The organism is Halalkalibacter suaedae (assembly GCF_017939705.1).
GTDB classification, from domain to species: Bacteria; Bacillota; Bacilli; order Bacillales; family Bacillaceae_D; genus Halalkalibacter; species Halalkalibacter suaedae.
This window is the reverse complement of the sequence record NZ_JAGKSQ010000008.1, coordinates 115,343-170,902: the sequence shown is the minus strand read 5'-3', so window position 1 is coordinate 170,902 and position 55,560 is coordinate 115,343. Positions and strand designations below refer to the sequence as shown.

Here is a 55,560-nt window from a genome sequence, read left to right as displayed (position 1 = left end):
TTTCGATTATTCTTCATGTGGGATCCTCCTTTATGTGTGTTTGTTTTGACGACATCCGCATCATATCGGAGGATCCTTTTCTTTTCAAGAGGGGCAAAACTAATACGACAGGAATGCTCCTGCGGGACCTAAAAGCCAAAGGTGAGACCCCGCAGTGCGAAGCACGAGGAGGCTCACCGGCTTCCCGCGGAAAGCGAAGTATATTTCAGGAGCGGTTTACGTCCGCCAACCACCATTGTTCGGATTTTTCATTAGTTAAATCACTTTTGTCCCAGCCTCTTTGTTATACCGAGTAATTAAATTGCCGGCGGGCCAAACTTACCATCTTGATAATCCTTAAACGCTTCCTTGATTTCCTCCATAGTATTCATAACAAAAGGACCATAAGGAACAATTTGTTCTTTTATTGGAGTACCAGAATAGACAAGTACTTTTGAGCGTCTACTATTAGACTTGATTAGGAATTCACTGCTGTTATTTGACTTGCCATCTTCATTGAATGTGAGCGTAGCGACACCATGTTTCTTTAAATTAATATTTTCTTTACCTAAATCTAAATCGCCTGACAACACGTATAAGAAAGCGTTTTGGTTTTCAGGTAAACAATGCGTGTAGGTTGCTCCATTTTCAAGTGATATTTCTGATAACGTAATGGGAACGACTGAGTTGAGCGGACCCTTTACTCCTCCGAAATCACCGGAAAACACCTTTACTGAACCGCCTTCAAATTCTACAACTGGGGCGTCCTCTGAATAAACATTTTGATATGAGGTTTCGGTTTTCTTTAATTCCTTTGGTAAATTAAGCCATAATTGAAGAGTGTGTGCAATATCATCATCTACCCCCTCTTCACCATGTCTGGCAGCCCAGCCAGCATTCATGTATTGGACATCACCAGGTTCTAGGATGTCTCGTCCACCACCATTATCAATATGCTCAAGTCTACCATCAACAACATATGTGATTGTTTGAAATCCACGATGTGGGTGATCAGCAAATGCACCTTTCTTAAACCAATCTTCTGCCATCAAAATAAAGGGATCAAAATCAACCCAACGATCAACAGGTAAAATCCATCCTTTTTGGATAAAAGGAAACGCCGCTTGTTCATACTTCACGTACCACTGATCTTTTACACTTCTTTGAAATATACCTTTTGGATCGTTTTTCATTCTTATCATTTCCTTTCCAATCTCTGTTTTTATACTAAATGATATAAAAAGTATTTAAGTGAATTAGATCATATTAAAATTTTTATTGCAATTATTTAAACTCATTTGATATGTTGCTCTAAGTTTGCCCAAAATTAAAATTTAACCTTCTAACTAATATTTAGTTGTTATAGCAACTAATATACCCTTGCTTTTTGTAAATATATATTTATAATACAACAAATCCTTTTCTAAGAGCAAATTCTCTGCTTAATCAATACGATGAAATAACAAGCTTATTTACTTGGCTTTTACTTTTTTATACTTATTAGTATAATGTGAGGAACAACCATAAATGAATGGAGTTTAAAGGACAGCAACAATTCGTGAAATTGTTAAAATAAATTGAGGTGTTTTTATGGAATCTACAAAGAGAAGTACGAAAGATAAAATTCTTCATCTGCTTAAAAAAGAGGTATCATTAACTGTAAGTGACCTAACTTCTCTTCTAGCTATTACTCATATGGCTATCCGAAAACATCTTACTGTTTTAGAGAAGGACGGATTAATCATATCCAAAGAAGTCAAACAGCCGATGGGAAGACCTCTTCAAAGCTATTCATTATCACCAAAAGGAGAATTGTTCTTCCCAAAGAACTATGAAGGAATCAGTGTGGAATTCTTAAGAGATATTAAAGACTTACATGGGGATAGTGCCATACAAGTTTTATTTGAAAAGAGGGAAAATAGATTAACTCATGAATACAAAAGTAGAATAAATCAGCGTTCTCCGTTCGAAAAGGTTCAAGAGATTGCTACGATTCAGAATGAAAAGGGCTATATGGCAGAAGTTAATCAAATAGATAACAGCACGTTCGAGCTTGTAGAATACAATTGTCCGATCTTCGCCATTGCTAGAGATTTCAAAACCGCTTGTCACTGCGAAACCAAATTGTTCAAAAATGTTTCAGACACGAAGGATGTTAATAGAATCTCTTGCAAAACCGAAGGCGATAACCATTGCAAATTTTTATTTAAGTATTAGATAAGAATGACTTACAGGTAATTAGTCAGTATTTTTTATATTTAAGAATTTCATTATTAATTTACTTCATTATAAATCCCCATATGTCATAAACATATGGGGATTACTGACTAATTAAGCACCGAACCCAGTTTGACCCATCGGATAGTTGTTACCAACGATGATCAACAAGATGAATAGAACCACTAGTAGGACGAAACCATTACTGCCTCCGAATCCTCCTGCATAACTCATGAACCTTCACCTCCTTGTGACTGTTCTTCGTTATCCTGTGAACGGATCTTATATTCGCTATAGCATTCGTCTACTAATCTTCCAAAACTCACTATAGACCAAAGAGGAGAAACCAATAACTCTTCAAGGGCATAAAAAAGAGCCTCTACTTTAGAGACTCTTTTGTCCGTTAAGGAGATGCAAAATGATCCTTTTATGCTACAGGATATGATGCTGGATAAGTTGGCGGCTTACTTATACCATATGTTACTTCTACTATTTTGAGAGGGCTTTTAAACAAAAAATAGTAAAATAGTTATCCGTCTTCTAATTCTATAAACGAAAACCCTTCATTTATTTTAAATTACTAATTACAAATAAAACCGAACAAACCATTGCAGTAGTTTGTTCGGTGTAGGAGTTACCCCATGCATATCAACCTATTATTGTGTTAGTTATCCATTTCTACTAATTAACTACCAAATTAAAATTGTCCCATTGGATAATTACTACCAACAATAATTAATAAAATGAACAGAACGACTAGTAGAACGAACCCGTTGCTACCACCGAATCCTCCTGCATAACTCATGAACTTTCACCTCCTGTGATTGTTCTAAGTTATCCTATGATTCATCTCTTATAATGGAAGGGCTTAAAACTAGTTATAGAAAACTTGTGTCTTTTCCCTATCTATCACTTAACCATTTCAAAATGAAAAAAGCCTCTCACCAGTTCAGTAAACCGATGCGAGACTTTTATAGATATTTTAAAAATAGGTTTTTAAAATGGAATTAAATTAACTTCAGAATCAGCCTAAAACCCAATTGTACTGATCATTGACCACATACTCGGTTCAATTCCCTCAATGGCCTCTTCTACCGGTAAAAACAATGTAAATTCAATCAGCGTATCATTATACTTCTTTGCAACATAGTAAATGGCTGTTTTCCCATCTTCACTTTCTACTTCCTCAAATAAGGAGAATTCGACGTCCTCTAACGGGACTTCGACTTCTTGAATCTCAGCTGTCTTATTGCTAATATGATTCTCTTTTAATTGAAGAGGATCAGCTCCTTCCCCGTGTACGATAACACGAGTAAAGAAGGATTGATCATAATTTGCCAGGATAACATCTCGATTCGGTTCTTCACTTGCTAATGTATAATCATCAAGAACATAGATTGAATAGCCAAGTCCGCTCCGATGAAACTGAGCTGGCCTCATCTCGACTTCGCCTTCAACCTTAACAGGAATATCTTTTTTCTTAGACGGCTGACTATCTTTCTCACCTGAGGTTTCCGAACCAGCTTTTTCTTTTTCGGTCTCATTATCAACTAAATCTTCACTGACATCTTGATCAGTAGTTTTGTCATTCTGCTTATCACCATCAGTCTCTTCTTCTTCCGAATGATCAATGATCTCCTCTTCAGGAGAATCTGAAGTCGTCGATGCTCCACAAGCTGTAATAAATAGCATTGCTGTAAGACTGCTTATACTTATCATGAATAAACGATTCATCTACATTCCCTCCAATATGTCTTATTACTGGACATATATGGAACGAAAAAAGAGTTAAAATGGTTTCAATTTAATTTCTTGAATTTCCCGATAACAAATAACTAAGGGTTCCGGTTAAGACTCCTAGTAAGGCACCGCCAACAACTTCTTCAGGCATATGGCCAAGACGTTCTCTTAATCGAATTTGTTTCTCTTGATGATTCACTCCCGCATGCATTCCAGATAACCGCTCAAGTTCTTCATCCATTTCATTAACCTTGATTGTCAACTCACCGGTCTGTCTTCGGATCCCTTGTGCATCATACATAACAATTAAACCAAATACCGTTGACAAGGCAAAATCAACAGATGGTACTCCTTTTTTCAAAGCTACATATGTAGCAAGCGATGTAACACCTGCTGAATGTGAACTTGGCATTCCTCCTGTTTCAAAGAACATCCCGAGATCCCACTCACCTGTTTCTGCTTTTTTTATTGGGATTTTTAGTGATTGTGCTATTCCGATTGTTGCTAATGCAGTGATCATTGGACGATTCATTCGCTTCACCTCAAGCTTAGCGTGCGACTGAATTTGTGGATCTATTCATTCTTTTTTTCATGGAAATCAAATTCAATTGTTTTATTTACTGGCACCTCATAAAGTAGGTTTCAATGGTTACTTCGACCTCTTCTTCTTCAATGGAACCGACATTCATGAAGAAAGTCATAGTATGATTGTCTCCGCTAATCTCATTGAAATCGAGTTCTAGTTGTTCTCCTTCTAAGTTAAAAAAGCTCATTAGATTTGGTTGTCTCAGCTCAGCTTCAAAATAGGTGCTAGCTATATGAAACGGGATTGCCTTTAAGTTCTTTCCTGTTGGCTGACCATTTGTGTTCTCAAATTGAATTCCCCATTTAAGAACATTTCCACCAGGAGGTAAAATACTAACGTTAGCTTCGATCTGATCTTCAATATAAATCGGCTCTAACAGAAGACTTTGATTGCTTTCTTCCATTGATTTAATAGGTAAGTTAAACTCAATCTGCTTGTTACTCATTACAGCCATACTAAGAATATTCATTTTCAAATCCTGTGGTTGTTCATCAAAAGGATCGAATGAGACTCGAGCATTATTATTATAATAGTTAAAATGTGTACCACTTGAAAAATCGCTACTTTCAAGTTCAAATTCGACACTTTCAATTGCTGTAGATGTATTACTCAGTGTTATGTACGAATAAGCAGGTCCTATATGTAATGTATTTTTATACCAATACTAAAAAAATGTTTACCGTATCATGAGTGTGCCAAATTTCAAATTTCTTCGATTTTCAAGGTTTGATCTGTTCCATTGATCATCCATTTTTCATCAACTGTCTCGGTTAATTTAAGTTCACGTGCCCATTTTAATTCTGGCATCATTGCCTCTGTATGTAGAGTCCATTGTTCCTTTGTTATTTCGGGGACTAGAATGGCATCCTCAGTAGGATCCTGCCATTGTTCACCAATTTTTTCTTGATTCAGTTCTTCAACAATTGTATCTTCTGTATTTATACCCTTATAAATAGAAAAAAGACTAAGTCCAATCATGACAAAACAAATTAACAGTAATTTGTTCTTTGTCAATTGCAGTCACGCCCTTTGCAAAAACTATACCATATAAGCAAAACTAATCACTCTAATCTATCTTTCAACTATTTTTGCGGAGTGTCACTAAGAATTTAACGAATGAATCAGAGAAAAGGTCACAAAATAAGGTATCAGCAATTAAATAAGGAGGGTGATTAAGTGGAAACAATGCGGATTTTACAATACATTTGTTCTATTCTAGGTACAAGCTGTTTAATCTTCACCTATATTCAAATGGCAAAAACAAGTAAAAAAAAGAAGTCAACTCAGAACTAAACTGGGTTGACTTCTTTTTTGGTTATTTCTTATAATGCTGCTTCAATTGCTTTTCTAGTAATCGACCAGTGCGAGGCTGACCAGCTAACCCGTTGATTGTTTATGTAGAAGCACTGAGGAGATTCATGCTTTATTTGGACATCTTCAGCAATCTGATTTGAAACAGGGCGTTCTTCGATTACTTTGACGATACCAAACGTTAAATTGTCCCCCTCATAGCTTTCACGGAATGCTTCAAATTGCTTATGAGCTTCTGCACTAATTGGGCATGTTGTACTATGCTTTAATAACAGCACTGCTTGTCCACTTTGATAAAGATCGTTCCACTGATCAACTGATGTTAGTTCTACTAATTGATTCATTGTCATCACACCTTTACTTGTTTTTTGTGAAGTACATGAGTGCAAGAGCCCCTGGACCTGTATGTGTACTAATAATTGGCGAGGTTTCACTTATTGTAACAGGAATATTTTTAATTTGTTGAATCGCATCCTTTACTCTATTAGCGAGACTTTCTGCATCAACCTGGGCGATCCCAATCGCTTGTACCTCTTTCCCTTCTGTTTCTTCAATAAATTGCTTTTTAAGATAGTCAATTAATTGTACATAGGTTCTCACCTTTGTGACAGGTGTATAAACACCATCTGCAAGTGAAGCAACTGGCTTAATTTTTAGTAGGGAACCGAGAAACGCCTTACCACGTCCAATTCGCCCTCCCTTTACTAGGTACTCTAATGTATCGACCATAATGTAGAGTGATGTGTTCTCACGTACATTATCTAGATGCTTGATAATTTCAGGAATGTCTTTCCCTTCTTGAGCCATCTTTGCAGCCTCAATTACCTGAAAGGCCAACGCATGCGAGATGTATTTCGAATTTATAACGGTTACTTTGTCACCAACAATATCAGCGGCAGCTTGTGCAGAATTAACCGTTCCACTCATCCCTTCAGTCAAATGAATTGAAATGACATGGCTTGTCCCAGGCTCGGCTAATAAGCGTTCGTATGTTTCTACAAATGAACCAGATGACGGTTGTGAGCTTTTTGGTAATTCATCTGAAGTCGTTAGTAATTCTAGAAATTGCTTCTTCGTAATATCAATTCCGTCAAGATACGTTTCATTGTTAATTGCAATAGATAATGGAACTACTTCAATATCATATTTTTCAATCAAGTCTTTTGATAGATCAGATGTTGAATCAGTAACGATTTTTATTGTCATTGTTGCTCTCCCTTTTGTTTCATTCTTCTTTAAGAATAACTATAACATAGACATCTTAAACTGAAAAACAATAGTCTATATACCTAACGTAAATCGAATATCTTGATAAGAGATATGTTCAGGTAAAGCATCTTTGATAGGACGCAGACGCTCGGTCCCAACTTCTTCAGCGACACGCTGAATTAACACGATGTTTTCTTCGTCAACATAATTCGCCAAGTTCAATTCTATACCTTCTTGATGTGCCCTAATAAGATGGTTAATAACCGTTCTTTCAGTTAAATTTAGCTGACTGGCTAAGTCGGAAATACTTTCAACGTTTTTAAGGTGGTGAGCTGTTTCTAAATACTTTCCTTTTGTTGCTTTGGGCTTGTCAACTGGAGTGATACTTGCGCTAACACCATCCGGTTTTTTATCGGCGTAGGTTTGAAGGACACTTAAGAATTCCTGACTATATTTGTCAGACTTCTGCTGACCGACCCCAGAGATTTGCAAGAATTCCTCTTCTGTTTGAGGAACAAACTGACTCATTTCTCTCAAGGTCCGGTCTGAGAACACCATATATGGTGGAACACTTTGGCTTGTAGCGAGCCTAGTACGTAATTCCCGCAATGCTTCGAACACATCGTCCTGTTGTTCTGGTGTCTTCTCAACTATTGTTTCCAACACCTCAACAATTGTTTCACCTTTAAGTACAAAAAGAGCTTTCTCAGTTAAGGATAAGGTTGGATAGGAATTCCCTGTTGGTGAAATATATTCTTCTGCTGTTAAAAGGTCAATAAATGAGGCAATTTGCTTCTGTGTCCAATCCTTTAACAATCCATATGTCGGAAGCTTATTAAGCTCAAACTGAGTGATCTTTTGGCTGGAAGATCCTACAAGAATTTGGGCAATGATCGTTTTACCAAAGCGTTCTCTGACTCTTTTTATACAAGAAAATACCATCTGTGCTTCTTTCGTCCGATCGACTTTGTTACCTGTTTGCACACAGTTAGAACAACGACCACATTTTTCTATAGTCTTATCACCAAAATAATGCAATAAATATTGTTGCAAGCATCTCTCTGTATGGCAAAAGGCAGTCATTTGTTGAAGCTTTTGAAACTCCATTTCTTGACGCTCAGTATCGCGGTCTGATTGCTCGATTAAAAACGATTGTGTCCGAATATCTTGAGGCGAAAAAAGCAACACACATTCACTGTCTTCTCCGTCCCTCCCCGCTCTACCGGCCTCTTGATAATAGGCTTCAATGGTTCTAGGCATGCTATAGTGAACAATATACCTAACATTCGACTTATCTATTCCCATCCCAAAGGCATTTGTTGCGACAATTACTTTCGAGCGATCATAGATAAATGCCTCCTGAGCCTCAGATCGAACCTTCTCAGACATCCCACCATGATAGCTTGTAACACTGATTCCTTTTTTTAATAGTAACTCCTCAACTAATTCGACTTCTTTTCTAGTTGATGCGTAAATGATACCAGACTCTTGTTTTTTACTAGAAATATACGACAGAAGAAATTGTTTTTTATCAATTCCTTTCTTAACTTGAAATTGTAAATTTTCTCTAGCGAAGCCAGTTACGACAATGTTCTGATCATCAATATGTAAATAGTCTTGCAGATCCTGCTGAACCTGAGTTGTTGCTGTTGCCGTTAGCGCCAGGACAGTTGGCTTATCATGTAGACGTTGGATCCATTTTGGTAGAAGCAAATAGCTTGGTCTAAAATCATGGCCCCATTGAGACATACAATGTGCCTCATCAATTGCTATAAGTGACAATTGAATCGATGCAAGAAGTTGTTGAAACGACGGCTGCTCAAAGCGCTCTGGTGCAATATAGACAAGCTTGTAGCTGCCATTAATAATGTCAGCCTGCCGCTCTCTTTCCTCGACTGCCGTTAAAGTACTATTTAAATACGTTGCTGGAATCTCTAATTCAGTCAATGCATCGACTTGATCCTTCATTAATGAAATTAAAGGAGAAACAACGATGGTAACGCCAGGTAGAATAAGGGCAGGAATTTGGTAGCAGATTGATTTCCCCCCACCTGTTGGCATAATTCCGAGAGCATCCTCGCCAGCTAATACCTTCTTAATAATTTCTTCCTGACCTGTACGAAATGTTTCATAGCCAAATAATTGCTTTAATTGTTCCTTAGCCCTTGAAAACAGTTCTGTCAAAACGTTCTCCCCTTTCTAATGAATGCTCCTGTTACAGTTTGGATATCTTAACAATAAGATTACAATTGAGGTGAAAAGATTTGAATATGTCAATGAAACAAAAAAATACGGTATGTGTAATTATCTTGTCATTATTAACAATATCTCCTGTGTTAATTTGGCTCTTTACAGAAGTAGGCTTCCTAGAAGCTACACGTATATTTACCTTAGATTATTCGATCTATTTTTCCATCCTTTTAGGTGCCGTCATCGTAAATTATACAATGAAATCAACGAAGCTTCTAACAGTCGTAATGCTTGCTGCCGTCGCTGGACTTGGTGTTTATTTTTTCCTTTAGAATTGATCGTACCACGATTGTCGGATATGGTCGAGTAGATAAAAAAGTTGTCATATTATCAAAAAAACTACTAGAACACTATACCTTTGTCCATAATGAATGGTATAATTCATTCGATTATGGACATTGGAGGCTCACTTATAAATGATTACAGTTACAAATGTAGGACTACAATATGGAGACCGCAAATTATTTGACGAAGTAAATATTAAATTTACTCCAGGTAATTGCTATGGTCTGATCGGTGCAAATGGTGCAGGTAAGTCAACTTTCTTAAAGATCCTCTCAGGTGAAATTGAGCCACAACAAGGTGATGTTCACATGAAACCAGGTCAGCGCCTTGCTGTCTTGAAGCAAAACCATTTTGAGTATGAAGAGATGGAAGTAATGGCAACGGTCATTATGGGGCATCCACGCCTGTATCAGGTCATGCAGGAAAAAGATGCGATTTACATGAAAGAAGAGTTTTCTGATGAAGACGGAATGAAGGCAGCAGAGCTCGAAGGTGAATTTGCCGAGTTAAATGGTTGGGAAGCAGAATCTGAAGCAGCAGTTCTTTTAAAGGGTCTTGGTATTTCTGAAGAGCTACATACGAAGAAATTAGCTGAATTAACAGGTGGAGACAAAGTAAAGGTTCTTCTTGCTCAAGCATTATTTGGTGAGCCTGACGTTCTATTGCTTGATGAGCCGACAAACCACTTGGACATTAAGGCAATTGATTGGCTTGAAGAATTTCTTATTAATTTTGAGAATACAGTTATTGTCGTTTCCCATGACCGTTACTTCTTAAATAAAGTTTGTACTCATATTGCTGATTTAGACTTTAGCAAGATTCAGATCTATGTTGGAAATTATGATTTTTGGTACGAATCGAGTCAATTGGCACAAAGAATGGCTCAAGATCAAAACAAGAAAAAAGAAGAAAAAATTAAAGAACTACAAGGATTTATCGCGAGATTTAGTGCAAATGCTTCTAAATCCAAGCAAGCGACATCTCGTAAGAAGCTTCTTGATAAGATCGAACTTGATGATATCCGCCCTTCTTCACGAAAATATCCTTACGTTCATTTCTCACCAGAACGGGAGATTGGGAATGATGTTTTGACGGTTGAAGGAATCACCAAAACAATTGATGGTGTTAAAGTGTTAAATAACGTTAGCTTTACAATGGACAAAGAAGACAAAATTTCCCTAGCTGGTTCAGACGAAATTGCAAAAACAACTTTGTTTAAAATTCTTACAGGTGAGATGGAACCAGATAGCGGTAGTTATAAGTGGGGAATCACAACGTCACAAGCTTATTTTCCTAAGGATAACTCAGAGTATTTTGAAGGAAGTGATCTCAATCTAGTTGATTGGCTTCGTCAATACTCTCCAGAAGATGATAGTGATACATTTCTACGTGGGTTCTTAGGAAGAATGCTTTTCTCAGGAGATGAAGTGAAAAAGAAGGCAAATGTTCTTTCTGGTGGCGAGAAAGTACGTTGTATGCTTTCGAAAATGATGTTAAGCGGAGCGAATGTTCTTTTACTTGATGAACCAACAAACCATCTTGATTTAGAGTCAATCACTGCGGTTAACAACGGTCTGATTAATTATAAGGGTGCAATGATCTTCAGTTCACACGATCACCAATTCAATGAGTCAATTGCTAATCGTGTGATTGAATTAACTGCTGATGGTTTAATTGATAAGCAAATGACTTACAATGAGTATTTAGAATCAATCCGTTAATTATATTTGATCTAAGCCGGTTATTCATTTGACCGGCTTTTTTTTATTAATTGTTTCTGTTTCCATACTTGAACAATAATAAAAGAAATCAATATAACAGCAAGTATTGAAATAATACTGTAAACAAAGGTCGTCCAATCAGTGATCGATCGTCCAAAGAAAAATCCAATCGAGAAATAAAGACCAAGCCAAATCGTGGCCGACGAAAATGCGACCAAAGCAAACAAACGGTAAGAGATGTCAGACATTCCAATACTAAAGGGAACAGCATGACGAATGAATGGGAAGAAATAGCTAAATCCAGCTGCTTTTATACCATATTTGTCAAGAAGCTGCTTTCCTTTTAATGCACGCCTATGCCATACAGAATGAGGCTTCTTCGTTGTCTTTTTGTGTCCTATAGCTGAACCAATCATATATAGAATCGTTCCGTGCGTGAAGATACTAGCTAAAATAACGATAAAGGTCGGAAGAGGTTCAAGTAGCCTAGTTGTTGACAGCAATCCGCCACTCATTAACAACACTTCATTTGGAACAGGAAAAATAAACAAACCGACGACAAAAATTAAGAAAAGGGCAAGATAGCCGTATTGTTTGATGACATCGAACCAGACGTTCAATTCACCTTCCATTTCACTCCCCCTCTCTGGGTTAAAAAATAAGAAAAGGTTCCCCTTTTCTTATCCCTTGAAATATTCCTTATAGTAGCCACCAATTTTACCCGTGTTATCAATAACAAAATAAAATTCTTCTGTTTCATTTTTAAGGTCATATTTTTTTCCAGCTGTTAGAGCACGGTCTACCATGTATTTTTTCGCATTCGTATGTACACATTCTAATGTACGAATCGTTTCTTTGTTTACCCAGCTTTGATGAATCATCTCATTCACTCCTTCTTCATATTGCCTACATTATAGCATTTATTACAAAAAAAAGGCTACCGAAGTTGGTAGCCTTTTTGGTAGATATTAACCTTCAAGTAATAATGTTTCCGGATCTTCAAGAAGTTCTTTAACCTTTACAAGGAAACTTACCGCTTCTTTTCCGTCAACAATACGATGATCGTACGATAATGCAATGTACATCATTGGACGATTCTCAAATCGTTCTTGATCAATCGCCACAGGACGCCATTGAATTTTGTGCATTCCTAGAATACCTACTTGTGGTGAATTTAAAATTGGTGTTGACCAAAGTGATCCAAACACTCCACCATTAGTGATGGTAAAAGTTCCACCTTGTAAATCTGAAATAGCTAATTTATTATCACGTGCCTTTTTGCCTAAATCACCAATTGCCTTTTCAATTCCAGCAAATCCTAGCTTATCTGCATCACGAACAACTGGAACGACTAAACCTTCGTCTGTAGAAACGGCCATTCCGATATCATAGAACTTTTTAAGTAGGATTTCATCACCCTGAATTTCCGCATTCAACAATGGGAATTCTTTTAGTGCACCAATAACTGCTTTTGTAAAGAATGACATAAACCCAAGCTTTACTCCGTTTTTCTCTAGGAAGGCATCCTTCCGACGTTTACGAACATCCATAACCGCAGTCATATCAACCTCATTAAACGTTGTCAGCATTGCTGCTGTTTGTTGTGATTCAACTAACCGCTTTGCAATTGTTTGACGACGTCTAGACATTTTAATACGTTCCACAGGCTTACCAGCTTGTTCTGTACTAGAAGGAGCTTGTTTCGTTTCAGCTGCTTGCTTGGCTGGTTTTGATTGGTGTGATTCTACATCATGCTTGCGAACACGACCAAGTGGATCAGAAGGGTTAACTGCTTGTAAGTCAATTCCCTTTTCACGAGCGAGCTTGCGAGCTGAAGGTGAAGCCAGCAATCGGTCTTTTGATGAAGAGCTTGCAGCCGCTTCTTTTGGAGCACTCTGTTGCTCTGCTTGTTTGACAGGTTCTTTTGCTTCTTCCTTAGGAGCTACTTCTTCATTAGAGGCTCCTTCAGTGCCATTCTCATCAATGACAGCAATAACCTCGCCTACTTCTACTGTATCACCCGGCTCTTTTGTAAATTGCTTAATGACACCTGAGTGTTCAGCTATAATTTCAACATTCACCTTATCTGTTTCAAGCTCAGCAATAAATTCCCCTTGTTTGACGAATTCCCCGACTTCTTTTAACCACTGAGCAATTGTGCCTTCTGTAATCGATTCTGCTAGTTCTGGTACTTTAATCTCTATCACCGAAATGGCCTCCTCTTATTGTTTACGTGTTAGTGATTCCGTTACAATACGTTCTTGTTCTTTTTTATGAGCAACTGGATCCCCTTCAGCAGGACTCGAACGATGCGTTCGACCAATATAGCTTACCGTTGTACCTTTAGGGGCAATATCGATAATCCTAGATTCCATAAATGGCCAAGCACCCATATTTTTAGGCTCTTCTTGTACCCAAACAATTTCCTTGAGGTTAGAGAAACGTGCGAACATTTCTCGAATTGGTTTTTTCGGGAATGGATATAATTCCTCGACTCTAGCAATATGAACCCAATCACTATTGTCTTCCATTTTTGATACACGATCAGCTAAATCGATGGCTACTTTACCGCTACATAGAATGAGTCGTTCAACTTTATCTACTTGTTGCCCAAGCCCTTCTTGTTCAAAAACAGGTAGAAATTCTCCCTCAGTAAATTCATTATGAGTAGATGCAACAACCTGGTTACGTAACAAGCTCTTCGGCGTCATAATAATAAGTGGACGGACAGCTTCTTTCTCAAGAATTTTTGCCTGTCTTCTTAAGATATGGAAATACTGAGATGCTGAAGTACAATTGGCTATCGTCCAGTTGTTTTCAGCTGCAAGGACTAGAAAACGTTCTACACGTCCACTTGAATGTTCAGGTCCTTGACCTTCATAGCCATGTGGAAGTAAGACAACTAATCCTGATTTCTGTCCCCATTTTGCTCGACCTGCCGAAACCCATTGGTCAAAGATAACTTGTGCTCCATTTGCAAAGTCGCCAAACTGAGCTTCCCAAAGAACTAATGTTTCTGGTGACTGAACATTATAACCATATTCAAAGCCTACGACAGCCTGCTCCGATAATGGACTATTGTATACAGCAAAGGAAGCATTAGCTTTGCCAAAGTTCTGTAATGGTGTAAAGACTTCATTATTCTTACTGTCATGAAGCACTAAATGCCTATGAGCAAACGTACCACGTTCAGAATCTTGACCAGTTAATCGAATTGGGGTTCCATCATGCAAAATCGTCGCAAATGCTAACGTTTCGGCTAATGCCCAATCAATTTTCCCATCCTCTTCAAATGAATCCAAACGACGCTTAAGGATTTTTTCTAGCTTTGGATTTGCTGAAAAATCGTCTGGCCAAGAAAGTAACTCCTCATTAATATCCTTTAATGTATTAAATGGCACATTTGTTTTCACTTTAGGTAAGCCATTGACAATAAAATCAGGTGGAGACATTTCAAACGCATGATCCGTTTTCTTAGCAAGCACATGATCGTAATCTGCTTGAAGACTTTCTTGGATTTCTTGGTCAAGCTGATCTCCATAAGTTGTATCGATAATCTTTTGGTTTGTTAAATACTGTGCATAAAGATTTCTAACTGTTAAGTGCTTACGGATCTTGTCGTACAATCCAGGCTGAGTAACAGCAGGCTCATCCATCTCATTGTGACCAAATCGACGGTACCCAATTAAATCAATTAAGAAATCTTTCTTAAACTTCCGTCTATACTGAAGCGCTAAATTAATAGCGGCTATACAGGCCTCTGGATCATCTGCATTCACATGAACAATCGGGATTTCAAATCCCTTAGCAGGATCACTCGCATATGTAGTCGAACGAGAGTCGTATGTTTCAGTTGTAAATCCAATATTATTATTAGCAATAATATGAAGTGAGCCACCAACTTGATACCCATTAAGTCTGGATAGATTCAATGTTTCTGTAACAATCCCTTGCCCAGGAAAAGCAGCATCACCGTGAATTAAGATCGAATACGCCTTTGATGTATCTTGCTTAGGAAAGCCTTTTTCTGATCTTACTTCCTGTGCAGCACGTGCATATCCTTCGACAATTGGACTAACAAATTCCAAGTGACTTGGATTATTTGCAAGAGAGACAATGGCTTCAGCCGTATTCTCATCCCGAATTTGACGATCAGCACCTAAATGGTATTTCACATCTCCAGTCCAACCATTTCCTGCAGACCCTTCTGAAGGAATTAAGTCTTTTGGTGCATGTAAAAATTCAGAAAAGATCATTCTATATGGTTTACTTAATGTGTGGGCAAGGACATTCAGACGTCCACGATGGGCCATCCCAATTAACACATGCTTTGTTCCATTATGTACCACTTTTCGAACAGCCTCATCTAGCATCGGTACTAGCATATCAAGACCTTCAATAGAAAAACGCTTTTGTCCAACAAATGTACGATGAACAAATTTCTCAAATCCTTCTACCTGTGTCAAACGCTTCAAAAGATTCAATTGCTCTTGCTTAGGAAATGACGGCAGGTACGAACCAGATTCAACTTGTTCAATCAACCACTGTCTTTCTTCATGATCATGGACATGATTGAATTCAAAGGCAATTTTCTGCATGTAGACTTCTTTTAAATAATTTATCGCATCCATACCATTTTTTACGTAAGATGGCGCATTTGGACAAATAAAATCAACAGGGACTTGCTTTAGAAATTCCTCTGTTAGACCATACTGTTCCAGTTCAAATAGTTCAATATCCTTTTTCACTGAATTAATAGGATTAGTATCAGAAACTTGGTGACCCTTCCTTCTAATCATGTCTGCTAATTTCACCGCATTAACATAATTTCTCATCATGTCAGGTGATGTACTAGACACATGAGTAGAGGTATTACGTTCTCTGATCGGTTCATTTTCAGCTGGAGGCGGTCCCCACTCTTCAAATAAAGCACGCATATCTTCTTCAACAGATTCTGGATCCTTTAAATACTCTTCATAAAGCTCAATTGCAACGCCAAGATTCGGACCATGAAAACCACTCCATGGCTCTTCCGGATTGTTCTCCTTGCTTGACATGTGGTAATAACCTCCTATTTACTTCTAAAGTCTCATCTATGATTGGAAACAATGTTTAACGCTTTCAAAAATATTTTAACACAATGGACACATATGTTAAAGTTTATCTCGCTATATTCATAGATTTATTTAGTCAAATTTTCTGACGTCTCAAAAAAACGAGAAAACGCAGTATAACTTGCATAAAATAAGTCATATTTGTAATGTTTTCTGTCACAATTATTTTAAATTTATAAACTAATATGCTACGTTTAAAGTAAGGAGTGAAATTATGATTACCTTAGATCAAAAAAACAACCAGATTCTTTCTTCCCTTTGTCGAAATTGTAAAGATCCATACTTCCAACCGCCTACTCATTTGAAGAAGGTTGGTTGCTGCTCATATAGTCCAACTTTCCAACTACTTGAGCTTTCAAAAATGTGTACGCTCGATCAAGCTCAATTCAATTTAATCTACAATCATCCTGATGCAATCATTCATCCTTATTCAATAACAGTGAAAGCGGCTATCGATCCAAGCCATGACGAGGTTAAACACAGTTCTTCCCTAACCCAATTAGAACGAGACGACCTTGAACTTTCTTATTCAGTATGTCAATTTTTTGAAGATAGAAAAGGCTGCTCACTTCAACCCTCCTTCAAAAACGCCGTCTGTCGATCGTTCATTTGCTCAACAATTGAGGACTCTTTGCCTAACCGAGATAAGGCGTCTGTTCAATCGTGGACGAAGAATATCCATACACAAAGTAAAGAGTTCCAACATACACATGAGCAAGCATTGCTTCATTTAGGCATTGACTTAATCTCTTCCCCTAAAAAAGTGATTCACTATTTTCAGGCTCTTGCAAAAGAATGAAAATAGTGATTGTACAGACTCCTATCATTGTGTAGCACTCACTCTGCTATTAGCCTTTTCGCAGGTTTCTTCAGTGTAGGTAGAAATAACGATTTTTAAGAACGAAAAAAGAATACCTTCCATCATGGATAGATATTCCCAATCTTACTATCGTTAAAACCAATTAATCAAACAACACTTTATTAACCACATTCATCTCCCCTAAAAAGGGGTAAAGAAAAGAGACCATGACATAACTGAAATAACGAACAAAGCAGTCACATAGCGGATGAAATATACGTAGACTCCTGCGGGATGCAAAAGAGGCCACTGAAAAAGTCCCTTTGAGCAGATTCGAGGCAGCAGCAATGGCTCCACTCGTTGCACGCCTTCTATGAGAAAAACCCACTCATAGCAAGGCTTAAGAGAATGCAACGGTTTCGCTCATTGCTTAAAGGCCACTAAAAAAGGTGAAAATCACACCTTTTTCAGTGGCCTCATGCAAAAGCCAAGGGTGAGACCCCGCAGAGTGGTAGCTCGAGGAGGCTCACCGGCTTCCCGCGGAAAGCGTAGTATATTTCAGGAGCGGTTTATGTCCGCCAACTATCATTGTTCGGATTTTCTATTAATCATTTTTGTCTCAGCACCCTTTTATAATAACTAGTATTAAAATGAGTTGTAAATTGTCACTTCATTTACAGGCTTGCGCTCGGAGCCATGTGCTTCTTTTGCAGCAGTACCTAGAGTCATTAACATGATTGGAACATATCGGTCAGGAATATTACACGCGTCAATTAATTCATCACGCTTAAACCCACCAATTGGGCATGTGTCATAGCCTTTGGTCTTAGCTGCTAGCATAAACTGCATTGCAGCTAAAGATGCATTTAAATGTGCGGCATCACGTGCAAAGGACGTTTCCTTCCCCCGTTCATACGCACGTTCAATTTGCCCAACCAATGTATCTTTAATTTCTTCTGTCATGTATCCTTTTTCAACTAAAGGTTGATAGACCGAGCTAGCTTCTCTACCAGCCTCTATATCCCCTAGTAGAACAACAACCGCTGAGCTATCGACGATCTGGTCTTGATTATAAGCAATCGGAAGCAATTCTTGTTTTTTCTCCTGATCATCAATAATTAGAAAACGCCAATGCTGCAAATTCCAAGCTGAAGGTGCAGTTGAGGCAATTTCTACTAATTCCTCTAGTTCCTCTTTTGGAATCGTAAGACCTGGCTTATATTTACGTACGGAATGACGATTATTCATCGCCTGGAATACCTCGTACTTCTCTAGCTGTGAGCTTTTCATTCCTAAAACTCTCCTTTTTCGTTTCATTTCTAGTCTATCCTATATAACATTCCTTTTGTTGTAAAATAATTTGCTTAATTCAAGCGTTTCTTTAATAACTCAACAACTTGACTGAGCTCTTCCATCGTCGTTGATCTCCCTAAGCTAAAACGAATTGTGCCTTTCCCAGCTTCTGGAGTCACGCCCATCGCCTTCAATACTGGTGATAACGTTACTTCACCTGCGTGACAAGCAGAGCCTGTTGATGCCGCAACCTCAGGAATTGCTGCTAAAATATCTTGACCAAGCCTTCCTTGAAAACTAAGATTTAGTGTATTTGGCAAGCAGTACTCAGGATGACCATTTATGATTAACTGATTAGGAAATGCATTTTCTAGCATCTCTCTAAATTGGTCACGCTTGTTCTCGACGCTTTTCATTTCAGCTAGTCCTGCTTTAGCTAGCTCACATGCCTTGCCAAGCCCAACAATAAACAAAACATTTTCTGTTCCTGCCCTAAGTCCGCTCTCGTGACCTGCTCCATGAATAAAAGGACCGATCTCTAAACTTTTTCGAATATAGATTGCTCCAATTCCTTTAGGTGCATACAACTTATGACCCGCGACTGAAAGGAAATCAACCTGTAGATCATTAACATCTATCTCAACCTTACCAATCGATTGAGCGGCATCTGTATGAAACAGTATGTCATTTTCTCTCGCTAGTTCTCCTATTTCCTTAATTGGTTGCAATGTACCTACTTCATTATTAGCATGCATCACTGTTATTAAAATTGTATCTGGTCTGATGGCTTTTCTAATGTCTTCTACAGAAACACGTCCATACTGATCAACGGGTACGTAGCTAACTTCAGCACCAAAGGCCGTAAGATAGCGCAGTGGTTCAAGAACAGCAGGATGTTCAATCGTTGTAGTAATGATATGGCGGCCTTTATCTTGAAAACGTTCATAAACATTTTTAATGATATGGTTATTCGCTTCACTACCACCACTTGTGAAAATCATTTCGTCGGCTTGAGCCCCTATTAAAGAAGCTAGCTGGTTTCTCGCATGAACGATCGCCTTCTTTGCTTCCACCGCTGCAAAATGTGAGGTTGATGGATTTCCATAATGCTCTGACAGAAATGGAGTCATTGCATCAACGACTTCCTTTGCAATTGGTGTACTTGCGTTGTAATCCAAATAAATCTCCATACATCCTTCTCCCCTTTTTCTTTTTTATGTAGTGTATCATGTTTTTCTGCTTTTCGATGGAGAAAATGCGACTAATCTAGACAAGCACTGCATATGATGAACAAATGATTTGAACAGGGGTGACATATGATCGCTTTTTTCTCAACGATAATCCTTGCACTTCTCGTTTGTGTTGACGGTTATGCGATTGGCTTCATATTCGGTTTAAAACGGATAAACATCCCATTCTCGGTTGTTTTAATGCTGTCTGCATTCTCAATGTCGGTTCTCTTTTTCTCAATGGGGATAGGTCGGTTAATTGGTGAGATCATTCCCTCTCCAATCATCCAGACGACTTCAGGAATCTTTCTTATTGGTATAGGGATCTACCAGTTATTTCACGATCTTCCCCTTTACAGACGTTCCTACTTTCTAGTCGTTGCCCTGTTTATGAATATTGATAGTGTAAGCTATGGGATTCAAGCTGGGCTTGCAGAACGCACATTCTGGTTTGCACCGCTGGCTGGTTTCTTTATCCTAATCACATTCATTCTTGGTGTTATTCATGGACATCAAACCAAGAATCGTTTTATCGTCCGTTATTTGTCGTTACTGCCTAGCTTCATTTTCATCTTACTTGGTCTTAGTAAACTCTTTTTCTAGAACCCACCTTTTCAATTTTTTGTTAGACAATTTATGACAACGCCATTACAATAAATATAATTAATAGTTAAGAGAGGTTCATATATGAAAGCTAAAAGACCTTCGCTCGAAAACGAATTTGCCTTCACATCGAATATTAATTTATCCTCCGGAGCACATATCCTATATGTGTATAGTGATCAGCAATCTTATTTGAATAATGCGATAAGTTTTATTACTGAAGGTTTAGACAAAAATCAACATATACATTTTGTAGATACGTCCGAAAATAATAATATACTTAAAACGATGCTACGCAAGCAAAACTACTCAGAAAGTAAAATTAAAACCATACAATTTTCAGAGGCTCGTTCCTTCTATGAACCACTCCTGGCATCTGAAGGAATAGAACTACCTAATTATAAGAGGGTTTTTGAAACTGAAGGTAATCAAAGCATTCGAACTTGGGGAAAACTCGATTTCCCAACCAAAGATTTACTAAATCAAAGGTTAATACCATATGAACACGAAATTGATATGGTTATTAAGGAACATCAATCGATATCCGTTTGTGCCTATAACGGAGAAGAGCTATCCGCGACAATGATGGGAAAACTAATGCATGTTCACGAATATTTAATGACAGATTCAACGATCGTGCCATCGCAGTTATATAGCGGTAGTTCAGAGAATCGTTCATTTCCAACGATGTCTGATCAAGTAAAGAGAGAAAAAGAAACAGAAAACCTTCTTATCAGGTCTGAGAAGCTCTCAATGGCAGGACAGCTTGCTGCTGGTATTGCTCACGAAATACGAAATCCTCTTACTTCGATAAAGGGCTTTTTTCAATTAATTAAAAAAAATGAGCATTCCGATCTCTTCTATAAAATTATTGAAGAAGAACTAAGTAAAATTGAACAAATTTCAAGTGAATTGCTTATTTTAGCAAAGCCTCACTCCGAAGTGAGACAATCGCACTCAATCTACCAATTAATTGAAGATGTCACTTTTTTGTTAGAGTCCCAAGCCATTATAAAAAATATTATCATTAAGACAAATTACGAGAATACAAACATGAAGATTCAGTGTGAGGATACGAAAATCAAACAAGTTCTAATTAACCTTATTAAAAATGCGATTGAAGTAATGGACTCAGGTACGATCAATATTAATGTCAAAGAAAAAAATCACTGTGCTCTAATCTCAATCACTGATGAAGGTAATGGAATGTCAGAATCTTCGTTAAAAAAGTTAGGTGAACCCTTTTATACAACGAAGCCAAAAGGAACGGGTTTAGGTCTTTTAGTTTGTTATAAGATTATCGAAAACCATGGAGGTACAATCTGTGTTGATAGTACGCTTGGGCAAGGAACGACATTCACGGTAAAATTACCACTAAATTAGACAATATTTCCGAAAAATCTGTCAATTATTAGCGGTTTATGCGCTTGCCTAGGAAATAAATGAAATGAAAAAAGGGATCAACTCAAAAAATGAGCTGATCCCTTTTTAATTAGCGAACGATCCCTCTACTATGATGTTTAGCTACGGAAATTTCAAAGTAATTATCATCATCCTCATAGATTCTGTCGATAATAATTAACACATCCTCAAAGGCAACAGAATGGTTATTTGTTTGATTTTCCTCCATAAACTCAATCATATTCGAGATTTCATTGTTTATTTTGTTATTTAAGTCCCCTTCACTCGTTTTCTTGTTTCGTAAGCTATCATTAAAATCTTCTGGGTACTTCGGTATGTACATTGATGCTCCCCTACTTTCATTCCATTTACACTTATAATAATCGTTAAGAAATATGTAAGCAAGGAGGGAAATGCGATTATTGCCAATATAAACATAACTACCATCGCATTTCAACATTTGACTTCGCGTATATATTTTCCAAAACGTTAGATAATAACGGCAAAAGAATGTTGGAGGCTTGATGATGGAGTTTAAAATTATGGACAAGGACGGGGCGTACCCTTGTGTTGTGACTGTTGACCCTGAAAATGGTCGTTATATGATAAGGAATGCTGATACAAGTGGGGAATCATTTTCAGATGGAGCCAGCTTACTTGCTTGGGTGAAAGAAAACTGGCAGTCTTCACAATTTGAATTCTCAGATGACTATACAAAACTCTTACAAAACATAGAAGCTGAAATAAATTGACAATGTAATGAAAAAAAATCATTAGTTTGTCCACTCCCTCCTCTCTAAAATCTGCTACAATAGGATCATTGTCTAGTTAGGAGGGAATTTATATGTACAGGGGTAAGGCATATTGTGAGGCTGTTGTATATCTATTTCCAAAGCCGAACGAATCGTCAGACGACACAGATTCTAAAATCGAAAAACTATTAAACTATAAAAGTAAGACTGTAAAAATAACTCAAGTGATCAACCAATATACTTCTGTAAATGATCGGAACGAAACTTATACAAAGCTCAATGTTCTAGCTGAGGTACTTGTCCAAAATGATCCTTATATTACCCATCTTAATGATTACAGAGTTAAGGCCTGCACTGAATTGAGACAGCATCTGCCAAGTGCTGGTGCGATCATGGCACATTCTCTCGATACGTTTCAGCCACTTCGGACTAAGGGATTTAACTAAAAATATATTTATATTCTGTTTTAGGTTTATTGTATGAAGGTAGGTGCCTATCCTCCTATGTAATGAAATACCACTAAAGGAAAAAGCATCGTAAAAACGCCTTTGAGAATTTATTTTCCCAAAGGCGTTGATCTTTTAGTCTGTTATTACTTCGTGTGTAAGATACGTTTTCACTTGCTATTTTTTGTAGATAATTACAGCAAGAAACTTCTCTTCTTGTCCTGAACTTGCTCCGCTTACTTTAATGTCGATAAACTCACCATCTAAATTTTCTAATGTTTCGTTTACTCGGTCTTGAAGTGTTTTCGATGAAGTACCTTTAATGATTTTTACCTGATGCATGCTTATCACCTCCTGCCATCTCTCTATATAACTATTCGTGATTTAATTTGGATTTCCTTTTTTGAAAACCAAATTATTAAAGCGCTTTCTTTTCAGTATTGTTAGCTACTGGTGGGCAATCATACGTGGACGCGATTGCTTGTACCATTGTAAGCAAATAATGAATATGATTGCAATATCAATTAGATCCCCACCGTAATACATTAATTTCGCTCCTTCTTCAGCCATTGCTATTGCTACCCCACTCGGTGGATTAGCAAACAAATATTTTGCCAGAACACCATGCCCAGCAATTGCCAAGACGAGGACGATCGAGCGATATAAGAAATTGGCCCGATGTGGGTTTGGATCAATATGAATCATTGAATATGTAAAGAAATACCCAGCAAGGAACATATGAACGTGAATCGCGATAAATACACCACTATTCTCATGCATCGCCCCAAATAGGTCTGTCATATATAATATCCATAACCCACCGATATTCATAATTGAGGTGAAAAGCGGATCACACAAAAATCGAATGATCTCTTTTTTTAGAAGTGCTGTTATTTTTCTAGCTGTTTTTACACTTACTGTACGAAGAAGTAGTGTCATAGGGGCCGATAAGACAATAAATAATGGTGCTGCCATCCCTAGTAAAAGATGTGCAAACATATGTACGGAAAAGTCAGTATGAGCACGATCAGCCAATGGGCCAATAACAGCTAAACTAGCACAAATCATTCCAACTAATAAACAGATTGTACGCATTAGCGGCCAACGTCTATAGGTACGATTTGAGTAGATAACAGCTACGATATAAACAAAAGTCATTAGAACAAAAGGAAGAAACAGAGTCATTTGAATACCAATCCCGATACTATGCTCTACTAGATGCTGAACATGTTCATCGTTATTCATATGCAATCACCTTCTTCTCGTCCCGCTGCCTTGTTTTCAAAATCAATATAACCCCAATTAAAATAATCAATACAGCCGAGACATTCCAGATAACATCATAAATGAATACATTTTCAACATAACGAATTTGGTGAATTCGCATCACCTTATGCTGAATTAAGCCATCATATAATTGAAAGACTCCTGCACCAAGTAAGACTCCACCAAACCATCTCTTCATCCATACTGCCTGCCTTCTTTTTAAATCAGCAAACATGAACAAGCCACCAATTGTTGCAAACCAACTAAAGGCGTGAAATAAGCCATCAGAGAAAAGCCCAATTTGAGTTGTAGAACGATCATAGAAATGATGCCAAGCTAGTAATTGATGAAATACCACCTCATCAAAGAAAGCAATCAACCCAAGCCCAAACAAAATTCCTGACCAAAGATTCCGATTGGCATATGTATAACGATTCTCGTCTAAAGATTGTTGACTATCCATTTACGCCTCCACAGTATATTTTCTTCTCCAGTTTTACCAATAGTTGACTAATATAATCAAACCCACAGCGCTACTCGGATTCGTCAAATCAAAATCTATAGAACAAACTACACTTTACGAACATTCAATCTCCTGCATTATCAAATTAAAAAAGCCACTCATAAGAGTGACTTTTTTGATAAGAGATTAAATTCTTATTCATCCATGCTAATACCGATGCTGACAATGTCTTCTTTTCTTACTTGGTATTTTACGGATTCAGCAGTGAATGAATACCAGCTGTAATTCGCCTCGATTATAATTTCGCTAATTATTTGCTTATCACTTTCTGCTTCAGTTAAAAATGTAAACTTTTCACCATTCTTTAATCCTAAGTATACTTTAAATTCTTGCATCTAATAACTACGCCCCTCTATCTATCAATATATAAGTAAGATACCCGAATTAATAGATGCCTAAACTTAGAGACTAGGACAAAAGTGATTTAACTGATAGAAAATCTGAACAATATAGTTGGCAGACGTCAACCGCTCCTGAAATATACTTCGCTTTCCGCGGGAAGCCGGTGAGCCTCCTCGGCTACGCCTGTGGGGTCTCACCCTTGGCTTTAGATCCCGCAGGAGTCTACGTATATTTCATACGCTACATGATTACTTTGTTCGTTATTCCAGTTAGACACTTTAGTTATGTGCCAGTCTCTTATCTCTTTGTGAGTTTATTACAAATCACTATTTAGTTGAAAGGTCACTTAAAACCAATTTAATGACTCAACTTTTCCCTACCGATTATCAATCGTCTCAGGATACATATCATGATTCATCATACGGTGCTCGGCCATTTTCTCATACTTTGTTCCTGGCTTACCGTGATTTGTGTACGGGTCGATTGAGATGCCGCCGCGTGGGGTGAATTTACCCCATACTTCAATATAACGTGGGTCCATCAATTCAATCAGATCGTTCATGATGATGTTCATGCAATCCTCATGAAAGTCACCGTGGTTTCTAAAACTAAACAAATATAATTTTAGTGATTTACTTTCTACCATTTTCACATCAGGAATATAGCTGATGTAGATTGTAGCGAAATCAGGTTGATTGGTTTTCGGACAAAGTGATGTAAATTCAGGACAATTGAATTTGACGAAATAATCTCTATTTTGGTGCTTATTTTCAAAGCTTTCTAGAACGGAAGGATTATATGAGAAATCATATGCTGTCCCCTGATTTCCTAGTAGGCTTACACCCTCTAATTCCTTATCTGATCTTCCACTCATTTTAAGTCCTCCTCTATACTCCACGCTTGTTACCCCAAATCAAGGTATGCAACTGTGGTAATACTTTCACATTATTCATTTTTGCTGAGCTAATCGTTTGGTCAATTAACCATTCATACTGCTTTAATAAGCTAGCTACTAGATTCGCATCATCTGTCGTCGCTACATCTTCGTTCCCAACTTGTAAAAACATTGGCACGTTCGGATAACGCTCATGAATCATCTCAGCATAGTGGAAATCTTCTTCATTGAAGATCACTACTTTCAAACTACTGTTTGACTGTGCTAATGATTGAATCATGAAATCTAGTTTTTCAAAATCAGTTTTCATTTTTGAGCTAGGCGGCTTTGGAGATATCGTTATATCATCGACATCCTTCAACCAATCCTGCCAAATTGAACCTTGAGTTTCAATAGCGACTTCCCATCCTTGCTGATGACATTTGTCGATAAGCTCACCGACCCCTTTATGAAGAGCAGGGTTTCCACCAGAAATCGTTACATGTGAAAAACGATTCCCTCCAAGCTCTTTCAGCTTTTCAATAATCTCCTCAGCATGCAGTGCTTCACTATGTCCTGTACCATCCCATGTGAAGCTGGAGTCACACCATGAGCATTTATAATCACAGCCAGCTGTACGAACAAACATCGTTTTCTGACCGACAACCATTCCCTCTCCTTGAATGGTCGGCCCGAACACCTCCATTACTGGGATCTTCATACTAGCTCCTCGGGTTTAGGACGATAGATAACATAGCTCGTTGGTGTTTCACGCACGACAACTTGTAAACAATTCGGTTTGTTCGCCTGCTTTTGTAATTCTGTTTGAACGGCAGTCCAAATTTGCTCTGCCACTCTCTCCGTTGTAGGATGGACGTCTTTATATTCTGGGTGATCATTTAGAAGAGTGTGATCATAACGCTTATGAACGACATCCTTAATGCGTTTGAAATCAATTAAGAATCCAAGTTCATCTAGTTTATCTCCTGCAATTGTTATATTTATAAAATACGTATGTCCATGCATTTGCTGACAAGCCCCAGCCTGTTCATGTGGAATAAAGTGTGCAGCTGATAAATGCATATCTTTATTTAATTCATATCGATAAGAATGAGGGACTTGAGGGTAGAATTGCTGCATCATCGTGCCTCCCTCCCCTCTTTTTCCGTTAGGTATGATTGTAAGCCTTGCTTTCGTAAAACGCAGGCTGGACATTCTCCACAGCCATCACCGCGAATACCGTTATAGCATGTTAGCGTTTTTTCACGAACAAAGGCTAAGCCATCTAAATCATCAGCTAGCTTCCATGTTTGTGCTTTGTCGAGCCACATAAGCGGAGTATGAATCACAAATTGCTGATCCATAGCTAGGTTCAATGTCACATTTAATGATTTCACAAAACTATCACGACAGTCTGGGTAACCACTAAAGTCCGTTTCACAGACACCAGTAATAATATGCTTTGCACCGATACTGTGAGCATAAACCGCCGCGAAAGAAAGGAATAAGTGATTGCGCCCTGGTACAAATGTCGAAGGAAGCTCTCCTTCTTCTCCTGCCGTCACCTCAATGTCATGATGGGTAAGGGCATTTGGTGACAATTGATTGATAAGCGTCATATCAAGAACATGAAAGGATACTCCAAGCTCATCTGCAATTTCTCTGGCACAGTCAATTTCGAGACGATGTCTTTGTCCGTAATCAAATGTGACCGTCGCTACTTCTTTAAATTCTTTTAATGCCCATAGTAGGCATGTTGTACTGTCCTGTCCTCCGCTGAAGACAACGACTGCCTTATCATTTCTCATGTCTCATTTCTCCTTTATCGTAGTCCATTATCGTGGACTATTCTTGAAGAACGAGCATTCGATAAACTCCGATTCATCCATTGGTCAAACAGTTTATTAAATAAACTGAAAATTGTCGCTAAACGACAAGAAAACTGTACCTTTTGTACAGTTGCCACCTTAGTTTTTTATAGAGGGAGTTTGCGAACCTCTTTCTTTTTTCACGTTTAATATCATAGCATAAATAACGTTATATTCGCTAACCTTTTCACATTAACAATTTATTGATATAGTTAAATTGATTCAATACATATATAGAAAGAAGGAATGGTCCATGTCAACTTTTCAAGAAAAGCTCGAAAAATACGCTGAACTCGCAGTCAAAGTCGGCGTTAACATTCAAAAGGGTCAAACCCTTGTCGTACGTACACCGATCACCGCTATTGAGCTAGTGCGTCTCGTAGCAAAAAAGGCATATGAAGCAGGGGCAAAGCATGTTCACGTTGAGTGGAGTGATGAAGTCCTAACAAAAACAAAATTTGAACTCGCTCCAGATGAAGCGTTTCATGAATACCCTGAATGGGTCGCTAGAGGATTTGAAGAAATGGCTGAAGGTGGAGCTGCTTTCTTAAGCATTACTGGTTCTGATCCTGATTTATTAAAGGATGCTGATCCAGAACGTGTTTCTAACCTAAATAAAGCAAGTGGAAAGGCAATGGAAGGCTTCCGTTCTTACGTGATGTCTGACAAAATTAGTTGGTCAATTGTCGCTGTTCCATCAGAAGGCTGGGCGAAAAAGGTATTCCCTGATGTTTCTGCTGAGGAAGCAGTTGAACAATTATGGGAAGCCATCTTTGCTGCAACACGCATTAATGTTGAAGCACCAGTTCCCGCTTGGAATGAGCATTTAGCCACTCTTGATGAGAAAATGAACTCATTGAATGAAAAGCATTACCATGCACTGCATTATCAAGCTGAAGGAACGGATCTCGTCATTGAATTACCTGAAACTCATTTATGGGTAAGTGGCGGTAGTACAAATAAGGATGGCGTTCAATTTGTTGCCAATATGCCTACAGAAGAAGTCTTTACATCCGCTAAGAAAACTGGAGTAAACGGAACTGTTTCAAGCACAAAGCCTCTAAATTATGGTGGGACATTGATTAACAATTTCTCCCTTACATTTAAAGATGGAAAAGTGATTGACTTTAAGGCAGAAGAAGGTTACGAAACATTAAAGCGTCTTCTAGCCACAGATGAAGGAGCAAGCTATATTGGAGAAGTTGCACTTGTACCACATAAATCTCCTATCTCAGATACAAATATTCTCTTTTACAACACGTTATTTGATGAAAACGCATCAAATCACCTCGCTCTAGGCTCTGCCTACGCATTTTGTATTGAAGGCGGAAAAGAGATGAATAAAGAAGAGCTTGAGAAGAACGGCTTAAACACAAGTCTTACTCATGTTGACTTCATGATGGGCTCTGCTGACATGAACATTGACGGAGTTTACGCGGACGGAAAGCGTGAGCCGATCTTCCGTGATGGGAACTGGGCGTTTTAAGGTATGTATTAATATAACAACAAAAAAACTATGTTAAGCACTTATGCTTAACGTAGTTTTTAATCTTTTAACCATTTGCTTCCACCTTGCTCTTCTTTCTCCCCTTCCTTTTTTTCCAAATAACGAACAACATAATTAAAACAATCATTCCTTCTAGAATCAAACCTAAAGTAGCCCAAGTATGTACCTTAAAATTATATAGAGCTGATTTATTCTCAAACATAGTAATTGATAGAATTCCCATTAGGATCGCTAATGGCATAAGAACTATTTTCCCTTGGGTATTCGTTAGAAGATTCACTGAGCGATTTAACCCATAAAGCAAGAGGGCGAATTTCGCAAAAACAGTTGGGAAATATAGTCCAATTAAAATAAAATCAAGCCTATCTAAAAACTCTGTCAAACGAATTTGTTGTACTAAGACATAGGTAGGATAAGTTGAGTAACGGACAATCTCAGAACCTAGGACAGCAATCTCCATAAAGATTAAAATAAAAAGAGTAAAAAGGCCGATTCCAACACCGAAAATAGACGATCTCCTTGCCTCTTTCACTGTTTTAACTGAACCAAATAGTAAGAGAATTACCACCATTTCACCAATCCAAGCTAGGGTAATATAGCTTGATTGCAACAGTGAAGGGATTGTTTTAAGGCCTAATACAGGTTCGAAATTCTCGAGTTTGATATCCCCTATCAAAGACAAAGGAATAAATAAAATAACACCGATGAAAATGACAAAAACCATTTCATTAAACCTAGCAATGACTTCAATCCCTGCCCAGGCCAGGTATAAGCTAGTGCCAATCAACATAACGATTATAATAAAAGTTGGGGTTGTTGGTAAAAGGGTTGTCTCAATGAATCCACTCATTACTCTTACATCACGAGTAATAATATGAGTAATTAATATGATCATGATTACAGCAAGGACTTTCGTCTTAAATGAATTTGGATCTAACGCCAGTTGATTAAGCTTTTTAATTCCAATAAATGCAAAATGGATGATAATACTGGCTATAATAAAGATCAGTATGGGGACAATCCAAGCATTTTCCATTGCTAAATCAATCATTGATTGTGGTAGGACCATTAAGCTTGTAGATATCGTTAAATTCGCGATCACGAAACTGAATTGTCGTTGTGAAATTTTAACGTTCATCTCCCAATCACCACCATCGTTAGTTCACTAAAAACATTAGATAGAAAACGGGTATAGCCACTTAGAACTCCATCGAATTTAAGAGCAATAGCAAATATTGCTACTACTGAAGAAAAACCAATATATAGTTGGTTAATCCTTTTATCTTCAGTTATAGCTTTTCTACGAAGTATATACGTACCGATTAGTAAGCTCCATACAAAAACGATCTGTAACATTTACTATTCACTCTCCTATGCCAATCCCTTCAGTCACTAACCCTGTAAATTCAATTGAACTATTGACCTTTACCTCATAAGTAAGCGTTGGCAATAGCGTTCTCCATGAATCCTTCCACTCATTTGCCCATTTTTCACGGTCACGGCGATGTAATAACCATCCAAATCCAAATGTGTCAATTCCCTTAGAAAGAGTTTCATCAAGAAGATTGTTCATTTCAGTCTCTACCTGCTTATTGATTTGTTTATTAAGCTGTTCCATTGCTTCTCTTTCTTCAAAATTCAACCCTTTTTGATCCTCAAGAACATTTCCTTTTAAGTTAACTGTTATTTGAAAGACAGGCATATTATCTTTGATTGTATAGCTCATCTTCTTACTTTGCTGCTTAATTAATAGGTCTGTAACAACACCAGACTCCCATTCTACAGAATATGTCTTACCTTTCATTTTTTCTATTAGGAAGGTTGCGGCAACAGTTTGCTTTTCGTCAGTCATAAAGGCTATCTTATCTTCTTTGAACACCGCGAATTGACTAATTTCTATCTGATCTTCTTGTAACTCTGGATTCGGAGCCTTGTTTTTAACTGTTTGTAATACAGGTAGTAAGGGATCATCTCCAGTCCTTTGATAATCCGTTAAAAAATCCTCTAAAGTAAGATAGTATGTGTTCACTCCTTGTTCCCGAATCGCTTCAGATGACAGGTTCTCTAGCTGAGGTAAGGCTGCTAGTACTTCATTCGCCTTCCCTTTCGCGATGAAAAGCTGTGTGTTGAGACGGGCCTCTCTCGTTCTAGTCAGAACATCCAACGTTTCTCTAAGTCCAACCTTTGCCAAGTCTTCTCCAAATACAACGACACGGCGGTGACCAAACATTAAACGCCGTGCCATGCGTTTTTGAAGATCTTGGTTAGCCTGCCTAACACTTTTTCCGATTCCAGCATCTAAGTAAAACATTGCACCACCTGATGTTCCTCCTCCACCACCACCTGTGCCACCCATCGCTCCAGGAATTGGGGCTTGTGCAGTTATTAAATACTCATCTTCTCCTTGTATATCAAAGCCACTGGCAGTTACAATTGCAAGATCATTGATTTCTCTTCGATCCCAACAACCTACCAATTGCAAGATTAATGAAAGCAGTAGTAATTGACTCAATAATCGTTTCATCGGTCCCTCCACGTATTATCCTTCATTTTTATTTGGGGATGGCTTCAGATCGTTAGCTTGTCTCTTCTTGTTTTCTTTGACAAAGTCATCAGGCCTTGAATTCTGCATCCATATTGGGGTTCGAATGAAGACATCTTTTAATTCTGAGAATCTTAAAGGAGCAACTGGTTCAAAATACGGAACACCAAATGAACGTAATTTACATAAATGAATGAGTAGGATAACCATTCCAACAACAATTCCAAACAAACCAAAAATTGACGCTAAAATCATTAAAGGAAAACGTAGTAGTCTTATTGCAATCGCCAAACTAAATTTAGGTATCGTAAAGGAAGCGATTCCCGTCAATGACACGATAATAACCATAGGTGCTGATACAATCCCGGCTTCAACTGCTGCCGTTCCAATGACAAGGGCTCCTAAAATACTAACAGCTTGTCCGATTGTTTTAGGTAATCTGACGCCCGCCTCCCGTAATGCCTCAAATGAAAGCTCCATAATAAATGCTTCAACGATTGCTGGAAACGGGATCGATTCTCTAGCAGCAGCAACACTTAACAGTAGGTTTGTCGGGATCATTTCCTGGTGATACGTCGTTACTGCAACATAGAAAGCAGGTAGCATCAACGCAACCGCAACAAACATTAGTCGTAAGACACGAAGAAATATCGCAATATATACTCTGTCATAATAATCTTCACTTGCTTGAAATTGTTGCCAAAAAGTAGAAGGAAGTATCATGACAAACGGGGTACCGTCAACAAAGATAGCCACCCTGCCCTCTAAAAGATTAGCTGCAGCTGTGTCAGGACGTTCCGTTATTTGAATTTGAGGAAATATGCTCCACGAATTGTCCTCGATCAATTCCTCAATATATCCAGTTTCAAGTATTCCATCAATGTCAATCCGGTCTAATCGATGTTTCAGCTCTTTTAGTACATTTTTGTCAACGATCCCATCAATATAAGCAATTCCTATGTTCGTTTGTGTTTGGACACCAATCTTCATTGACTCAATCTTTAAATTCGTTGTTTTTATTTTTCTCCTTACTAGCGAGGTATTCACACGTAGACTCTCGATAAACCCTTCTCGCGGCCCGCGAATAGCGGCTTCAGAGTCAGGTTCCGATACTCCCCTTGTTTTATATCCTGGTATCGAAAACACAATTCCTTTGTTATGTCCGTCAATAGTGAGTACAGCATTTCCTTCAAGAATATCATTGGCTGCATCTTCCAAATAGGACTGATCCTTAACAGCAGAAACAGTAACAATCTCCTCTTCTACCTTTTCGACTGATAACTGGCCTACTTGTTTACGGGCTAGGACCTCATCAATCACATGATTCTGCAGATCTTCCGTTTTTATAAGCCCATCTAAATATATGACATATGCTTGTCTACCCTCGATCTCTATTTTTCGATAAACAAGATCAGAACAATGACTAAATATCTCCTTAAAAACAGCAATATTTTCACTGATTTCGTTAGTAAATTCCTTTTTTGCTTTTTTTTCTGGCTGATTTTCGCCAGATTGTTTTGGTCGTCTAGTTAATAATCTTTTTTTTATTTTCAAGAGATGATACTCCCCGTCTTCAGATTGTCATTAGCATTAAATTAACCGAACAGAGTGAAAATATGTAAGTTAAGGAAAGAGATTATTTATTAACTCAAAGAGAGGCTGTCTCAAGAGATCGAATCAATCTTTCAAGACACCCTCTTTTACTACAAACGAATATTCATTCCACTCCAAAATCAGTAGGTCTTTCACAACTGCCTATCCTCTTACATAGGCTATCCTAGCTAGATCTAAAGGTTTGGAGGGGGTTTTAAAATGGACTTAACTTTAGCGCATTGGCTTTATTTACTCGGTACCTGCTTGATTATTATTACAATGCTATTTAGACAAAATGTTGTTGTTCCGGCACTTGTTATGACTTTCCTTGTCGGATGGGTATACAGTAACTCGTTTCTGCAAGGGGTTCATGCTATTTTCAATGCCAGTTTAACGGCAGCTGGAGAGCTTTTTAACATCTTTCTCATCATTGCTGTCATGACAGCATTGCTACAGTCTTTAAAATCAATTGGATCTGACCAGCAGATGATTATTCCATTTCAAAAGGTGATGAAAAATGGTCATCTTTCCTTTTGGATCTTAGTGCTGATCACTTATGTCATTTCCTTGTTTTTCTGGCCAGCACCAGCTGTTCCGCTATTAGGTGCCTTATTAATTCCAGTAGCGATTCGATCAGGCCTGCCACCGATGGGAGCAGCCATCGCGATTTCACTCGCTGGTCACGGAATGGCACTATCGTCTGATTTCGTCCTTCAAGTCGCACCTGGGTTAGCTGCTTCAACTTCTTCTGTCATTTCAGCTAGTGATGTTGCGAACAATTCACTCATTCTATCACTCGTTACTGGAGTCATTGCATTATCAATTGCTTATTTGATGATCAAAAAGTCAATTGTCCCAGCCACTAAGCAAAATTTAATTGATTGGGAAAATAGCGGGGATGAGGGCGTGAAGCTAGATAATGACGATATGGTCATTAAAAAAGGCATTCATAGCAAGTGGTTTGCTATTCTAGTCCCAACTACTTTCCTGGCAATCATCGTCTATGTCATACTGGCAACATTTTCAGATTTCGTACCGAAGATTGCAGACGGATCAGGTGCCTCACTTATTGGGGGAACGGCGATTATTCTATTACTGCTCATCTCAATAGCACGAAGCTATCGAGACGTGCTTAAGGATGTGAGTGACCATCTAATCAATGGCTTTGTCTATGCTTTTAAAGTCATGGGTCTCGTTATACCTGTTGCTGGTTTTTTCTTTATCGGGAATGCGACCTTTGCAGCTCAAATATTAAAAATAGAAAACCCAGAGCAGGCACCTGCCTTTCTATTTGACCTTGTTCAAGCAGGGCAAACAGCCATTCCTGAAAATGCATTTATCACAGGATTTGGCATCCTGATACTTGGCATGGTATCTGGATTAGATGGATCAGGCTTCTCTGGTCTTCCACTAATTGGTTCACTATCAGAAGCCTTTGGTCAAACTTCTGGAGTTGACCCAGCCACTCTCGCAGCTATCGGTCAAATGGGAGCCATTTGGGTTGGTGGCGGAACACTTGTTGCTTGGTCGCCGATCATTGCGATTGCCGGTTTTGCCAAAATCTCAGTTATTGATCTCGTCCGGAAAAGCTTCATCCCAGTTGTAATTGCATTAGTCATTTCAACCATTTTCGGATTACTCTTTCTCTAAATAAAAAAGGGTGTCTTATGTGCATGTCTCTAAGACACCTTATTTATATCTAGTTTCTCTTACTCAATAATAATTAATAACAATTTTTAATCTGGGCATTTTATTTAATAGCAATACGAAGGAGGAATAGATATGAGTCAAACGCATAAGAAAATTTCTTTATCAACATCTGAGTTAGCTAGTCTATGGACAACCTATATAAATGACTCGATGGTCATATGTATGTTCAATCAATTTCTACAGCATATTGAGGACACAGAAATTAAAGAAGTTATCACTTTTGCTCTACATCTTTCTGAAGGGCATTGTAATGAAATCTCTACCCTATTTAAAAATGAAAAAGTTGCTGTCCCTAAAGGTTTCAACGTAAATACAGATGTTAATTTATCTGGACCGAGATTATACTCTGATACGTTCTATCTTCTTTACTTACATAATATGGGTAAGATTGGAGGCAATAGTTATTCTTTATGTCTAGCTACTTCTGCAAGGAATGACATGAGGTCACTTTTTGAAAAATATGTAAAACAATCAATGGAATTATTTCAACGCACCTCAAATCTATTGTTATCAAAAGGATTATTTTTAAGACCCTCACAAATTGAAATGCCATCTGAGGTTGACTTTGTTAAACAGCAAAGTTTTTTAAATGGTTGGCTTGGTGAAAAAAGACCGTTAAGCGCTATAGAAATTATGAATTTATTTTTTAATATTGAAAGAAACCAGATCGGTCAATCACTTGTAACAGGATTTAGTCAAGTTGCTACTGAAAAGGATGTTAAAAAGTTCTTAGTTAGAGCTAGGGATATTGCTTCTAAACATATTGAAATTTTTAGTACAACCCTTAACGAATCAAACCTCCCTGCTCCAATGACTTGGGATACGCTTCCAACCTCCTCAACCTCCCATACCTTCTCAGATAAATTAATGATGTTCCATGTCACGGTCTTAACAGGGGCTTCTGTAAGTCATTACGGAACAAGTATGGGTTCAAGTCCTAGACGGGATATTGGGTTGAACTACAATCGAATCATTCAAGAAATACTTTTGTTTGCTGAGGATGGTGCACAGATTATGATCAATCATGGTTGGCTCGAACAACCTCCGCAGGCACCCGATCGACAAGCTCTTGTTAATAAAAACTAAAATGATTATATAGAACAAGAGGTTGTCGCGTTTGAAAACAGATTTTGTTTTCGAACAGGACAACCTTTTTTATCGTCATATCATAGCGAAGCAAAAAAAACAAAACTCACCGATGATTAATATTTTTATCTTTCACTCAATACATATGAAAATGTAGTTTTTTCATTTGTGAATAATTTTGCAGATTACTTAATACTAGTATGTAATTGGGGTTGATACGTTTGGAATAAGAATACAGACTACATAATATTCTGTTGGACTCGGATTCGCTGTTTCAATCAGTCTTTTGGGACACAGGTCAACAGAATTAGCAGGTTAAGTAAGCATATTATCCGCTTTCCTGACCCTAATCGAATGTACAACAAAAGAACGCTCACAAGAAATAACGAAAGAAATGTCATGAATTCCAAAACAAAACTAAAATTGATTTCGTTTTTCAAATGAGGTGGAGAGATGATCGAAAGTCAACAAAAAAAACGGATAGTAGTAAAAATAGGAAGCAGCTCTTTAACTAGTCGAAATGGTGAAGTCAGTATCCAAAAGTTAGTCCGCTTAGTCGATGAGATTGCTCTAATTAAAGATGCTGGTCATGAATTAATCCTTGTATCATCTGGGGCAGTAGCTGCAGGATATCGCAAGCTAGGATTTATTGACAGACCATCTGTTTTAGCTGAGAAACAAGCAGCAGCCTCCATTGGCCAATGCCTTTTGATGGAAGCTTACTCAGAAAGATTTGGCTCTCATGGCTATATTGCTTCCCAAATTTTAATTACCAGAAGTGACTTTTTGGATGAAAAGCGGTACATGAACGCCCGTAATACGATACAGGTTCTCCTTGAGAGAGGTGTTGTCCCAATCGTGAATGAGAATGATACGATTACAATTAAACAGCTGAAATTTGGTGATAACGATACATTATCAGCAAAAGTAGCTGGGCTTGTTGAAGCAGATCAGCTTATTATTCTATCAGATATTGATGGGCTCTATGATGATAATCCTTCAACCAATCCAGATGCAAAGCTACTCGAAGTCGTTCATGAAATTACAGCAGATATTGAGGCCGCTGCTGGGGGCTCTGCTAGTGATGTTGGAACTGGTGGGATGAGTTCTAAAATCGAAGCAGTGAAAATTTCACTTGCTGCAGGGATTGAAACCTTTATTGGTGATGCTAACAAACCAAATATTCTAGTCGATGCTGTTAACCATACTGCTAAAGGAACATATTTCAAACCGAACGCGGAACAAGAAGGTTTAGATGTACACCAACATTGGATTGCCTTTAACTCAGGAACAAAAGGTGAAGTTATTATTGATGACGGTGCAAGAGTAGCAATCACCGAGGAGCAGAGTCATTTGCTCCCTCAAGGTGTAAGGGAAGTAAAAGGTACCTTTGATTGTGGAGATGTTGTGGTCATCAGACATTTGAACGGAGACGAAGTTGGACGTGGAGTTATTAACTACTCTGCTGATCAGCTCCGTGAAATAAAACGCCTCAAGCTTAGAGAAATTCCTGACCATATCAGAGTAATTGGTGAAGCAATTAGTCAAGATGACTTTGTCTGCTACCCTACAATCGTACCACCAGAGTCTTAAAGGAGTGATGAAACTTGAGTATAATCAATGTGACCAATTTAAATATTGAGGAGCAAGCCAAGCTAGCCCAGAAAGCCAGTAGAATGCTAAGTACCCTTTCAACCAGTGATAAAAATGATGCACTTCTAATGATTGCCGACATGTTAGAAGCTAAGTATGAGTATATTCTTACTGAAAATGAAAAGGATTTAGTCCAAGGGCGAAAGAAAGAGTATGATCAAGCTTATATGGATCGCCTTCTACTTACTAAGGAACGGATACGTGATTTCGCCAATGGGCTAAGAGAAGTTGTTACACTTAATGATCCAGTTGGTACTATTTTGAGCGAATGGACATTAGAAAATGGTCTGAACGTAAAAGAACAACGTGTTGCACTTGGTGTCATCGGAATGATCTATGAAGCACGCCCAAATGTTACGGTCGATGCGACTGGCCTTGCTTTAAAATCTGGGAACGCCATTGTCTTAAAAGGCGGCTCCTCCGCACTCTATTCTAATAAGGCAATTGTCTCAGTTATTCATGAAGCCCTAACCAAAACAAATATTCCTGTTGACGCTGTCCAGTTTATCGCTAGCACGGACAGACGTGCAATTGAACAATTATTCACCCTAAAGAAGTATATCGATGTATTGATACCTAGAGGCGGTCGTTCATTAATTGAAACAGTAGTAGAAAAAGCAACCATTCCAGTTCTCGAAACAGGTGTTGGTAACGTCCATATGTATATCGATAAAGAGGCCAACATAGATAAAGCTCTTTCCATTATCATTAACGCCAAAACGGATCGTCCCGCTGTTTGTAATTCACTAGAAACTTTACTTATCCATAGAGATTGGTTTTCAGCTAATCAAGAAGCATTTATTACAATGATTCAAGAAAACGGGATTACCATTCATGGTGACAAAGAAATAACACAGCAAATACCAGATTCGATTGAAGCAACCGAACAGGATTGGTCAGATGAATATTTAAGCTTAGATCTCGCACTGAAGCTTGTTGATAATGTACAAGAAGCAATTAATCATATTGAGATCTATGGAACAAAACATTCAGAAGCAATTATTACCGAAGATGCTCTCATAGCCGAACAATTCATGCAGGAGGTTGATGCAGCTGCCGTCTATCATAACGCATCGACTCGCTTTACGGATGGAAGTGCTCTTGGCTATGGAGCAGAAATTGGCATTTCCACACAGAAACTCCATGCTCGTGGACCGATGGGCTTACCTGCCTTAACTACAACTAAACTAACGATAAGCGGAAATGGTCAAATTAGATAAAAAAGCCAGAGGATGATTCAATGATCTTTTATAGATTATGAATCATCTTTTTTTATAGCATACCCCCTCCTTCTTTTAATCGTCGTTTACAAATTGAAATAAAGGGAATAGTAAATTCTTTAAGTAACCGACGAAGATTACAGTGCTAACAATGGAGGGATCTTATGGAAGAAGACGTATCAACTCTAATATCAAATGAATTTCTAACAAAATTGGCTATTGCATTAATTGGAATCACAATTGTTGTTGTTATTATAAAATTACTCCAATCAAGCACTAATCGCTATGTCAAAGATCACGACAATCGCTACAAAACACGAAAAATGATCAATATTATCGGTTATGTGATTGCTTTTATATTTATCGCGATTGTATATAGCGACCAGCTTGGGGGTGTCACTGTTGTTCTTGGCTTCGCAAGTGCTGGAATTGCTTTCGCTCTGCAGGAAGTAATCATTAGTATTGCCGGTTGGATTTCAATATTAGTTGGCAATATCTTCAAAACAGGTGATCGGGTGAAAATGGGCGGTGTTAAGGGTGACGTGATTGACCTAGGAGTTTTAAGAACAACAATTATGGAGATGAATGAATGGGTCGATGGAGATTTATATAATGGTCGCATTGTTAGGGTTGCCAATAGCTTTGTATTCAAAGAGCCTGTCTACAACTACTCAAATGATTTTCCTTTCCTCTGGGATGAAATTAAAATAAGTATAAAATATGGAAGCAACTATCAAGTAACGAAAAATCTAATTCGAAATGTTGGCGAGGAAGTGACAGGAGAGTATGCAAATAAGGCTAGAGAGCATTGGCATGAGATGGTACGAAAATTTCTAATTGAGGATGCTGTTACAAAGCCAATTGTTAGCGTAGTTGCCGAGGAACGCTTTGTTGAATATACACTACGCTATGTCACCCATTATCGTTCCAGACGAACAACAAAAGATTTATTATACAGTAGGATTTTAGAAGAAATAGACAACAGTCCTGAAAACATCGAGTTCGCTTCATCATCAGTAAGTATTGTAGAGCTTAGAAGTGATTCGACACTCTCGACTGACAAACTTCAATAGAAAGCAAAAGTCACTTGCCTTCGTTTTGGCAAGTGACTTTTTGTTAGGGACGAGTGAATATTTTTGAGCCTTGAATCGAATCTAGCCATTTTTCAAGAAGTCCGATCTTCTTGAACTCCATATTATTCAAATCTGGACTATAGACTTTGAAATTATTTTTGCCATTGTTTTTGGCATAATACATTGCCTTATCAGCATGATCGATCAAAGTTTCCTTCGTCTCTCCGTCATCGGGATACATACTAATTCCTATACTTAATGAAATATTTGCTTCCTGTTCATGAATTAAATAAGGACGTGCTACACTTTCAAGTATTCTAGTAGCAATCACTTCAATTTCATCCTTATTGGTTTCCTCGAACACGACGATAAATTCATCTCCGCCAATTCTTGAAATTAGATCCTCATCTCGAATACTGCCCCTTATTCTCTTGACTACTTCCTTCAGTAATAGATCTCCTGCTTCATGCCCCATTGAATCATTCACATGTTTGAAATTGTCTAAATCAACAAACATTAACGTGAAATTATGCTTGTGACGCTTCGAACGCGATAACGATTTCTCAATATGACTATCTAATGATTTTCTATTTGGTAAATCAGTTAGGTCATCGTAATAGGCTAATCTCTTTAGCTCTTCTTCTAACCGGACACTATGAGTGATATCAAACATTTGTCCATACACTTTAGTAATCATTCCAGCCTCGTTACGGATAGGTGTAGCAATTTTGATAACCCATTTTTCTTCAGCATCTCGATCAAGTATCCGGAATTTAATCTTTGTTTGCTGACCTAACAATAACTGTCTCTCATCGTTTTCTACTTTATTTTGATCATCTGGATGGAAACATTCATGCCAAAGATTAGGAATATTATTGAAATCATCATTAGTATAACCATACAACTCTTCTGCACCTTTGATAAACGAAATCTGGTTAGATGAAACATCAAAGGAAAAAATAGCCCCATCAAATGTATTTATTAAAACCTCATATTCTTGATTGGTTTGATCAACAGATACATATTTTTCGAGTGCCTGATCTTTCTCGTGCATCAATTGTTGATTACGACTTGTTTCAAAATCCAACTGTTTTTTTAATGTCTGAATAAGCAGGAATACAAGGAGAGTAATCACAATACTTAACAATAAGATCACACTAATACGAAATGATATGAAAACATATAAATTAAAAAGAATAAGTAAACACCCTATTAAAATCAATTTGGCTCTTTCATTTATGATCATAATAACACCTGTCTTTAACTCAAAGTCTTTTGCCACTCCATTATAACAAAAATTCTACAAATTACGACATTTTTCTCAAAGTGACAGATGCGAAACTGTGTAGAGCATTATATTTCTTTTCCATTTAGGTGAATCCCCACAGGGTAGCGTGATGCGGCTCACCGGCCTCCCCCGGAAAGCGAAGTATATTTCAGAAGCGACATCCGCCAACTTTCCTTGTTCAGATTTTCTAATAATTTGTACAAATCTCATCTCATAATTAATACATTTTTCATTCCCTTTTGCACAAACTATCTAAAAAGGAGGTTGTACATATGTCAAATCCTTATCTCTGTCCAAACTGCAAAACAAATCGTTCTCGATTTAATTTAATTGAACAGGTTGCTAAACCAGTCAAACTTGACGCGAGAAGTGGAGATGTTATCGAACAATACGAGTCACAAAGTGCTGGACCTCTTCATTTGACTTATCGTGGGCCAGAAATACGTGTTCAATGTGCAACCTGTGGTTTAATTGAGGATGAACAAATGTTTATCAAACGAGCTCAAAATCATTAATAACTGGAATGAAAAAAAGCTAGCTAAGGGCGGATCTCCCCTTAGCTAGCTTCTTTAGTTGAACTCCAATAAAGATATAATCTGCTTTCCAAGTAAGAAGCTTCCAATTGCGTAAGCTTCGGCTTCATCCCGTAACAGAACACTCCCTTTATTTGACCCGTTATACACTTGAAATTCGTAAGGTTCATTGTATGCTGATTGAAAAGAAGATCTTAAGAAAAGTGATGCCTCAGCAAGGCCATGATTCCCCCGATACATGATTTCGTAGAAAGAAATAAATCCATGCATTACTCCGTTATATCGAATGTTCTTAACAGGCACACCACTCGCTGCCAGAAGTCTAGCATATTCCTCGCCCTCATCTCGTAGTGGGTCGAATTCAGCTGTGATTATGATCGCTGGAGGAAGATTCGATAAATCATCTGCGTGAAGTGGAGATGTATAAGGATCAGCCCATGTTGCTTCAAATGGGGTGTATGACTCTCTTGCTCTCATCATGACACTTCTTGAGAGTAAGTAATAGCCACTATCATATTTTAACCTAGAGTCGAATTCAACGTCTTGGAATGTTGTTAACGGATATAGTAAAGCTTGTGCTTGAATAGCTGGACCATTTCGATCACGCGACATTAGGGTCACAACTGTGGCTAGATTACCGCCTGAACTATCACCTGCAACTGCTATCTTTGTTGGATCACCATTAAGCAATTCAGCATTTTTTTCTGCCCAGACCAAAGCTTCATAGCTATCTTCAGCTGCAGTTGGATAAGCATAGTCAGGAGCGACTCGGTAGCCAACAGCAATCACGATACTATTCGTCCTTGCAGCAAGAGAACGAACAATATTATCATGAGTATCTATATTTCCATACCCCTCCATAAACGCTCCCCCGTGGTAATAAAGGATGATAGGATGGGGACCCTCGGCGATTGGCTTATATATTTTCGACCTGATTGATGAGCCATCAGATACTGGAATATCAATATATTCACTTGTAAATCGCGGACTGCTATTCACAGCGAATAACTGGGGAACCTTCATATCAGGTGGAACGAGATTATTATTGACCGCATGTAATAAGACTGCCGTTTTGGGTGGGACACGCCCCGCTTCTGTATATCCCCAATAATGAACAAACAGAATAACAATTAACATACAAACAATCACACTTAAAGAGGAAATCATTAAACCAACTCGAAGTTTTTTCATGAATGTTTTCAATTCTATTCCCTCCTCCCTATTACTTTATTATATCAAGAAAAGAATAATAAAGTGAGAGAATTTATCATTATATTTGACATTTTCACATATTTACCAAAAGAAAGTAACCACTTCTATAAGTGGTTACTTATTCCAGTTATCGTTAATGAACTCATCCCTACCCGATTTGTTCCTGTCTTCCTTGTACTCCTTTGGACTCTTTTTATAAAAATCTTGATGTTCTTCTTCAGCTAAATAGAATGTATCTGCTTTGATAATTTCTGTTACGATAGGCTTTTTAAATCTGCCACTTTCCGCAACCGCTTGCTTCGAAGCAAGTGCCTCCGCTTTCTGTTCCTCTGAATGATAAAAAATCGCTGTTTTATACTGTGAACCACGGTCTTGAAATTGTCCATCTGGATCAGTCGGGTCAATCTGTGGCCAGTATAGCGATAGTAATTTTTCATATGGAAAAAGACTAGGATCGTATGTAATCTGGACAACTTCATAATGACCCGTTTCTCCTGTTTTAACTTGCTCATATTTTGGGTTTTCAACATGACCACCCATATACCCGGACTCTACCTTAATAATTCCTGGCTGCTCATCAAATGGTTGAACCATACACCAGAAACATCCTCCGGCAAATGTTGCTTTCTCACTATTTGTCATCTAAATTCCTTCTTTCATTAATTTGCAAAACTGCTAGCTCTTTTGCTTTTGCTTCGACCATGACATCCACATCCGTATTTTGAAGTACCTGCATTAAAAAGTCAAAATCGTCTTCATAAATATAGTCGGCATGCGCAGGGTCACTTTTTGAATCACGCCCACTGCTAATATGAACCTTTGGCTTGTCCTTTTCCTTAATCCAAGTTTGCTTCACTTTATTGAACAGAGATGCACATTTCTCAAGTGAACTTCCAAAGCAACGCTCATGATGCACATCAAAACAAACGGGCACACCACATTGTTCGGAAATACTCAATACATCTAGAGTATCATATGTTTTGTCGTCATTTTCAAGCCTTAAGTACTTTTTAACTAAGTCAGGTAATGAATGATATTCATTTATGAACATGTTCTTTGCTTTTTCCTTGTCTCCATATGCTCCGCCGGTATGAAGAATCATATCCGTTCCTCCAATAAAGGAAAGGAAGCGAGAGTGATAATCTAAATCGTTTAAAGCATTTGAAACGACTTGTTTCTTGGGTGAATTTAATATCGTGTATTGACCAGGATGCATTGATAGACGAAGACCAAATGATTGTTGTAGTTGTTTAATTCGATTCAAATGCTCAATCATATCTTCATCTTCCCACCATACCCATGATAACTTCTCGTGCGAGGCAAATGGGATCATATCACTGCTAATACGAAAAAAGGAAATATTGTTCTCATAATTCCAATGGAGAATTCGTTCTAGTTCTGCTAGGTTATGGAGCGACAACTCTTTAATTTTATCCTTACCCTCATTAATGAGTGTTTGTAGCCGACATGTTCGAAATTTACTTGGTATAGAGAGATTCTGACATGGATATCCTATTCGCATTTCATTCTCCTGTTGTACCATGTTATTTGATATGTATAATCACTAAAAAAAGAAGGTGATCATAGCCTTAACTCTTAATTGAATCACCTTCTCTTACTTTTATCATTAACAGTGATTTTTAATCCTCATAAACAAATTCAATCTCTTCATTTTTTCGACTATATTTCACTTTAAGATTTTGATTTTTAAAATACCATAAATCCTTTTCCTCAATGAAAAAAATCGTTCCATCCTCTTCTACCTGAGTACCGACAACAGAAGGACTTTCTTGACTAATCCCTAGTGAAAATCCACTTTGAATTGAGCCACATCCCCCGTATCTAGCGAAGAAACGAATATATTCCCCTTCTCCCTTTAAGTTAAATTCATCTTTAAACCATTGTAGTGCTGGTTTTGTAATTTGTATATTCAATGGTGTCACTCCCTCATTGTCATCTTTCTCCCTATCATATCAACTTAGAGTCTCCTTTGTCTATGAAACGGTATTTGAAACACACAAATTTTGTTTCCTTAAGGCAATTTTTTGTTGCGTGTGCATACTATATAAAAAAGGAGTTGATCCGAATGGGGCTTAATAAGAAAACTATTTTTTACGCACATCTTTTCTCAAAATTAGGTATCATCACAAAAGAACAAAAACAGTTATTAACCAAAAAAGTAAAAAGGTGACTGAAGAGGTCTATGTCCTTTTCAGTCACCTTATTTTTGCATTACATTGTTCAAAACCTTATACTAATTCATCTAGTGTTTCAACTAATTTCACAATCTCCGGTTTACTAATTTGTGCTTGTGCTCCGACTTTTTCTCCCTTGTGGAAAAGATCACTTGTGATTAGTGAAGAGAAAATAACAATTGGAAGATGAGCTAAGCTTTCGGTTTCTTTAATACGCTTTGTTAAATGGTGTCCATCCATTTGCGGCATTTCAATATCTGTGATAATCCCATCAACACGACGATTAATTTCTTCACGTCCCTCTTTAGAAAGAAGTTCAAGGTATTCCCAAGCCATTTTCCCATTCTCAAAAAACTGTAAATTACCATATCCCGCTTCTGTAAGCGTATCTTGTAGTAATTTACGTAAAATAGCGGAATCCTCAGCAATTAGAATCTTTTTAGCAGAGCGTTGACGTGGTCCAAGTGCTTTGACAGCGTCAATACTTAAACCAGATTCGGGATTAATATCAACAACGATTTTCTCAAAATCTAATAATATAGCCATCTCATCTTCCATTTTTACAATTCCGATTGTTTGACTCATGCCAGCTTGAGCCAACTCACTTGGTTTTTCAATTTGCTCCCAAGAAATTCGATGAATACGTGAGACGCTATGAACATGAAAGGCGACTTTTAGTTGATTTAGTTCAGCGATAATGTATTTGTCCTGTGTTTGATCGGTTGATGCAGGTACATTTAATACTTTTGCTAAATCAATAACAGGAATAACCTCATCTCGAAGTCTTACAACACCTTCCACATTCGGATGACCGTTAGGAGTAGCTGTAATTGGTAATGGGTTAATGATTTCTCTCACTTTCAAAACATTAATTCCAAATGTGCCTTGATCTACTTTAAACATGATAATCTCTAGTTCGTTTGTTCCACTGTCAAGTAAAATATTACTCTTTTCTATGTTAGCCATTTTATTTCCTCCAATGAGCTTGTCTCCGTACTACTCCTAGTTTATAAGCCTACACCCATATCAGCAACATATATTTTTAACATTTTAAAAGAAAAAAGAGATTATTCCAAGAGTCATTAACAGACTTTAGAGTAATCTCCAATTGCTGGATTTAAAAATCCCATAAGTTATTATTTCTACATAAATGTAGTAATTTCATACTCTTCACGAAGTTTTTCTAATAATGCACCAAGTTCTTCCTGTTGCTTTTGGGCTACTAGATAGTTTTCAAGTTCTTCACGGTATTCATCAAAAGAAGGGATCTCTGTTTCTTCCTCAGCTTGACTTGCAGATGCGACAATTTCATCATAGGTTGTTTGAAGTTCTTCTTCTGTCACTTCTGGTACTGAGACAAACTGATCAATATATTTGTTTCTAATAACAGGTGCTTCAAAATCTGCACGAATTTCCTCCATTGTAATTCCTTGCTCGCTAAGTCGTTCTTCTAATTCACTTTCATCAATTTGATACTGTGCAAGGTAAGTTGCTATTTCGGCGTCAATATCTTCTTCTGATGCCGTAATACCTTCTTTCTCTGCTTCTTGAAGAATAATTCTTTCATCAACCATATAATCAAGCAGTTGTTTCTTCGTTCCCTCTATAAAGGATGTTGCTTCTGCACTTTCTAAATCAACACCTTGCATGGTTAACGATTGAACCTCTTGTTGCAAGTATGCTATATAGAGTTCATTATCAATTTCTTCACCATTGACTGTTGCAATGACTTCAGGGATATCATCAGTGTTATATGTACTTTCTTGCTCAACCTCAGCCTCTTCACTGGTAGCTTCTTCACCTTCTACTTCTTCACTCTGTTCTGGCTGCTCGTCCCCTCCGCAAGCAACTAAAGTAATTGCCAAGATTGATGCAGCGAACATAACTCCCATTTTCTTCATCTCTTATTCATCCCTTCTTCTACTTCTACTCAAAATCTATAGCAATTGTAACATATATGGCAACTAATATCAGTTTTGACGTAGTCCTAACACTTCGACTAGGTTGCCTTTTCTTATTGAAGGTTATGCTTAACTAAATGAAAATCAACACTATATAACACCCTAAAAAAAGGGAGTTTCAAAAGGTTATGTTCCTTCTGAAAACCCCCCTTGTAGCAATTAGCAGTGCGATCACATCCTATTTAACAACAGTCAGATCCACTACCATTCAACACTAGACCTGAACCCTGCTCTGATTCTTCGTAATCAAGGGTCAGATCCTGTGTGTGTTCTACCACTTCTTTCTCAAACGCTACATTAATTTCATTAATTGTCTCTTGAATATCAGTATCCGCTGGCTCATCCAGAGCAAGCCCAAGTTTTGGTGCACCTCAGCCCATTCCAGCAAATACAACACGTACTGTTGTAAGTCCATGTTCATTCATCGTTTCTTTAAGAAAGTCTTTTGCACGATCTGTTATTTTCATTGTCCTCACCTCACATTTTCCTAACTAGTATAACGGAAAACCTAGCAAATATCATTTAATTGATCCTATCTTTCACTAATAACGAATCTCCTAAAGTTTTCATGTAAGAACCCATTCACAACTTCAGTTGAAAAATACTTCATTAGTTCATTCACTAAGTTACCGTACTCCCCACTATGCCTTAACTTGTCAACATAGACAGATATTCCATCGAAATCTGAACCAAAGCCAATATGTTTTTCTGCTCCTAGTGAACAGAGATGCTCTACATGCCTTACCACATCTAGAATTGTCGGTTGTTCCTCACTATTGGTTAGAAATAAAGGATGAAATACGATACCAATATAACCATTATTCGTAGTAAGTGCTTCAATTTGGTCATCATACAAGTTCCGTGGATGCTCACATAATACACGTGCATTTGAATGACTGGCAATCGGCTTTTTTGCGAGCTCCATAACATCCCAAAAGCCATTAATACTCAAATGAGAAACATCAGTTAACACATCAAATTGATTGTTCAATTCAACCAGTTCTTTTCCTAAAACGGAAAGACCGGCACCGCGTGGTTCACCAACACCATCTGCACAAAGATTCGCTTGGTTCCAAGTGAGACCAACAGATAATACACCCAATTGATAAAGAATGGTTAGCTTCGTTAAATCGTCTCCGATCGCATCAACGCCTTCAAGTGTAAGCACAGCTCCTATTTCACCGTCTTGAAGAGAGGTCAGGTCAGACCATTTTTTTATATGTCTCACCTTAGGGGCGGTAAGTACTTTTTTATAGAAAAGATCAATTTGCTCCAAAACAACTTGAAACTTCTGGTCGTGCTTGACCCAAGGCTCAACAAAGATAGCAAAAAGCTGAACACGCACGTTTCCTGCAATAAGTCTATCAAGATTAGCATCAATCTCCGCAGAAGTATGATAATCCCTTTGCGGCTGCTCCCAAAGCTTTAACAGTGCATCACAGTGCGAATCAATAATGAATGAATTCATATTATTTTGCCCCCTAACTTTTCACAAAAGTTGAAAAATCCACATATATATACAGTAGTAATCAAGAGAAAGATTGAGGTGAAAGGCAATGTCCGATGATCAACAGCAGCCATGGTCTAAAAAGCTGCCAAAAGGCTATCAGGATATTCTAAAATCAATTGATGAATTCTTTCAGAACACCTACACACATTTAAATGAGCACCCAATGTTTCTTGCTCCAATTCCAGTTCGGGTGAAGGAAGAAAAGGACATCTGGAAAGCTGAAATCGAACTTCCTGGAGTCAAAAAAAGTCAAATTAAACTAGATATATATCGCCAGACGATTCGAATCCAAGTAATTGAAGATGAACAAACAATTTATACGGATGAAAAGAACAACATTACTGAACGCCATGGGCACTCACAGGTCCGTCAACGAGTAATTAATGTCCCTTTTTTAATAAATGAGAAAGAAGTCAAAGCCGTCTACAGCAATGGACTTCTTGTCATTACCATTCCAAATCGAAGAAAAAAAATAGCAATTGAATAGGAGGTTTTACTATGTTTCAACCTAATCCATATCACAGACCTAATATGTCACCAAATCGGAAACAACGATTACAACCATTTCAAACAGCTGGTCAACCACAACACTTTCACCATCAACCGTTCCCACAGCAGCAATACCCTGCGTACCCTCAACAAGGGCAGCAGAGCCAGCCGTTTGCACCTACTCAACAAGGACCGCAAGCTCTTCCAGGTGCTGGTCCAAAGAAAGCATCCTTTTTCAAATCAGCCTTTGTTGGTGAGAACGGAAAATTTGATGTAGGACGTACGGTTCAAACAATGGACCAAGTTGTAAAGACGATGCACCAGGTAAGTCCAATCGTCAAACAAGTTAGCGGACTCTTCATTAAGAAATAACAGACTATTTAAGATTTAATGCATAAGCAAGGGTTTGATTGGCATTAATCATTTTCAACCCTTGCGAAGCGACAAAATCAATTTTCACATACGCACCTATCTCATCTTCTGTTTTGTTATCATAGATAAAAGGCAATTGATCAATTTCTATTGAAGCATCATCTGGTCCTTGTTCATCCAGAACAAGGTCGTACGCTACCATCGTGCTTCACTCAAACGTGTCATATGCTCGAACACGAATTGACTTAGATGCTAAGGATAATTGCTTAAAAAACGTTTTCGCTTTTTCTGTCAAAATAATATCCATTATATAACCCACCCTTCTGTCTTTTCAGATAGTGTAACAAACTTACCATTAAAATTCACAACAGCTGTTTCTTAGAGACCGAGACAAGGATGATGAACTAACTAAAAAAACGAACGAAGGGGTTGGTGCAATGACACCGATCTTGAAGTATACTTCACTAAAGAATTGCTTTGTTCGGAATTTTAGTCAGACACTTTAGTCCTATCTCTGTCTCTATTCTATTTCTCTTACATTAAAACGATTCTTAGTGCCGGCCATCCCTTTTTGAAAGAGTGCTAAACAGACGACTCCAACAAAGGCACTAATTGCAAGCAATGAGTAGAGCGTATTCATTGAAGTTAATTCAATAATATAACCTCCAACAAGTGAACCGATAATTCCTGATACTCCAAAGACAATTGTAATAAAAAGAACATGCCCCGTCGCTTGTAAGTGCTTAGGAATTAAATGATTTACAAACTGGAATGCAGCAAGATATAGCACACCAAAAGTTAGACCGTGAGTGACTTGTAGCGGTAAAATGAACCACGGGTTTGAGATTAATCCCATCAGAGCCCATCTGATCGTGTATAGTCCACCAGCCAATATAATAAAAGTTAATGGGGACCACCTTTTAAACCAATATGCACTTGTTGCAAAGATTGCCGCTTCTGCGACAACACCGATAAACCACGCCCAGCCAATCATTGCTTCTGGACCACCTAGTTCAACAATATATAACCCTAAATACGTGTCGTTAGCTCGGTGAGTGCTTGATATAAACACTACAAACAATAGAAAGAGCATTAAGGTTCTATTTGTGCTTAAGCGAAGGGCATCAACAATCGTAACTGGTTTATTTGTTTGTGGTACGTCCTTCACCCCAAACGCAATGATTAAGGCAATGATAGCCATGAACATCATCGGATACATGATGTAATTTACACCAATCCACGTTAGAAGATAACCTGTTAAAAGCGATGTAATCGCAAACCCAAGCGAGCCCCACATACGAATACTTCCAAATGTAACTTTCTTCTCAATTGCGGTTTGCTGAGCTAGTGAGTCACCTAAAGCAGTCGTTGGTGAAACAAATACATATAAAACGAACATGAGAATCATATAGCCATAAAATGAATCGACAATAAGAAAGGCCGCTGTCGACAGGAAAAGCCCAAACAAGGCAAGGATAATCATTCGCTTAATTGACTTGTATTTGTCACTCATATAACCCCAGAAAGGCTGTGCCACGATTGTTGCAATCGGTCCAATCGCCATTAAAAGGCCAACCTGTGAACCAGTAAGCCCCTGGCCTTGATAAAAGACAGGTATATACCCAATAATTATCGTCATTGTTGAATGAATAAAAAATAAATAGGCCATCAATCGAATAATCGATTTTTCAACCAAAACAACCACTCTCCTTCATCAATACCATCAAAAAGAAAAGTCCGACCTTGAGAGACATAAATGTCACTCAACGGTCAGACCTATAGCAATCCTTCCTGTTCAAACAAATAATCGTAAGGAATATCAAGAAATAGGAATAATTCATCGGTGATTGGATAAGAGTATGTGCGTATACGTTCATCACGATCTATATCCGTATACAAGTCAGATAAAATCCCTCTTTTCTCAATGTTCATACGAACAATATTTTCAAGAAAATACGGACGCCAGCTCCAGTTCTTAAAACGCCCCTCTTCAAGTAAAACCCATTTCTCTGAATTTTGTTCTGCATTTGAGGATTGCTGAAATCCTTCATAGTTGCAAATATAAATTCGAAATGCATACTGACTACAACTAGTGGCAACCTTCATAATCATTTCATCATATGTATCCTCAGGGGATATCGTTTTCATTGCTTGTTTTAGTTGAAGATTTAAATCATTCGTTAATGTAATCTGAGATTCCATTTTTTTACGTTCATACACCATGAAATGTTGGAATTGCTTTTTCATTGTTTCCCTGCAACAGTCCGATTCGACGAAAAATCCTCTTGTCGGCTGCAAGTAGGGTCCCTGATAATAACGACCACCATTTCTCCATGCATAATTCAACTGATTAAAATTAGTAATCCCTTCAAACAGGAGGGTTGCTCCTATTTTACGTGATAGCATTGAAAGTGATTGATGAACTTCGCTATACAGATGTGGTAGCTCTTCATCCTCCATAAACCCTACATTCACTTTAACAATATTTGGCTTCAGCATTGCGATCCGATCAAAGTTATTTCCCCTATGACCGACATCACTAATCGCCATCCGAAAACCTAAGCTTTGAATATAAAAAAAGAAATGTTTGTACTCACTTATAAAATCAGTAAGATCCTCCTCTTTTAATTGAAGAGCTATTTGCTGATTTTTGAGACCATGTTTTTGATATGATGAGATTCTATTAAGAAACGTCTCACCATTATCCTTTTGTAGTAAAGCTGCATCATAATTAAAAAAAAGCATTGCAGATTGATCTGTTTTCAAATAATCCTCTAATGCCAATTGTTGAATATGATCATCTAACTCTAATCTATATTCATCAGGAATGGTTTTATCCTTAAAAAACCAATCTAATCTTTCTATTCCATCCTCTGTCTGTATTCTAGCAACCACCTCATAGCCAACAACTAATTGTTTATCAGCACTGATGATTGGTTGATAATACGGGACCACACGATCCTTATTCATCATAACATCCAAAGCATCCAATTATTCCGCCTCCTTAAAAAAGACGCATTGATCAAAAACGCTACTAATAAACGTTTTCATAAACATATACAAAGATAATCTTATTATACCATAGTTCTCAATAATTGGATGTGGACATTGATCTTTATCATTGTAGGAAATCTTTCATTAATTTAGCGACCTCCTTAGGCCTCTCCTCTGGCAGAAGATGACCTGTCTTTGCGAAGCTTGTAAACGTAGCATTTGGTAAGTCTCTGGCTAATTGTCTACCAATCCTGACTGGAATCACACTATCCTCTTCCCCCCAAACAATCTGGACCGAATGAGAAATCCTATGTAGTTCATCTTTCGTCAAATCTCCTTCTCTTTGCCTTAGTAAGCAAAGTAATGCATCGTAAAATTCATTTTCTGAAAATGGTCTCGTATACTCGGTTAAGGTTTCATCATCAATCATTTTTTTATCATAGACAACCTGTAAGAGTGATTCCTTATAGTCCTTTTTCTGAATCCACCATTTCATTGCTTGTTTGGCAAAAGGTAAAAAAGAAGCATACACATATGGCTTTTTGACTTTTTTTAAATAGCCTGAACTTGAAAGTAATACTATTTTCTCAACCAGATTTGGTTTCACTTTCGCTGTATATAGTGCTACCTGACCTCCCATTGAATGCCCAACTAGAATAACTTCATCTAATTTAAAAAGCTGACAAAACGCAATGACAACACTAGCGTAATTATGAAAGCTGTAAACAAAATTCTTACGCTTCCCACTCTTACCAAAGCCAGGTAAATCTAATGTGTAAATATCAAACTCTTTTCTAAGTTCAGGTATTAGCTTGCGAAAACTAAAGCATGACGAGACAAATCCATGGATAAGAATCATTGTTTTTTTGAGTTGCCCCTTACCCTTACATGGAAAGAACTCATAATATACATCTGTATCCATGAGATAAACAGTTGATGTACAAACCTCATTCTTCATCAAAAAGACACCTCATTTCATACTTATTCATCGACAATACACAGATTAACTAGCGGTGGAAAAAGACGTAGGTATTTAAGTAGTTTGCACGCGACAAACTTCACTCATTCATCTATATGAGTAGATAGAGGAAATTCGAATAAAAAACCAACGTCTACATTTCTTGTCTACGTTGGCTGTGAGGTATTATTAAATTTATTACTTATGATGATCCAAATCAAATGGTGTTTCTTGATACACATAATAATTTAGCCAGTTAGAAAACAACAGATTCGAGTGTGCTCTCCAACGTAAGCGTGGCGGCTTCTTATCATTGTCTTGTGGAAAATAATTATGTGGTAAGTCAATATCTAGACCCTTCTGGATGTCGCGTTCATATTCATCCTGAAGTGTACAGACATCGTACTCGGAATGACCAGTAACAAAGATTTGTTTTCCATTTTTACTTGCAACAAGATATACTCCTGCTCCATCTGATTCACTTAAAATATCTAATTCCTCTACATTTTCAATATCTTCTCTTCTAACATCTGTATGCCGTGAATGTGGTGCCAAGAATTCATCATCAAATCCACGAAGTAGATTAACATTTTGCTTTTCAATTGTATGTGGAAAGACACCAAAAATTTTCGATTCTAATGGATGTTTATTAATACCAAAATGGTGATATAGTCCCGCAAGTGCTCCCCAACAAATATGTAAGGTTGAAGTAACATGTTCCTTGCTCCAATTCATTATCTCTTGTAGCTCTTCCCAATAATCAACTTCTTCAAATGAGAGCAATTCAATTGGGGCACCAGTAATAATCATTCCATCGAAATTTTTTGTTTTGATTTCTTCAAATGTCTTATAGAATGATTGTAAATGATCATGTGATGTATTTTTAGATACATGAGTTGTAGGATACAGAAAGGAAACTTCAATTTGCAATGGTGTGTTTCCAAGTAGTCTTAGGAGCTGGGTCTCAGTTGTTTGTTTGACAGGCATTAAGTTTAAGATGACAATCTTTAGCGGACGGATATCTTGTGAGTATGCACGACTATCGTCCATAATAAAGATATTCTCAGCACTCAATATTTCTTTAGCAGGTAAATGGTCTGGAATTTTAATCGGCATAACAACGTTTACTCCTTTTTTGCAAATTCATTCTACATGTATGTTGAACTCTTAACGAATCATACTAGACAAGAGAACTAGCTGAACGAATAATAGACTATTTCGATAATTAAACTTATCATGAAATAAACAATTCTGCAATTATTAACTCACGAAAAGGGTGGCTAAAATGAAGCTACGATTAGAATGGACGTACATCCTGCCGAAACATAAACAAACATTCTTTATGAAATCAGATTGGATGACGGTTCAGCAAGCAATCTTACTAAATGAAGACTTAGAAAAAACCGGACGTCTGCAGTCGATTGAATTCCTCGATGAACATGATTCTTCTTGGATGAAAAAAGAATTACTAGTCTTCTTAAAACAGTTTGAAACAGAACCACATAATGTGACCGGATATATTGATGGCGGTTTCGATGCGAAAACAGGCCTTGCTGGAATTGGTATGGCTATCTATTTTGAACAGCATCATAAAAAATGGCGTGCAAGAATGAACGACTCACTTGAGTTGATTGAAGACAACAACGAGGCTGAATATGCTGCCCTCTATCGCTTTGTCCAACATTGTGAAGAGCTCGGCATCCATCATCAAACGATACAAGTGTATTCAGATTCGATGATTGTCGTTAACCAAGCCTCTGGCGAATGGCCTTGCTATGAAGAGCACTACTTAACATGGTTAAACCGGACAGAGGAGCTCGCTACCAAGCTAGGTTTAAAGATTGACTATGAGCTTA

The 55,560-nt window shown here is 37.7% G+C and carries 61 protein-coding genes and 1 riboswitch (1 of these 62 running past the window's edge); of the genes, 18 read left to right on the top strand and 43 right to left on the bottom strand.

Features of this window, described 5'->3' with window-relative positions; genetic code table 11:
- Positions 1 to 296: 296 nt before the first annotated feature.
- Positions 297 to 1,172, bottom strand: coding sequence for a pirin family protein (locus J7W16_RS17785; RefSeq protein ID WP_210598824.1), 876 nt, complete (start codon positions 1,170 to 1,172; stop codon positions 297 to 299).
- Between the two features lie 397 nt (positions 1,173 to 1,569).
- On the opposite strand from J7W16_RS17785, the gene J7W16_RS17780 reads away from it, so the two are divergent.
- The gene (locus tag J7W16_RS17780) at positions 1,570 to 2,196 is read left to right on the top strand and encodes a helix-turn-helix transcriptional regulator (protein ID WP_210598823.1); all 627 of its coding nucleotides are present in this window, start codon (positions 1,570 to 1,572) and stop codon (positions 2,194 to 2,196) included.
- A 114-nt stretch (positions 2,197 to 2,310) separates the two neighbouring features.
- Here J7W16_RS17780 and J7W16_RS17775 read toward each other — a convergent pair whose 3' ends face one another.
- The 9 genes from J7W16_RS17775 to recQ all read right to left on the bottom strand — a co-directional run bounded on the left by J7W16_RS17775 (position 2,311) and on the right by recQ (position 9,226).
- The gene (locus J7W16_RS17775) at positions 2,311 to 2,430 is read right to left on the bottom strand and encodes a YjcZ family sporulation protein (RefSeq protein ID WP_210598822.1); all 120 of its coding nucleotides are present in this window, start codon (positions 2,428 to 2,430) and stop codon (positions 2,311 to 2,313) included.
- Positions 2,431 to 2,893: 463 nt separating this feature from the next.
- Positions 2,894 to 3,001 carry a YjcZ family sporulation protein gene (locus J7W16_RS17770; protein ID WP_210598821.1) on the bottom strand — a complete coding sequence of 36 codons (108 nt, stop codon included), beginning with the start codon at positions 2,999 to 3,001 and terminating at the stop codon, positions 2,894 to 2,896.
- 224 nt (positions 3,002 to 3,225) lie between these two features.
- Positions 3,226 to 3,930, bottom strand: coding sequence for a hypothetical protein (locus J7W16_RS17765; RefSeq protein ID WP_210598820.1), 705 nt, complete (start codon positions 3,928 to 3,930; stop codon positions 3,226 to 3,228).
- 70 nt (positions 3,931 to 4,000) lie between these two features.
- Positions 4,001 to 4,468 (bottom strand): divergent PAP2 family protein, encoded by a 468-nt coding sequence (locus tag J7W16_RS17760; protein WP_210598819.1) that lies wholly within the window; start codon positions 4,466 to 4,468, stop codon positions 4,001 to 4,003.
- A gap of 85 nt (positions 4,469 to 4,553) precedes the next feature.
- Complete coding sequence (locus tag J7W16_RS17755; RefSeq protein ID WP_210598818.1) at positions 4,554 to 4,991, bottom strand: hypothetical protein; 438 nt, start codon at positions 4,989 to 4,991, stop codon at positions 4,554 to 4,556.
- Positions 4,992 to 5,224: 233 nt separating this feature from the next.
- Positions 5,225 to 5,536: a hypothetical protein gene (locus J7W16_RS17750; protein WP_210598817.1), complete on the bottom strand. Its 312-nt coding sequence runs from the start codon at positions 5,534 to 5,536 to the stop codon at positions 5,225 to 5,227.
- 308 nt (positions 5,537 to 5,844) lie between these two features.
- Positions 5,845 to 6,177 (bottom strand): bacillithiol system redox-active protein YtxJ, encoded by a 333-nt coding sequence (gene ytxJ, locus J7W16_RS17745; RefSeq protein WP_210598816.1) that lies wholly within the window; start codon positions 6,175 to 6,177, stop codon positions 5,845 to 5,847.
- 13 nt (positions 6,178 to 6,190) lie between these two features.
- Positions 6,191 to 7,039, bottom strand: coding sequence for a DegV family protein (locus tag J7W16_RS17740; protein ID WP_210598815.1), 849 nt, complete (start codon positions 7,037 to 7,039; stop codon positions 6,191 to 6,193).
- Positions 7,040 to 7,114: 75 nt separating this feature from the next.
- A complete protein-coding gene (recQ, locus tag J7W16_RS17735) occupies positions 7,115 to 9,226 on the bottom strand; it encodes a DNA helicase RecQ (protein ID WP_346726960.1) in 2,112 nt (703 codons plus the stop codon).
- An 86-nt stretch (positions 9,227 to 9,312) separates the two neighbouring features.
- Between recQ and J7W16_RS17730 the strand changes: the two genes are divergently transcribed.
- Both J7W16_RS17730 and J7W16_RS17725 read left to right on the top strand, forming a co-directional pair.
- Complete coding sequence (locus J7W16_RS17730; protein WP_210598814.1) at positions 9,313 to 9,564, top strand: hypothetical protein; 252 nt, start codon at positions 9,313 to 9,315, stop codon at positions 9,562 to 9,564.
- A 144-nt stretch (positions 9,565 to 9,708) separates the two neighbouring features.
- Positions 9,709 to 11,298, top strand: coding sequence for an ABC-F family ATP-binding cassette domain-containing protein (locus J7W16_RS17725; RefSeq protein ID WP_210598813.1), 1,590 nt, complete (start codon positions 9,709 to 9,711; stop codon positions 11,296 to 11,298).
- Between the two features lie 20 nt (positions 11,299 to 11,318).
- Here the strand turns inward: J7W16_RS17725 and J7W16_RS17720 are convergent, their stop codons facing one another.
- The 4 genes from J7W16_RS17720 to J7W16_RS17705 all read right to left on the bottom strand — a co-directional run bounded on the left by J7W16_RS17720 (position 11,319) and on the right by J7W16_RS17705 (position 16,355).
- Positions 11,319 to 11,930 carry a DedA family protein gene (locus J7W16_RS17720; protein WP_210598812.1) on the bottom strand — a complete coding sequence of 204 codons (612 nt, stop codon included), beginning with the start codon at positions 11,928 to 11,930 and terminating at the stop codon, positions 11,319 to 11,321.
- 48 nt (positions 11,931 to 11,978) lie between these two features.
- Complete coding sequence (locus tag J7W16_RS17715; RefSeq protein WP_210598811.1) at positions 11,979 to 12,179, bottom strand: DUF6501 family protein; 201 nt, start codon at positions 12,177 to 12,179, stop codon at positions 11,979 to 11,981.
- Positions 12,180 to 12,266: 87 nt separating this feature from the next.
- Positions 12,267 to 13,505, bottom strand: coding sequence for a 2-oxoglutarate dehydrogenase complex dihydrolipoyllysine-residue succinyltransferase (gene odhB / locus J7W16_RS17710; RefSeq protein WP_210598810.1), 1,239 nt, complete (start codon positions 13,503 to 13,505; stop codon positions 12,267 to 12,269).
- A gap of 15 nt (positions 13,506 to 13,520) precedes the next feature.
- Positions 13,521 to 16,355 (bottom strand): 2-oxoglutarate dehydrogenase E1 component, encoded by a 2,835-nt coding sequence (locus tag J7W16_RS17705; protein ID WP_210598809.1) that lies wholly within the window; start codon positions 16,353 to 16,355, stop codon positions 13,521 to 13,523.
- A 271-nt stretch (positions 16,356 to 16,626) separates the two neighbouring features.
- Here J7W16_RS17705 and J7W16_RS17700 point away from each other — a divergent pair, with 271 nt between their 5' ends.
- The gene (locus tag J7W16_RS17700) at positions 16,627 to 17,211 is read left to right on the top strand and encodes a hypothetical protein (RefSeq protein WP_210598808.1); all 585 of its coding nucleotides are present in this window, start codon (positions 16,627 to 16,629) and stop codon (positions 17,209 to 17,211) included.
- A gap of 645 nt (positions 17,212 to 17,856) precedes the next feature.
- On the opposite strand, the gene J7W16_RS17695 is transcribed toward J7W16_RS17700, so the two are convergent.
- Both J7W16_RS17695 and J7W16_RS17690 read right to left on the bottom strand, forming a co-directional pair.
- On the bottom strand, positions 17,857 to 18,501 hold the full coding sequence (locus J7W16_RS17695; RefSeq protein WP_210598807.1) for a nitroreductase family protein: 645 nt from the start codon (positions 18,499 to 18,501) through the stop codon (positions 17,857 to 17,859).
- 74 nt (positions 18,502 to 18,575) lie between these two features.
- Positions 18,576 to 19,694, bottom strand: coding sequence for a cysteine desulfurase family protein (locus tag J7W16_RS17690; RefSeq protein WP_210598806.1), 1,119 nt, complete (start codon positions 19,692 to 19,694; stop codon positions 18,576 to 18,578).
- Positions 19,695 to 19,820: 126 nt separating this feature from the next.
- On the opposite strand from J7W16_RS17690, the gene J7W16_RS17685 reads away from it, so the two are divergent.
- Positions 19,821 to 20,336 (top strand): MntP/YtaF family protein, encoded by a 516-nt coding sequence (locus tag J7W16_RS17685; protein WP_210598805.1) that lies wholly within the window; start codon positions 19,821 to 19,823, stop codon positions 20,334 to 20,336.
- Positions 20,337 to 20,420: 84 nt separating this feature from the next.
- Positions 20,421 to 21,719, top strand: coding sequence for an ATP-binding protein (locus J7W16_RS17680; protein ID WP_210598804.1), 1,299 nt, complete (start codon positions 20,421 to 20,423; stop codon positions 21,717 to 21,719).
- Positions 21,720 to 21,828: 109 nt separating this feature from the next.
- Here the strand turns inward: J7W16_RS17680 and J7W16_RS17675 are convergent, their stop codons facing one another.
- Positions 21,829 to 22,080 (bottom strand): hypothetical protein, encoded by a 252-nt coding sequence (locus J7W16_RS17675; protein ID WP_210598803.1) that lies wholly within the window; start codon positions 22,078 to 22,080, stop codon positions 21,829 to 21,831.
- A gap of 184 nt (positions 22,081 to 22,264) precedes the next feature.
- On the opposite strand from J7W16_RS17675, the gene J7W16_RS17670 reads away from it, so the two are divergent.
- Positions 22,265 to 22,489: a hypothetical protein gene (locus tag J7W16_RS17670; RefSeq protein ID WP_210598802.1), complete on the top strand. Its 225-nt coding sequence runs from the start codon at positions 22,265 to 22,267 to the stop codon at positions 22,487 to 22,489.
- 92 nt (positions 22,490 to 22,581) lie between these two features.
- Positions 22,582 to 22,935 carry a hypothetical protein gene (locus J7W16_RS17665; RefSeq protein ID WP_210598801.1) on the top strand — a complete coding sequence of 118 codons (354 nt, stop codon included), beginning with the start codon at positions 22,582 to 22,584 and terminating at the stop codon, positions 22,933 to 22,935.
- Positions 22,936 to 23,112: 177 nt separating this feature from the next.
- On the opposite strand, the gene J7W16_RS17660 is transcribed toward J7W16_RS17665, so the two are convergent.
- The 8 genes from J7W16_RS17660 to queC form a co-directional block, all read right to left on the bottom strand.
- Positions 23,113 to 23,277 (bottom strand): sporulation protein Cse60, encoded by a 165-nt coding sequence (locus J7W16_RS17660; RefSeq protein ID WP_210598800.1) that lies wholly within the window; start codon positions 23,275 to 23,277, stop codon positions 23,113 to 23,115.
- 105 nt (positions 23,278 to 23,382) lie between these two features.
- Positions 23,383 to 24,180, bottom strand: a complete 798-nt coding sequence (locus tag J7W16_RS17655) for a cytochrome c oxidase assembly protein (protein WP_210598799.1) — start codon at positions 24,178 to 24,180, stop codon at positions 23,383 to 23,385.
- Entirely contained in the window at positions 24,173 to 24,664 is a 492-nt protein-coding gene (locus J7W16_RS17650; protein ID WP_210598798.1) for a DUF2243 domain-containing protein, read from the bottom strand. Before J7W16_RS17650 ends, J7W16_RS17655 begins: the two co-directional genes overlap by 8 nt.
- A gap of 194 nt (positions 24,665 to 24,858) precedes the next feature.
- Entirely contained in the window at positions 24,859 to 25,059 is a 201-nt protein-coding gene (locus J7W16_RS17645; protein WP_210598797.1) for a hypothetical protein, read from the bottom strand.
- Between the two features lie 383 nt (positions 25,060 to 25,442).
- Positions 25,443 to 25,940, bottom strand: a complete 498-nt coding sequence (queF, locus tag J7W16_RS17640; protein ID WP_210598796.1) for a preQ(1) synthase — start codon at positions 25,938 to 25,940, stop codon at positions 25,443 to 25,445.
- Between the two features lie 13 nt (positions 25,941 to 25,953).
- Positions 25,954 to 26,661, bottom strand: coding sequence for a 7-carboxy-7-deazaguanine synthase QueE (gene queE / locus J7W16_RS17635; RefSeq protein WP_210598795.1), 708 nt, complete (start codon positions 26,659 to 26,661; stop codon positions 25,954 to 25,956).
- Complete coding sequence (gene queD, locus J7W16_RS17630) at positions 26,658 to 27,083, bottom strand: 6-carboxytetrahydropterin synthase QueD (protein WP_210598794.1); 426 nt, start codon at positions 27,081 to 27,083, stop codon at positions 26,658 to 26,660. The genes queE and queD overlap by 4 nt, the downstream gene beginning before the upstream one ends.
- Complete coding sequence (gene queC, locus J7W16_RS17625) at positions 27,080 to 27,748, bottom strand: 7-cyano-7-deazaguanine synthase QueC (protein ID WP_210598793.1); 669 nt, start codon at positions 27,746 to 27,748, stop codon at positions 27,080 to 27,082. The genes queD and queC overlap by 4 nt, the downstream gene beginning before the upstream one ends.
- Before the next feature lie 153 nt (positions 27,749 to 27,901).
- Positions 27,902 to 27,945, bottom strand: a riboswitch (PreQ1 riboswitch).
- A 116-nt stretch (positions 27,946 to 28,061) separates the two neighbouring features.
- On the opposite strand from queC, the gene J7W16_RS17620 reads away from it, so the two are divergent.
- Positions 28,062 to 29,294, top strand: coding sequence for an aminopeptidase (locus tag J7W16_RS17620; protein WP_210598792.1), 1,233 nt, complete (start codon positions 28,062 to 28,064; stop codon positions 29,292 to 29,294).
- Positions 29,295 to 29,361: 67 nt separating this feature from the next.
- On the opposite strand, the gene J7W16_RS17615 is transcribed toward J7W16_RS17620, so the two are convergent.
- From J7W16_RS17615 to J7W16_RS17600, 4 genes are read right to left on the bottom strand one after another with little or no spacing between them, the layout of a single operon-like run.
- On the bottom strand, positions 29,362 to 30,453 hold the full coding sequence (locus J7W16_RS17615) for a GerAB/ArcD/ProY family transporter (protein ID WP_210598791.1): 1,092 nt from the start codon (positions 30,451 to 30,453) through the stop codon (positions 29,362 to 29,364).
- A complete protein-coding gene (locus tag J7W16_RS17610; protein WP_210598790.1) occupies positions 30,450 to 30,671 on the bottom strand; it encodes a hypothetical protein in 222 nt (73 codons plus the stop codon). The genes J7W16_RS17615 and J7W16_RS17610 overlap by 4 nt, the downstream gene beginning before the upstream one ends.
- A 7-nt stretch (positions 30,672 to 30,678) precedes the next feature.
- The gene (locus J7W16_RS17605; protein ID WP_210598789.1) at positions 30,679 to 31,839 is read right to left on the bottom strand and encodes a Ger(x)C family spore germination protein; all 1,161 of its coding nucleotides are present in this window, start codon (positions 31,837 to 31,839) and stop codon (positions 30,679 to 30,681) included.
- A 15-nt stretch (positions 31,840 to 31,854) separates the two neighbouring features.
- Positions 31,855 to 33,411, bottom strand: a complete 1,557-nt coding sequence (locus tag J7W16_RS17600) for a spore germination protein (RefSeq protein ID WP_246880091.1) — start codon at positions 33,409 to 33,411, stop codon at positions 31,855 to 31,857.
- 258 nt (positions 33,412 to 33,669) lie between these two features.
- On the opposite strand from J7W16_RS17600, the gene J7W16_RS17595 reads away from it, so the two are divergent.
- The 5 genes from J7W16_RS17595 to J7W16_RS17575 all read left to right on the top strand — a co-directional run bounded on the left by J7W16_RS17595 (position 33,670) and on the right by J7W16_RS17575 (position 40,192).
- Entirely contained in the window at positions 33,670 to 35,100 is a 1,431-nt protein-coding gene (locus J7W16_RS17595; protein ID WP_210598788.1) for a hypothetical protein, read from the top strand.
- Between the two features lie 132 nt (positions 35,101 to 35,232).
- Positions 35,233 to 36,246 (top strand): DUF3231 family protein, encoded by a 1,014-nt coding sequence (locus J7W16_RS17590; RefSeq protein WP_246880090.1) that lies wholly within the window; start codon positions 35,233 to 35,235, stop codon positions 36,244 to 36,246.
- Positions 36,247 to 36,699: 453 nt separating this feature from the next.
- On the top strand, positions 36,700 to 37,839 hold the full coding sequence (gene proB / locus J7W16_RS17585) for a glutamate 5-kinase (protein WP_210598787.1): 1,140 nt from the start codon (positions 36,700 to 36,702) through the stop codon (positions 37,837 to 37,839).
- Between the two features lie 20 nt (positions 37,840 to 37,859).
- Positions 37,860 to 39,119 carry a glutamate-5-semialdehyde dehydrogenase gene (locus J7W16_RS17580; protein ID WP_419095852.1) on the top strand — a complete coding sequence of 420 codons (1,260 nt, stop codon included), beginning with the start codon at positions 37,860 to 37,862 and terminating at the stop codon, positions 39,117 to 39,119.
- A 164-nt stretch (positions 39,120 to 39,283) separates the two neighbouring features.
- Positions 39,284 to 40,192, top strand: coding sequence for a mechanosensitive ion channel family protein (locus J7W16_RS17575; protein ID WP_210598785.1), 909 nt, complete (start codon positions 39,284 to 39,286; stop codon positions 40,190 to 40,192).
- 43 nt (positions 40,193 to 40,235) lie between these two features.
- On the opposite strand, the gene J7W16_RS17570 is transcribed toward J7W16_RS17575, so the two are convergent.
- Positions 40,236 to 41,438: a sensor domain-containing diguanylate cyclase gene (locus J7W16_RS17570; protein ID WP_210598784.1), complete on the bottom strand. Its 1,203-nt coding sequence runs from the start codon at positions 41,436 to 41,438 to the stop codon at positions 40,236 to 40,238.
- Between the two features lie 314 nt (positions 41,439 to 41,752).
- Between J7W16_RS17570 and J7W16_RS17565 the strand changes: the two genes are divergently transcribed.
- Positions 41,753 to 41,995, top strand: coding sequence for a DNA alkylation repair protein (locus J7W16_RS17565; protein WP_210598783.1), 243 nt, complete (start codon positions 41,753 to 41,755; stop codon positions 41,993 to 41,995).
- 54 nt (positions 41,996 to 42,049) lie between these two features.
- Here J7W16_RS17565 and J7W16_RS17560 read toward each other — a convergent pair whose 3' ends face one another.
- From J7W16_RS17560 to J7W16_RS17530, 8 genes are all read right to left on the bottom strand, one after another.
- Positions 42,050 to 43,216 (bottom strand): alpha/beta hydrolase, encoded by a 1,167-nt coding sequence (locus J7W16_RS17560; RefSeq protein WP_246880089.1) that lies wholly within the window; start codon positions 43,214 to 43,216, stop codon positions 42,050 to 42,052.
- A gap of 123 nt (positions 43,217 to 43,339) precedes the next feature.
- Positions 43,340 to 43,867, bottom strand: coding sequence for a peptide-methionine (S)-S-oxide reductase MsrA (msrA, locus tag J7W16_RS17555; protein WP_210598782.1), 528 nt, complete (start codon positions 43,865 to 43,867; stop codon positions 43,340 to 43,342).
- Positions 43,857 to 44,747: a UV DNA damage repair endonuclease UvsE gene (gene uvsE / locus J7W16_RS17550; RefSeq protein WP_210598781.1), complete on the bottom strand. Its 891-nt coding sequence runs from the start codon at positions 44,745 to 44,747 to the stop codon at positions 43,857 to 43,859. Before uvsE ends, msrA begins: the two co-directional genes overlap by 11 nt.
- A gap of 118 nt (positions 44,748 to 44,865) precedes the next feature.
- Positions 44,866 to 45,159 (bottom strand): HesB/YadR/YfhF family protein, encoded by a 294-nt coding sequence (locus tag J7W16_RS17545; protein ID WP_210598780.1) that lies wholly within the window; start codon positions 45,157 to 45,159, stop codon positions 44,866 to 44,868.
- A gap of 315 nt (positions 45,160 to 45,474) precedes the next feature.
- Positions 45,475 to 46,386 carry a chemotaxis protein gene (locus J7W16_RS17540; protein ID WP_210598779.1) on the bottom strand — a complete coding sequence of 304 codons (912 nt, stop codon included), beginning with the start codon at positions 46,384 to 46,386 and terminating at the stop codon, positions 45,475 to 45,477.
- 176 nt (positions 46,387 to 46,562) lie between these two features.
- The gene (locus J7W16_RS17535) at positions 46,563 to 47,321 is read right to left on the bottom strand and encodes a SurA N-terminal domain-containing protein (RefSeq protein ID WP_210598778.1); all 759 of its coding nucleotides are present in this window, start codon (positions 47,319 to 47,321) and stop codon (positions 46,563 to 46,565) included.
- Positions 47,322 to 47,563: 242 nt separating this feature from the next.
- The gene (locus J7W16_RS22645; protein WP_472924498.1) at positions 47,564 to 47,848 is read right to left on the bottom strand and encodes a HesB-like (seleno)protein; all 285 of its coding nucleotides are present in this window, start codon (positions 47,846 to 47,848) and stop codon (positions 47,564 to 47,566) included.
- 65 nt (positions 47,849 to 47,913) lie between these two features.
- Positions 47,914 to 48,849 (bottom strand): dipeptidase, encoded by a 936-nt coding sequence (locus tag J7W16_RS17530; RefSeq protein ID WP_210598777.1) that lies wholly within the window; start codon positions 48,847 to 48,849, stop codon positions 47,914 to 47,916.
- An 88-nt stretch (positions 48,850 to 48,937) separates the two neighbouring features.
- On the opposite strand from J7W16_RS17530, the gene J7W16_RS17525 reads away from it, so the two are divergent.
- Both J7W16_RS17525 and J7W16_RS17520 read left to right on the top strand, forming a co-directional pair.
- A complete protein-coding gene (locus J7W16_RS17525; protein WP_210598776.1) occupies positions 48,938 to 49,378 on the top strand; it encodes an Hsp20/alpha crystallin family protein in 441 nt (146 codons plus the stop codon).
- An 11-nt stretch (positions 49,379 to 49,389) separates the two neighbouring features.
- Positions 49,390 to 49,752 carry a YppG family protein gene (locus J7W16_RS17520; protein WP_210598775.1) on the top strand — a complete coding sequence of 121 codons (363 nt, stop codon included), beginning with the start codon at positions 49,390 to 49,392 and terminating at the stop codon, positions 49,750 to 49,752.
- A 4-nt stretch (positions 49,753 to 49,756) separates the two neighbouring features.
- Here the strand turns inward: J7W16_RS17520 and J7W16_RS17515 are convergent, their stop codons facing one another.
- The 5 genes from J7W16_RS17515 to metA form a co-directional block, all read right to left on the bottom strand.
- The gene (locus J7W16_RS17515) at positions 49,757 to 49,954 is read right to left on the bottom strand and encodes a hypothetical protein (RefSeq protein ID WP_210598774.1); all 198 of its coding nucleotides are present in this window, start codon (positions 49,952 to 49,954) and stop codon (positions 49,757 to 49,759) included.
- 318 nt (positions 49,955 to 50,272) lie between these two features.
- Positions 50,273 to 51,448, bottom strand: coding sequence for an MFS transporter (locus tag J7W16_RS17510; RefSeq protein WP_210598773.1), 1,176 nt, complete (start codon positions 51,446 to 51,448; stop codon positions 50,273 to 50,275).
- 80 nt (positions 51,449 to 51,528) lie between these two features.
- Positions 51,529 to 52,743 (bottom strand): EAL domain-containing protein, encoded by a 1,215-nt coding sequence (locus tag J7W16_RS17505; protein ID WP_210598772.1) that lies wholly within the window; start codon positions 52,741 to 52,743, stop codon positions 51,529 to 51,531.
- 127 nt (positions 52,744 to 52,870) lie between these two features.
- A complete protein-coding gene (locus tag J7W16_RS17500; protein WP_210598771.1) occupies positions 52,871 to 53,704 on the bottom strand; it encodes an alpha/beta fold hydrolase in 834 nt (277 codons plus the stop codon).
- A 198-nt stretch (positions 53,705 to 53,902) separates the two neighbouring features.
- Entirely contained in the window at positions 53,903 to 54,820 is a 918-nt protein-coding gene (gene metA, locus J7W16_RS17495; RefSeq protein WP_210598770.1) for a homoserine O-acetyltransferase MetA, read from the bottom strand.
- A 169-nt stretch (positions 54,821 to 54,989) separates the two neighbouring features.
- Here metA and J7W16_RS17490 point away from each other — a divergent pair, with 169 nt between their 5' ends.
- On the top strand, positions 54,990 to 55,560 hold the 5' portion of the coding sequence (locus J7W16_RS17490; protein ID WP_210598769.1) for a reverse transcriptase-like protein. Its footprint extends 89 nt past the window's final position; only the first 571 of its 660 coding nucleotides appear in the window; its start codon is at positions 54,990 to 54,992; its stop codon lies off the right edge, out of view.

Bases quoted from the DNA above. Each gene is read 5' to 3' on its own strand.
- J7W16_RS17785 (WP_210598824.1), bottom strand. From the start codon at position 1,172: ATGAAAAACGATCCAAAAGGTATATTTCAAAGAAGTGTAAAAGATCAG.
- J7W16_RS17780 (WP_210598823.1), top strand. From the start codon at position 1,570: ATGGAATCTACAAAGAGAAGTACGAAAGATAAAATTCTTCATCTGCTT.
- J7W16_RS17775 (WP_210598822.1), bottom strand. From the start codon at position 2,430: ATGAGTTATGCAGGAGGATTCGGAGGCAGTAATGGTTTCGTCCTACTA.
- J7W16_RS17770 (WP_210598821.1), bottom strand. From the start codon at position 3,001: ATGAGTTATGCAGGAGGATTCGGTGGTAGCAACGGGTTCGTTCTACTA.
- J7W16_RS17765 (WP_210598820.1), bottom strand. From the start codon at position 3,930: ATGAATCGTTTATTCATGATAAGTATAAGCAGTCTTACAGCAATGCTA.
- J7W16_RS17760 (WP_210598819.1), bottom strand. From the start codon at position 4,468: ATGAATCGTCCAATGATCACTGCATTAGCAACAATCGGAATAGCACAA.
- J7W16_RS17755 (WP_210598818.1), bottom strand. From the start codon at position 4,991: ATGAATATTCTTAGTATGGCTGTAATGAGTAACAAGCAGATTGAGTTT.
- ytxJ (WP_210598816.1), bottom strand. From the start codon at position 6,177: ATGAATCAATTAGTAGAACTAACATCAGTTGATCAGTGGAACGATCTT.
- J7W16_RS17740 (WP_210598815.1), bottom strand. From the start codon at position 7,039: ATGACAATAAAAATCGTTACTGATTCAACATCTGATCTATCAAAAGAC.
- J7W16_RS17730 (WP_210598814.1), top strand. From the start codon at position 9,313: ATGTCAATGAAACAAAAAAATACGGTATGTGTAATTATCTTGTCATTA.
- J7W16_RS17725 (WP_210598813.1), top strand. From the start codon at position 9,709: ATGATTACAGTTACAAATGTAGGACTACAATATGGAGACCGCAAATTA.
- J7W16_RS17720 (WP_210598812.1), bottom strand. From the start codon at position 11,930: ATGGAAGGTGAATTGAACGTCTGGTTCGATGTCATCAAACAATACGGC.
- J7W16_RS17715 (WP_210598811.1), bottom strand. From the start codon at position 12,179: ATGATTCATCAAAGCTGGGTAAACAAAGAAACGATTCGTACATTAGAA.
- J7W16_RS17705 (WP_210598809.1), bottom strand. From the start codon at position 16,355: ATGTCAAGCAAGGAGAACAATCCGGAAGAGCCATGGAGTGGTTTTCAT.
- J7W16_RS17700 (WP_210598808.1), top strand. From the start codon at position 16,627: ATGATTACCTTAGATCAAAAAAACAACCAGATTCTTTCTTCCCTTTGT.
- J7W16_RS17695 (WP_210598807.1), bottom strand. From the start codon at position 18,501: ATGAAAAGCTCACAGCTAGAGAAGTACGAGGTATTCCAGGCGATGAAT.
- J7W16_RS17690 (WP_210598806.1), bottom strand. From the start codon at position 19,694: ATGGAGATTTATTTGGATTACAACGCAAGTACACCAATTGCAAAGGAA.
- J7W16_RS17685 (WP_210598805.1), top strand. From the start codon at position 19,821: ATGATCGCTTTTTTCTCAACGATAATCCTTGCACTTCTCGTTTGTGTT.
- J7W16_RS17680 (WP_210598804.1), top strand. From the start codon at position 20,421: ATGAAAGCTAAAAGACCTTCGCTCGAAAACGAATTTGCCTTCACATCG.
- J7W16_RS17675 (WP_210598803.1), bottom strand. From the start codon at position 22,080: ATGTACATACCGAAGTACCCAGAAGATTTTAATGATAGCTTACGAAAC.
- J7W16_RS17670 (WP_210598802.1), top strand. From the start codon at position 22,265: ATGGAGTTTAAAATTATGGACAAGGACGGGGCGTACCCTTGTGTTGTG.
- J7W16_RS17665 (WP_210598801.1), top strand. From the start codon at position 22,582: ATGTACAGGGGTAAGGCATATTGTGAGGCTGTTGTATATCTATTTCCA.
- J7W16_RS17660 (WP_210598800.1), bottom strand. From the start codon at position 23,277: ATGCATCAGGTAAAAATCATTAAAGGTACTTCATCGAAAACACTTCAA.
- J7W16_RS17655 (WP_210598799.1), bottom strand. From the start codon at position 24,180: ATGAATAACGATGAACATGTTCAGCATCTAGTAGAGCATAGTATCGGG.
- J7W16_RS17650 (WP_210598798.1), bottom strand. From the start codon at position 24,664: ATGGATAGTCAACAATCTTTAGACGAGAATCGTTATACATATGCCAAT.
- J7W16_RS17645 (WP_210598797.1), bottom strand. From the start codon at position 25,059: ATGCAAGAATTTAAAGTATACTTAGGATTAAAGAATGGTGAAAAGTTT.
- queF (WP_210598796.1), bottom strand. From the start codon at position 25,940: ATGAGTGGAAGATCAGATAAGGAATTAGAGGGTGTAAGCCTACTAGGA.
- queE (WP_210598795.1), bottom strand. From the start codon at position 26,661: ATGAAGATCCCAGTAATGGAGGTGTTCGGGCCGACCATTCAAGGAGAG.
- queD (WP_210598794.1), bottom strand. From the start codon at position 27,083: ATGATGCAGCAATTCTACCCTCAAGTCCCTCATTCTTATCGATATGAA.
- queC (WP_210598793.1), bottom strand. From the start codon at position 27,748: ATGAGAAATGATAAGGCAGTCGTTGTCTTCAGCGGAGGACAGGACAGT.
- J7W16_RS17620 (WP_210598792.1), top strand. From the start codon at position 28,062: ATGTCAACTTTTCAAGAAAAGCTCGAAAAATACGCTGAACTCGCAGTC.
- J7W16_RS17615 (WP_210598791.1), bottom strand. From the start codon at position 30,453: ATGAACGTTAAAATTTCACAACGACAATTCAGTTTCGTGATCGCGAAT.
- J7W16_RS17610 (WP_210598790.1), bottom strand. From the start codon at position 30,671: ATGTTACAGATCGTTTTTGTATGGAGCTTACTAATCGGTACGTATATA.
- J7W16_RS17605 (WP_210598789.1), bottom strand. From the start codon at position 31,839: ATGAAACGATTATTGAGTCAATTACTACTGCTTTCATTAATCTTGCAA.
- J7W16_RS17595 (WP_210598788.1), top strand. From the start codon at position 33,670: ATGGACTTAACTTTAGCGCATTGGCTTTATTTACTCGGTACCTGCTTG.
- J7W16_RS17590 (WP_246880090.1), top strand. From the start codon at position 35,233: ATGAGTCAAACGCATAAGAAAATTTCTTTATCAACATCTGAGTTAGCT.
- proB (WP_210598787.1), top strand. From the start codon at position 36,700: ATGATCGAAAGTCAACAAAAAAAACGGATAGTAGTAAAAATAGGAAGC.
- J7W16_RS17575 (WP_210598785.1), top strand. From the start codon at position 39,284: ATGGAAGAAGACGTATCAACTCTAATATCAAATGAATTTCTAACAAAA.
- J7W16_RS17570 (WP_210598784.1), bottom strand. From the start codon at position 41,438: ATGATCATAAATGAAAGAGCCAAATTGATTTTAATAGGGTGTTTACTT.
- J7W16_RS17565 (WP_210598783.1), top strand. From the start codon at position 41,753: ATGTCAAATCCTTATCTCTGTCCAAACTGCAAAACAAATCGTTCTCGA.
- msrA (WP_210598782.1), bottom strand. From the start codon at position 43,867: ATGACAAATAGTGAGAAAGCAACATTTGCCGGAGGATGTTTCTGGTGT.
- uvsE (WP_210598781.1), bottom strand. From the start codon at position 44,747: ATGCGAATAGGATATCCATGTCAGAATCTCTCTATACCAAGTAAATTT.
- J7W16_RS17540 (WP_210598779.1), bottom strand. From the start codon at position 46,386: ATGGCTAACATAGAAAAGAGTAATATTTTACTTGACAGTGGAACAAAC.
- J7W16_RS17535 (WP_210598778.1), bottom strand. From the start codon at position 47,321: ATGAAGAAAATGGGAGTTATGTTCGCTGCATCAATCTTGGCAATTACT.
- J7W16_RS17530 (WP_210598777.1), bottom strand. From the start codon at position 48,849: ATGAATTCATTCATTATTGATTCGCACTGTGATGCACTGTTAAAGCTT.
- J7W16_RS17525 (WP_210598776.1), top strand. From the start codon at position 48,938: ATGTCCGATGATCAACAGCAGCCATGGTCTAAAAAGCTGCCAAAAGGC.
- J7W16_RS17520 (WP_210598775.1), top strand. From the start codon at position 49,390: ATGTTTCAACCTAATCCATATCACAGACCTAATATGTCACCAAATCGG.
- J7W16_RS17515 (WP_210598774.1), bottom strand. From the start codon at position 49,954: ATGGTAGCGTACGACCTTGTTCTGGATGAACAAGGACCAGATGATGCT.
- J7W16_RS17500 (WP_210598771.1), bottom strand. From the start codon at position 53,704: ATGAAGAATGAGGTTTGTACATCAACTGTTTATCTCATGGATACAGAT.
- metA (WP_210598770.1), bottom strand. From the start codon at position 54,820: ATGCCGATTAAAATTCCAGACCATTTACCTGCTAAAGAAATATTGAGT.